General features: G+C 73.3%; 53 protein-coding genes (1 of these 53 running past the window's edge). 17 read left to right on the top strand and 36 right to left on the bottom strand.

Annotated features, from left to right (window positions below; all coding sequences use genetic code 11):
- Positions 1-23: 23 nt before the first annotated feature.
- From Q0858_RS13480 to Q0858_RS13490, 3 genes are all read right to left on the bottom strand, one after another.
- Positions 24-779 (bottom strand): SDR family oxidoreductase, encoded by a 756-nt coding sequence (locus Q0858_RS13480; protein WP_299055258.1) that lies wholly within the window; start codon positions 777-779, stop codon positions 24-26.
- Positions 780-788: 9 nt separating this feature from the next.
- Complete coding sequence (locus Q0858_RS13485; protein WP_299055259.1) at positions 789-2,540, bottom strand: procyclic acidic repetitive family protein; 1,752 nt, start codon at positions 2,538-2,540, stop codon at positions 789-791.
- A 273-nt stretch (positions 2,541-2,813) separates the two neighbouring features.
- Complete coding sequence (locus Q0858_RS13490; RefSeq protein ID WP_299055260.1) at positions 2,814-4,688, bottom strand: ABC transporter ATP-binding protein; 1,875 nt, start codon at positions 4,686-4,688, stop codon at positions 2,814-2,816.
- A 186-nt stretch (positions 4,689-4,874) separates the two neighbouring features.
- Here Q0858_RS13490 and Q0858_RS13495 point away from each other — a divergent pair, with 186 nt between their 5' ends.
- A complete protein-coding gene (locus Q0858_RS13495; protein ID WP_299055263.1) occupies positions 4,875-6,452 on the top strand; it encodes an adenylate/guanylate cyclase domain-containing protein in 1,578 nt (525 codons plus the stop codon).
- Here the strand turns inward: Q0858_RS13495 and Q0858_RS13500 are convergent.
- The 17 genes from Q0858_RS13500 to Q0858_RS13580 all read right to left on the bottom strand — a co-directional run bounded on the left by Q0858_RS13500 (position 6,425) and on the right by Q0858_RS13580 (position 23,688).
- Positions 6,425-8,023, bottom strand: a complete 1,599-nt coding sequence (locus tag Q0858_RS13500) for an ABC-F family ATP-binding cassette domain-containing protein (protein ID WP_299055266.1) — start codon at positions 8,021-8,023, stop codon at positions 6,425-6,427. The genes Q0858_RS13495 and Q0858_RS13500 overlap by 28 nt on opposite strands.
- A gap of 66 nt (positions 8,024-8,089) precedes the next feature.
- Complete coding sequence (locus Q0858_RS13505; RefSeq protein ID WP_299055270.1) at positions 8,090-8,989, bottom strand: phosphotransferase; 900 nt, start codon at positions 8,987-8,989, stop codon at positions 8,090-8,092.
- Positions 8,990-8,998: 9 nt separating this feature from the next.
- Positions 8,999-9,703: a dienelactone hydrolase family protein gene (locus Q0858_RS13510; protein ID WP_299055272.1), complete on the bottom strand. Its 705-nt coding sequence runs from the start codon at positions 9,701-9,703 to the stop codon at positions 8,999-9,001.
- A gap of 35 nt (positions 9,704-9,738) precedes the next feature.
- Positions 9,739-11,331, bottom strand: a complete 1,593-nt coding sequence (locus Q0858_RS13515; protein ID WP_299055275.1) for a sulfatase-like hydrolase/transferase — start codon at positions 11,329-11,331, stop codon at positions 9,739-9,741.
- 173 nt (positions 11,332-11,504) lie between these two features.
- Positions 11,505-12,134: an acVLRF1 family peptidyl-tRNA hydrolase gene (locus Q0858_RS13520; RefSeq protein WP_299055278.1), complete on the bottom strand. Its 630-nt coding sequence runs from the start codon at positions 12,132-12,134 to the stop codon at positions 11,505-11,507.
- Complete coding sequence (locus Q0858_RS13525; RefSeq protein WP_299055281.1) at positions 12,131-12,664, bottom strand: GNAT family N-acetyltransferase; 534 nt, start codon at positions 12,662-12,664, stop codon at positions 12,131-12,133. The genes Q0858_RS13520 and Q0858_RS13525 overlap by 4 nt, the downstream gene beginning before the upstream one ends.
- A gap of 8 nt (positions 12,665-12,672) precedes the next feature.
- Entirely contained in the window at positions 12,673-14,526 is a 1,854-nt protein-coding gene (locus Q0858_RS13530; protein WP_299055284.1) for a sulfatase-like hydrolase/transferase, read from the bottom strand.
- Between the two features lie 25 nt (positions 14,527-14,551).
- A complete protein-coding gene (locus tag Q0858_RS13535; RefSeq protein WP_299055287.1) occupies positions 14,552-16,375 on the bottom strand; it encodes a sulfatase-like hydrolase/transferase in 1,824 nt (607 codons plus the stop codon).
- Between the two features lie 68 nt (positions 16,376-16,443).
- A complete protein-coding gene (locus Q0858_RS13540) occupies positions 16,444-17,010 on the bottom strand; it encodes an ASCH domain-containing protein (protein ID WP_299055290.1) in 567 nt (188 codons plus the stop codon).
- Positions 16,976-17,368, bottom strand: coding sequence for a metal-sulfur cluster assembly factor (locus tag Q0858_RS13545; RefSeq protein ID WP_299055293.1), 393 nt, complete (start codon positions 17,366-17,368; stop codon positions 16,976-16,978). Before Q0858_RS13545 ends, Q0858_RS13540 begins: the two co-directional genes overlap by 35 nt.
- Positions 17,365-17,856 carry a Fe-S cluster assembly sulfur transfer protein SufU gene (gene sufU, locus Q0858_RS13550; RefSeq protein WP_299055296.1) on the bottom strand — a complete coding sequence of 164 codons (492 nt, stop codon included), beginning with the start codon at positions 17,854-17,856 and terminating at the stop codon, positions 17,365-17,367. The genes Q0858_RS13545 and sufU overlap by 4 nt, the downstream gene beginning before the upstream one ends.
- Entirely contained in the window at positions 17,853-19,121 is a 1,269-nt protein-coding gene (locus Q0858_RS13555; RefSeq protein ID WP_299055298.1) for a SufS family cysteine desulfurase, read from the bottom strand. The genes sufU and Q0858_RS13555 overlap by 4 nt, the downstream gene beginning before the upstream one ends.
- A gap of 2 nt (positions 19,122-19,123) precedes the next feature.
- A complete protein-coding gene (gene sufC, locus Q0858_RS13560) occupies positions 19,124-19,885 on the bottom strand; it encodes a Fe-S cluster assembly ATPase SufC (protein ID WP_299055300.1) in 762 nt (253 codons plus the stop codon).
- 24 nt (positions 19,886-19,909) lie between these two features.
- Positions 19,910-20,272 (bottom strand): non-heme iron oxygenase ferredoxin subunit, encoded by a 363-nt coding sequence (locus tag Q0858_RS13565; protein ID WP_299055303.1) that lies wholly within the window; start codon positions 20,270-20,272, stop codon positions 19,910-19,912.
- Entirely contained in the window at positions 20,269-21,507 is a 1,239-nt protein-coding gene (gene sufD / locus Q0858_RS13570) for a Fe-S cluster assembly protein SufD (RefSeq protein WP_299055306.1), read from the bottom strand. Before sufD ends, Q0858_RS13565 begins: the two co-directional genes overlap by 4 nt.
- 49 nt (positions 21,508-21,556) lie before the next feature.
- Positions 21,557-22,990 carry a Fe-S cluster assembly protein SufB gene (gene sufB / locus Q0858_RS13575; RefSeq protein ID WP_299055309.1) on the bottom strand — a complete coding sequence of 478 codons (1,434 nt, stop codon included), beginning with the start codon at positions 22,988-22,990 and terminating at the stop codon, positions 21,557-21,559.
- Positions 22,987-23,688 (bottom strand): helix-turn-helix domain-containing protein, encoded by a 702-nt coding sequence (locus tag Q0858_RS13580; protein ID WP_299055312.1) that lies wholly within the window; start codon positions 23,686-23,688, stop codon positions 22,987-22,989. Before Q0858_RS13580 ends, sufB begins: the two co-directional genes overlap by 4 nt.
- A gap of 338 nt (positions 23,689-24,026) precedes the next feature.
- Between Q0858_RS13580 and Q0858_RS13585 the strand changes: the two genes are divergently transcribed.
- The 6 genes from Q0858_RS13585 (at position 24,027) to Q0858_RS13610 (ending at position 29,461) form a co-directional block, all read left to right on the top strand.
- Positions 24,027-24,623 (top strand): CDP-alcohol phosphatidyltransferase family protein, encoded by a 597-nt coding sequence (locus tag Q0858_RS13585; RefSeq protein ID WP_299055314.1) that lies wholly within the window; start codon positions 24,027-24,029, stop codon positions 24,621-24,623.
- A complete protein-coding gene (locus Q0858_RS13590) occupies positions 24,620-25,549 on the top strand; it encodes a phosphatidate cytidylyltransferase (protein WP_299055316.1) in 930 nt (309 codons plus the stop codon). Before Q0858_RS13585 ends, Q0858_RS13590 begins: the two co-directional genes overlap by 4 nt.
- Positions 25,546-26,715, top strand: coding sequence for a lysophospholipid acyltransferase family protein (locus Q0858_RS13595; protein WP_299055318.1), 1,170 nt, complete (start codon positions 25,546-25,548; stop codon positions 26,713-26,715). Before Q0858_RS13590 ends, Q0858_RS13595 begins: the two co-directional genes overlap by 4 nt.
- Positions 26,716-26,746: 31 nt before the next feature.
- Positions 26,747-27,736 carry an ABC transporter ATP-binding protein gene (locus tag Q0858_RS13600; protein ID WP_366916015.1) on the top strand — a complete coding sequence of 330 codons (990 nt, stop codon included), beginning with the start codon at positions 26,747-26,749 and terminating at the stop codon, positions 27,734-27,736.
- A 62-nt stretch (positions 27,737-27,798) separates the two neighbouring features.
- Complete coding sequence (locus tag Q0858_RS13605; RefSeq protein ID WP_299055719.1) at positions 27,799-28,521, top strand: ABC transporter permease; 723 nt, start codon at positions 27,799-27,801, stop codon at positions 28,519-28,521.
- Between the two features lie 16 nt (positions 28,522-28,537).
- Positions 28,538-29,461 carry a COX15/CtaA family protein gene (locus Q0858_RS13610; protein ID WP_299055320.1) on the top strand — a complete coding sequence of 308 codons (924 nt, stop codon included), beginning with the start codon at positions 28,538-28,540 and terminating at the stop codon, positions 29,459-29,461.
- 49 nt (positions 29,462-29,510) lie between these two features.
- Here the strand turns inward: Q0858_RS13610 and Q0858_RS13615 are convergent, their stop codons facing one another.
- Positions 29,511-30,404, bottom strand: a complete 894-nt coding sequence (locus Q0858_RS13615) for a heme o synthase (protein ID WP_299055722.1) — start codon at positions 30,402-30,404, stop codon at positions 29,511-29,513.
- A 318-nt stretch (positions 30,405-30,722) separates the two neighbouring features.
- Here Q0858_RS13615 and tkt point away from each other — a divergent pair, with 318 nt between their 5' ends.
- From tkt to Q0858_RS13640, 5 genes are all read left to right on the top strand, one after another.
- Positions 30,723-32,819, top strand: coding sequence for a transketolase (gene tkt / locus Q0858_RS13620; protein WP_299055323.1), 2,097 nt, complete (start codon positions 30,723-30,725; stop codon positions 32,817-32,819).
- Between the two features lie 44 nt (positions 32,820-32,863).
- Positions 32,864-33,967: a transaldolase gene (tal, locus tag Q0858_RS13625; RefSeq protein WP_299055325.1), complete on the top strand. Its 1,104-nt coding sequence runs from the start codon at positions 32,864-32,866 to the stop codon at positions 33,965-33,967.
- The gene (gene pgi, locus Q0858_RS13630) at positions 33,964-35,637 is read left to right on the top strand and encodes a glucose-6-phosphate isomerase (protein ID WP_299055328.1); all 1,674 of its coding nucleotides are present in this window, start codon (positions 33,964-33,966) and stop codon (positions 35,635-35,637) included. Before tal ends, pgi begins: the two co-directional genes overlap by 4 nt.
- Entirely contained in the window at positions 35,634-36,356 is a 723-nt protein-coding gene (gene pgl, locus Q0858_RS13635; RefSeq protein ID WP_299055330.1) for a 6-phosphogluconolactonase, read from the top strand. The genes pgi and pgl overlap by 4 nt, the downstream gene beginning before the upstream one ends.
- A 118-nt stretch (positions 36,357-36,474) precedes the next feature.
- Positions 36,475-36,945, top strand: a complete 471-nt coding sequence (locus Q0858_RS13640) for a hypothetical protein (RefSeq protein WP_299055333.1) — start codon at positions 36,475-36,477, stop codon at positions 36,943-36,945.
- A 4-nt stretch (positions 36,946-36,949) separates the two neighbouring features.
- Here the strand turns inward: Q0858_RS13640 and Q0858_RS13645 are convergent, their stop codons facing one another.
- From Q0858_RS13645 to uvrA, 11 genes are all read right to left on the bottom strand, one after another.
- A complete protein-coding gene (locus tag Q0858_RS13645; protein WP_299055335.1) occupies positions 36,950-37,315 on the bottom strand; it encodes an RNA polymerase-binding protein RbpA in 366 nt (121 codons plus the stop codon).
- A gap of 101 nt (positions 37,316-37,416) precedes the next feature.
- Positions 37,417-37,656, bottom strand: coding sequence for a preprotein translocase subunit SecG (secG, locus tag Q0858_RS13650; RefSeq protein ID WP_299055337.1), 240 nt, complete (start codon positions 37,654-37,656; stop codon positions 37,417-37,419).
- A gap of 29 nt (positions 37,657-37,685) precedes the next feature.
- Positions 37,686-38,456 (bottom strand): triose-phosphate isomerase, encoded by a 771-nt coding sequence (gene tpiA / locus Q0858_RS13655; protein WP_299055725.1) that lies wholly within the window; start codon positions 38,454-38,456, stop codon positions 37,686-37,688.
- Positions 38,457-38,470: 14 nt separating this feature from the next.
- The gene (locus tag Q0858_RS13660; protein ID WP_299055339.1) at positions 38,471-39,700 is read right to left on the bottom strand and encodes a phosphoglycerate kinase; all 1,230 of its coding nucleotides are present in this window, start codon (positions 39,698-39,700) and stop codon (positions 38,471-38,473) included.
- Between the two features lies 1 nt (position 39,701).
- A complete protein-coding gene (gene gap, locus Q0858_RS13665; protein WP_299055341.1) occupies positions 39,702-40,697 on the bottom strand; it encodes a type I glyceraldehyde-3-phosphate dehydrogenase in 996 nt (331 codons plus the stop codon).
- A 301-nt stretch (positions 40,698-40,998) separates the two neighbouring features.
- A complete protein-coding gene (gene whiA, locus Q0858_RS13670) occupies positions 40,999-41,985 on the bottom strand; it encodes a DNA-binding protein WhiA (RefSeq protein WP_299055343.1) in 987 nt (328 codons plus the stop codon).
- Between the two features lie 269 nt (positions 41,986-42,254).
- Positions 42,255-43,253, bottom strand: a complete 999-nt coding sequence (gene yvcK, locus Q0858_RS13675) for a uridine diphosphate-N-acetylglucosamine-binding protein YvcK (RefSeq protein ID WP_299055345.1) — start codon at positions 43,251-43,253, stop codon at positions 42,255-42,257.
- Positions 43,250-44,122: an RNase adapter RapZ gene (gene rapZ, locus Q0858_RS13680; RefSeq protein ID WP_299055348.1), complete on the bottom strand. Its 873-nt coding sequence runs from the start codon at positions 44,120-44,122 to the stop codon at positions 43,250-43,252. The genes yvcK and rapZ overlap by 4 nt, the downstream gene beginning before the upstream one ends.
- Positions 44,119-46,116 (bottom strand): excinuclease ABC subunit UvrC, encoded by a 1,998-nt coding sequence (gene uvrC, locus Q0858_RS13685; protein ID WP_299055351.1) that lies wholly within the window; start codon positions 46,114-46,116, stop codon positions 44,119-44,121. The genes rapZ and uvrC overlap by 4 nt, the downstream gene beginning before the upstream one ends.
- 59 nt (positions 46,117-46,175) lie before the next feature.
- Complete coding sequence (locus Q0858_RS13690; protein ID WP_299055354.1) at positions 46,176-46,628, bottom strand: Rieske (2Fe-2S) protein; 453 nt, start codon at positions 46,626-46,628, stop codon at positions 46,176-46,178.
- Positions 46,629-46,676: 48 nt separating this feature from the next.
- Positions 46,677-49,634, bottom strand: a complete 2,958-nt coding sequence (gene uvrA, locus Q0858_RS13695) for an excinuclease ABC subunit UvrA (protein ID WP_299055356.1) — start codon at positions 49,632-49,634, stop codon at positions 46,677-46,679.
- A gap of 421 nt (positions 49,635-50,055) precedes the next feature.
- Between uvrA and Q0858_RS13700 the strand changes: the two genes are divergently transcribed.
- From Q0858_RS13700 to Q0858_RS13720, 5 genes are read left to right on the top strand one after another with little or no spacing between them, the layout of a single operon-like run.
- Positions 50,056-50,757: a maleylpyruvate isomerase family mycothiol-dependent enzyme gene (locus Q0858_RS13700; protein WP_299055359.1), complete on the top strand. Its 702-nt coding sequence runs from the start codon at positions 50,056-50,058 to the stop codon at positions 50,755-50,757.
- Positions 50,751-51,455 (top strand): MBL fold metallo-hydrolase, encoded by a 705-nt coding sequence (locus tag Q0858_RS13705; RefSeq protein ID WP_299055362.1) that lies wholly within the window; start codon positions 50,751-50,753, stop codon positions 51,453-51,455. Before Q0858_RS13700 ends, Q0858_RS13705 begins: the two co-directional genes overlap by 7 nt.
- Complete coding sequence (locus Q0858_RS13710; RefSeq protein ID WP_299055365.1) at positions 51,452-52,396, top strand: DMT family transporter; 945 nt, start codon at positions 51,452-51,454, stop codon at positions 52,394-52,396. The genes Q0858_RS13705 and Q0858_RS13710 overlap by 4 nt, the downstream gene beginning before the upstream one ends.
- A 27-nt stretch (positions 52,397-52,423) precedes the next feature.
- The gene (map, locus tag Q0858_RS13715; protein WP_299055368.1) at positions 52,424-53,203 is read left to right on the top strand and encodes a type I methionyl aminopeptidase; all 780 of its coding nucleotides are present in this window, start codon (positions 52,424-52,426) and stop codon (positions 53,201-53,203) included.
- Positions 53,200-53,862 carry a class I SAM-dependent methyltransferase gene (locus tag Q0858_RS13720; RefSeq protein ID WP_299055371.1) on the top strand — a complete coding sequence of 221 codons (663 nt, stop codon included), beginning with the start codon at positions 53,200-53,202 and terminating at the stop codon, positions 53,860-53,862. The genes map and Q0858_RS13720 overlap by 4 nt, the downstream gene beginning before the upstream one ends.
- 17 nt (positions 53,863-53,879) lie before the next feature.
- Here the strand turns inward: Q0858_RS13720 and Q0858_RS13725 are convergent, their stop codons facing one another.
- The 4 genes from Q0858_RS13725 to Q0858_RS13740 all read right to left on the bottom strand — a co-directional run.
- Positions 53,880-54,980, bottom strand: coding sequence for a prenyltransferase (locus Q0858_RS13725; RefSeq protein WP_299055374.1), 1,101 nt, complete (start codon positions 54,978-54,980; stop codon positions 53,880-53,882).
- Entirely contained in the window at positions 54,977-55,693 is a 717-nt protein-coding gene (locus tag Q0858_RS13730; protein WP_299055376.1) for a methyltransferase domain-containing protein, read from the bottom strand. The genes Q0858_RS13725 and Q0858_RS13730 overlap by 4 nt, the downstream gene beginning before the upstream one ends.
- Positions 55,687-56,949 (bottom strand): glycosyltransferase family 4 protein, encoded by a 1,263-nt coding sequence (locus Q0858_RS13735; RefSeq protein WP_299055378.1) that lies wholly within the window; start codon positions 56,947-56,949, stop codon positions 55,687-55,689. Before Q0858_RS13735 ends, Q0858_RS13730 begins: the two co-directional genes overlap by 7 nt.
- Before the next feature lie 63 nt (positions 56,950-57,012).
- Positions 57,013-57,391, bottom strand: partial view of an NAD(P)/FAD-dependent oxidoreductase gene (locus Q0858_RS13740; RefSeq protein ID WP_299055380.1) — the 3' end only. It continues 605 nt past the right edge of the window; the window shows 379 of its 984 coding nt (coding positions 606-984); its start codon lies beyond the right edge, outside the window — the gene reads right to left on this strand; it ends in the stop codon at positions 57,013-57,015.

A 57,391-nucleotide genomic window follows, 5' to 3' on the forward strand; every position in this document is an offset into this window, starting at 1 on the left:
CTGGCCGAGCTGCGACGCAGCTGCTAGAGCGACCGCAGCATCCCGCCGTCCACGGGCAGGGCGACGCCGGTGACGAACGAGGCGGCCGGCGAGAGCAGGAAGGCGGCGACGCGGCCGAACTCCTCGGGCTCGCCGTACCGGCCGAGCGGGATGGTCGCCAGCGCCCGCTCGCGGGCGGCCTCCGGGTCACCGGTGGCGTCGTCCAGCTCGGCGACGCGCTCGGTGCCGACACGACCGGGCAGCAGGCTGTTGACGCGGACGCCACGTGGCGCCACCTCGTCCGCCAGGGTCTTGGCGACCATCGCCAGTCCGGGACGCAGGCCGTTGCTGATCGCCATGTTGGCGAGCGGTGCGCGGACGCTCGACGACAGGACCATCGCGATCGAGCCGCCCTCCCCCAGCTCCGAGGCGATCCCGCGCGCGACGCGGACACCGCCCAGGAAGACGGACTCGAAGGCGCGGGACCAGTCGTCGTCCGAGGTCTCGATGACCGAGCCCGGCGGTGGGCCGCCGACGCTGACCAGGGCGCCGTCCAGTCGTCCCCACCGCTCGTGGGCCGCGGCGACGAGGCGCTCGGGCGTGTCCGGGTCGGCGTTGTCGGCCACGACGGTGGCACAGCCGTCGCCCAGCGCGTCCGACGCCGCTCGCAGCGTAGTCTCGCTCCGGCCGGAGAGCACGACGCGCGCGCCCTCCGCCACGAGCACGTCGGCGGTGGCACGGCCGAGGCCACGAGCACCGCCGGTCACCGCGAACACCCTGTCGTGCAGTCCCAGGTCCATGGCCCCAGGCTAGGACTCGCGGCTCGACTCCTCGACGAGCCGTCGCAGGACGGCGTCGATGGCGTGGTCGGAGTCGGTCTGGCCCTGGGTGAGCAGGGTGGCCTCGTCGCCGGTGAGGTGGTGCGTGCGGCCGCGGGTGTCGAGGAGTCGGGTCAGGCCGTGGGGGCTGGTCCAGACGGTGCCGGCGGGGGTGGGCGCGATGGTCCAGCCGAGGTGGGTGCGTGCGCGGTGGGTTGTCCTCGACAGGGGTTGGGAGTCGGTGGTGGTCTGCCCTGGTGGCCCGCCGTGGGCAGGGTCGACCCAGGGGATCGGGTGGTCGAGGTCCATGGTGCGGCCGCGGCGGGTGGCGTGGGGGAAGGCTTCGGCGGGTGATCGGAGGAAGATCCGTTCTCGCATCCAGGTGGGGTGTTCGTAGGCGTCGACGGCGTGGGTCTCGCGGTTGTCGATGACGGGCTGGACGGTGAGGTCGTGGCGCCGCAGCAGGGCGGCGAGGTGGGTGATGTCCAGGGGGCCGTGGCCCTCGATGCGGGCGACGCCGGCGCGGCCGGTGGTGCCGTCCAGGGCGGACTCGTGGAGGTGGACGTACAGCGTGGCCTTGGGCCGTAGACGGGTGAGGGCCTTCGCGTCGAGCTTCGCGAGGACGTCGTCGGTCAGCGCGAGGGGTGAAGCGGGGACCGCGGACTCGGGCTCGGGTTCGACGTGGTCGCTGGGCTCGTTCGGCATCTCGTCGCCGGGCTCGGGGTCCGGGACGTCGGCGGGGACGACGGTGTCATGCTCGGGCCCTTGGTCGGGCTCGGTCTCCGGTGCGGGTCCGCCGCGGCGGGTGGCTTCGGCCCGTCGTTCCTGGGTGATCCAGTCCTCGTCGACCGGGTGAGGGTTGTCCTCCTCGCCGACGGTGGCGGGGTCGGCGGGGTCGGCGCCATGCGCGACCAAGAGCGCCATGAGCTCGGCGGGGCGGGCGAGCCAGCCCATGGCCTCGGCGCGCAGCCAGTCGCGGGTCTGCTCGGGCAGCCCGGCCGCGGCACGCTGCACAGTCAGGATGTCGGCGACGCGGTCGACCATCGCGGCGACGTAGACCGCATCACCGGTCGCGAGACGGGCGATCAACGTGCGCATGCCGGTGGCGTCGGCGCGGCCCAGGCCGACGTACCGCTTCGCCCGCGACGCCGCGGCGCGGGCGCGGTGGCCGTCGGGGTCGGCGAGGATGACCGAGGCTTCGGCGATCTCAAGGACCCGGGAGGGGGAGACGCCAATGATGGCCTCGGCGACGGCGGCGTCCACGACCGGCATCCCCGCCTCAGGCACGGCACGGGAGATCGAGGCGACCTTGCGGGCCACCCAGGCTTCGGCCTGGCCGTCCATGACGTGGCGCCAGGTCCGGGGCAGACGGTGACGCAGGTCCAGGGCGTCCGCAGCCATCGCCCGCACCCCGACGGGGTGGCGCGACAGGGCGACGCCGAGCTCGAGCAGTGACAGGTCGCGCACCAGCGGCGCACCGTCGCCGGCGATCGCGACCAGCTTCTCCCCACCCAGGACCTCACCGGGGGTGGCGACGTAGCCGGGTTCGTCGCGGGGGTCAGAGGCGAACCGGTCACACCACGTCAGGCACGCCAGGAGCTCGTCGAGCTCGGCCTCACGACGACGGCGGACGGCCTCCTCGGCGCGGAACAGCACCTCGTCGGTCGGTGACAACTCCCACTCGCGCACCACCGGCTCGCCGGGCAGGTGCCCCGGAGCATCAGTGGTGGTGGGGGTGGTCATGGTCCGATTGTAATCGAACACATGTTCGACAGCAATGGTTCGTCCACACCCGGATCGGCCCGGCTGGCGGGCGGGAGGGGTCTCGACAAGCTCCCCCACCGGGGGTGCGGGCCGTCGTACGTCTCACCGGGTCTCGTGGCTCGCACCTCGACCTCCGGACCGGCGCCGGGCCCGTCCGGTGGTTGAGGTGTGAAGAGCCCTGGCGAGGAACCTCGAAACCCGATGAGAGTCCCGACGTGCTTGACCACCGGGGGTGCCGACGGCCGGCCCGTCTCAGGCGCGGGCGGGCTCGGTGTCGTCGACGAACTGGGTGGCGTGGAGCTGGGAGTAGAGGCCGCCCTCCTCCAGGAGCTCGGCGTGGGTGCCGGACTGCACGACGCGTCCCTTCTCCAGCACGACGATGAGGTCGGCGTGGCGGACGGTGGAGAGGCGGTGCGCGATCACCAGCGACGTCCGGCCCTCGAGGGCGGCGTCGAGGGCGTGCTGCACCGCCCGCTCCGACTCCCCGTCGAGGTGGGCGGTCGCCTCGTCGAGGACGACGATGGGCGGGGCCTTGAGCAGCAGCCGCGCGATGGCGAGCCGCTGGCGCTCCCCGCCCGACAGGCGGTAGCCGCGGTCGCCGACGACGGTGTCGAGGCCCTCCGGCAGCGACCCGACGAGCTCGGCCACCTGGGCGGCCTCGAGGGCGTGCCAGATGTCCTCCTCGCTGGCACCCGGGCGGGCGTAGCGCATGTTCGTGAGGATCGTCTCGTGGAACATGTGGGCGTCCTGGGTGACGTACCCGACGGTGTCCTCCAGGGACTGCAGCGTCACGTCCCGGACGTCCTGGCCGCCGACCCGGACGGTGCCGGAGCCCACGTCGTACAGGCGCGCGAGGAGGTGGGTGATCGTCGACTTGCCGGCGCCGGACGGGCCGACGAGGGCGACCATCTGGCCGGGCTCGACACGCAGGGAGACGTCGTGCAGGACGGGGCCGTGCTCGGCCTCCTCCTTGCGCTCCACGCCCTCCAGCGAGGCCAGCGAGACGTCCGAGGCGCGGGGGTAGGTGAAGGCCACGTGGTCGAGCTCGACGCCGGAGGCACCGCGCGGGAGGGCGACGGCGTCCTTGCTCTCGGTGACCATCGAGGGCAGGTCGAGCACCTCGAAGACGCGCTCGAAGCTGACCAGCGCGGTCATGATGTCGATGCGGACGTTGGCGAGGCCCTGCAGCGGTCCGAGCAGTCGCAGCAGCAGGGTGGCCAGGGCGCCCAGGGTGCCGATGGTGACGGCCTCGTTGAGCGCGAGGTGCCCGCCGACGCCGTACACGAGCGCGGTCGCGAGCGCCGGGACGGTCATCATCGCCGCTCCGAAGACCCGGGTCAGCAGGGTGATGCGGACGCCGAGGTCGCGGACCTGCGCCGCCTTGCCGGCGAAGGACTCGTCCTCCTCCTCGCGGCGGCCGAACAGCTTGAGCAGCATCGCGCCGCCGACGTTGAAGCGCTCGGTCATCACGTTGCCCAGCTCCGCGTTCGCCTCCATCTGCTGCCGCGTCAGGCCCGCGAGCCGTACGCCGACCCAGCGGGAAACCCCGAACAGCAGCGGGAAGGTCGCCAGGCAGAGCAGGGTGACCTGCCAGCTCAGCGCGAGCATCGTGATGCCGACGACGACCACGGCGATGACGTTGGAGACGGTGCCGGACAACGTCGAGGTGAAGGCCCGCTGGGCGCCGATGACGTCGTTGTTGAGCCTCGAGACCAGCGCCCCGGTCTGCGTGCGGGTGAAGAAGGCCAGCGACTGGCGCTGCACGTGGGCGAAGACCCGGGTGCGGAGGTCGAAGATCAGCCCCTCACCGATCCGGGACGACAACCAGCCCATGCCGACGCTCAGCAGCGCGCTCAGCAGGGCGGTGCCCACCATCGCGAGCGCGAGCAGGGTCACCAGCGTGCCGTTCCCGCCGAGGATCCCGTCGTCGATGATGTACTTCACGAGCAGCGGCGTCACGACCAGCAGCCCGGCGTCCACGACGGTCAGCGCCAGGAAGATCGTGATCAGCCGCTTGTGCGGCCCGGCGAACGTCAGCACCCGGCGCAGGGTGTCCCGCTTCAGGCCCTGGTTCACCGCCGAGCGGTCCGTGCGGAGGTGGCGCCAGGCCATACCGGCTCCGGTCATCCCCGACATCGCCCACCTCCTCCTCGTCGCGGGCCGCTGGCCCGTCCTCAACTCTGTCCGAACAGCCCTGACACCCACCCTGTTCCCCTCAGGCTGCACCTTCGAGCGCGGTCGAGGTCAAGACCGCCACGGGAGCATCGGGGACCGGCGTCGAGTGAACACCTGTACTGCGTAGGATCAGCGCGTGTGAGGGGTGCGGTACGACAGCGCGGCCGGAGCAACGCCTTCGGCTCCCTGCTGCTCGGCTCGCCCGACCAGGGTCGTCGGGTGCTGCGCCTGCGCGTCCAGGTGATGCTCACGGTCCTGCTGGTCTCCACGAACGTCATCGGTGCCGTCGTGGTGGTCGGGCTGTCGGTGCTGGTGGTGCCGGGCCCTCCCCCGAACGGCTCGCTGCTGCTGGCCGCCGCCATCGCCATCCCGGTGTACGTCGGCGTCGCCGTCCTCGTGGGTGCCGTGTGGGGCACCGCGTGGGCGCTGAAGGCGCTGCGCTGGGCCAGCGAGGGGCGGGAGCCCGACGAGCGTGACCGTCGACGGGCGCTCAGGGTGCCCCTGCGCCTGACCGCGATCCAGGGCGCGCTGTGGGCGACGGCCGCCGTCCTGTTCACCACGCTGACGGTGATCCTCCAGCCCGACCTCTGGATCGCCGTCGCCCTCACCAACGGCATCTCGGGCGTCGTGGTCTGCTCGATCGCCTACCTGTTCAGCGAGTTCGCGCTGCGCCCGATCGCCGCCCGCGCCCTGTCGGGCCACGGACCGCCGCTCGACCGCGGGTCCGGCGTGCGCCGGCGGATGATGCTGTTCTGGGCGCTCGGGACCGGCGTGCCCACGGCCGGGCTGGTCACCGTGGCCCTGCTGTCCTTCACGCGCGACGACATCAGCCTGGAGCGGCTGCGCGTGATCATCCTGGTGATCGCGGGCGTCGTGCTCGTGTTCGGTGCGCTCATCACGCTGCTCAACGCCCGCGCCGTCGTCTCCCCCATCCTCGCCGTGCGCGACGCCCTCGCCCTGGTCGAGCGGGGGGACCTCGACGTCGAGGTCGTCGTGTACGACGGCACCGAGCTCGGCCGTCTCCAGGCCGGGTTCAACGAGATGGTCACCGGCATGAAGGAGCGCGAGCGCATCCGCGACCTCTTCGGCCGCCACGTCGGTCAGGACGTCGCCGAGGCCGCCGTACGGCGGGAGGTCGAGCTCGGGGGTGAGGTCCGGACCGTCTCGGTGCTGTTCATCGACATCGTCGGCTCGACGGGCTTCGCGGTCGAGAACGAGCCGACCGCGGTCGTCGACGTGCTGAACCGCTTCTTCCAGGTCGTGGTCGAGGAGATCGACCGCGGCCACGGACTCGTCAACAAGTTCATGGGCGACGCCGTGCTGGCCGTCTTCGGCGCCCCCGTCGACCACGAGGACCACGCGGGCGCCGCCCTCGCGGCGGCCCGGCGCATGGCCTCACGGCTGCTCGACGACGTGCCCGAGATCCGCGCCGGGGTCGGCGTCGCCACGGGCGAGGCCGTCGCGGGCAACGTGGGCGGGGCGAAGCGCTTCGAGTACACGGTCATCGGCGACGCCGTGAACACGGCGGCCCGGCTCACCGAGCTGGCGAAGGAGGTGCCGGGCTGCATCCTGACGACCAGGACCACGGTCGCTGCGGCCGACGGCGACGAGGCCCGCCACTGGCAGGACCACGAGGAGCTCACGCTGCGCGGGCGTGACACGGCGACCGCGACCTGCGTGCTGGCACCTCAGGCCAGGGACACCAGGTCCGCGTAGTCGGCGTTCCAGTGGTCCTCGACGCCGTCAGGGAGCAGCAGCACCCGGTCGGGCTCGAGGGCCTGCACGGCGCCCTCGTCGTGGCTGACCAGGATGATCGCGCCCTCGTAGGAGCGGATCGCCGACAGCACCTCCTCGCGGGAGGCCGGGTCGAGGTTGTTGGTGGGCTCGTCGAGCAGCAGCACGTTGGCCGACGACACCACCAGGATCGCCAGCGCGAGTCGCGTCTTCTCGCCGCCGGAGAGCACGCCGGCGGGCTTGGTGGCGTCGTCGCCGGAGAACAGGAACGAGCCGAGGACGGTGCGTGACTCGGTGTCGGTGAGCTGCGGCGCCGCGTGGCGCATGTTCTCCAGCACCGTCAGCGAGGTGTCGAGGGTCTCGTGCTCCTGGGCGTAGTAGCCGAGCTTGAGCCCGTGGCCGGGCTCGACCTTGCCGGTGTGCTCGTCGTCGACGCCGGCCAGGATGCGGAGCATCGTGGTCTTGCCGGCGCCGTTGAGCCCGAGGATGACGACGCGGCTGCCGCGGTCGATGGCGAGGTCGACGTCGGTGAAGACCTCGAGGGAGCCGTACGACTTGGACAGCTCGGCCGCGGTGAGCGGCGTACGACCGCAGGCGGCGGGCTTCGGGAAGGCGATCTTGGCGACCTTGTCGGCGCGCCGCTCCCCCTCGATGCCGGACATCATCTTCTCGGCGCGCTTGAGCATCGACTGGGCGGCCTGCGCCTTGGTCGCCTTGGCGCGCATCTTGTTGGCCTGGTCGGTCAGCGTCTTGGCCTTCGACTCGGCGTTCGCCCGCTCGCGCTTGCGCCGCTTCTCGTCGGTCTCCCGCTGCGTCTGGTAGCGCCGCCACCCCATGTTGTAGACGTCCATCCGCTCGCGGTTGGCGTCGAGGTGCAGCACCCGGTTGACCGTGTCCTCGAGCAGGGCGTTGTCGTGGCTGATCACGATGAAGCCGCCCGAGTAGGACTTGAGGAACTCGCGCAGCCAGACGATCGAGTCGGCGTCGAGGTGGTTCGTCGGCTCGTCGAGGATGAGCACCTCGGCGGCGCTGAAGAGGATGCGCGCGAGCTCGACACGACGGCGCTGGCCACCGGACAGGGTCCGCAGCGGCTGGCCCAGGATGCGATCCTCGAGACCGAGGCTGGCCGCGATGGTCGCGGCCTCGGACTCCGCGGCGTACCCGCCGCCAGCCTGCAGCTCGTCCTCCGCCCGGGAGTAGCGGCGCATGGCCTTCTCCCGCGTGGCGGGGTCGTCGCTGGTCATGTCCTGCTCGGCGCGACGCATCTTCGCCACCGCGGCGTCGAGGCCGCGGGCGGACAGGATCCTGTCGCGGGCGAGGGTGTCGAGGTCGCCGGTGCGGGGGTCCTGGGGCAGGTGACCGATCTCGCCGGTGACCGACACGGAGCCGCTCGCCGGGAGCGCGTCGCCGGCCAGCACCTTCGTGAGCGTCGTCTTACCGGCGCCGTTGCGGCCGACCAGGCCGACCTTGTCACCGGCACCGACGCGGAAGCTGACGTCCTCCATCAGGAGCCTGGCACCGACCCGGATCTCGAGCTTCTGGGCGGTGATCATGGCGTGCCTCATCGTACGGCGCGCGAGGCGCCCGCCCCGCATCGCCGGGCGCGCGTGAGGCACGTCTCAGAGCAGCGCCTCCACGTGCGGGGCCTGCCGTGCCAGCGCCCGCAGGTGGGGTGCGACGGCGGGGTGGCGCAGCTTGCCCGCGAGCGCGCCCTCGCCGCGGGCGGCCCGCGACAGGGCCCACTCGGCGCGGTTGAGCACGGTGAGGACGGCGGTCGTCCTGGCCCCCAGCAGCACCTGCTCGCGGGTGGCGAGGCCGTCGGGGAGGCCGAGCAAGTAGGCGTCGACGAGCGGCTCGAGCTCCTCGCGGGCCGAGAGCGACCAGTAGCCGAGGTCGGCACCCACCGGGCCCCGTCCGAGGGTGGACCAGTCGACGGCGAGGGCGTCGTCACCGTCGCGCCCCGGGAGGTTGGCCGGGACGGCGTCCCCGTGCTGGGGCACCTGCGGCAGGGCGGCGACCCGCTCCAGCAGCAGGCGTCGGCGGCGCCACAGGTGGTCGGCGACGTCGGCGGCGGTGGTGCGGCCCAGCGTCGGCCAGCCGCCGTTCCGCTCGACACGCCGTACCCGGTCGGGCAGCGGGTCCCGCGCCAGCCAGGACCGCTCCCCCAGGTCGGCCGCGGCGAACCGTCCCGTCGCCCGGGCCACGAACAGGCCCGTCGTGGGCTCGACGGCGACCCGGTGGTGGCGCAGGGTGATGCCCTCGTCGTCCTCGTCGACGGCCAGCGCCTCCGGGCCACGCAGGCCCGGCGTCGCCGCCACCAGCCCGGTGCGCGCGACCTCCGCGGCGCGACGCCAGTACGCCGGGTGGCCGGGGTCGCCGTACTCCGGCGGGTCGTCGGGTCCCGGCGCCAGCAGGCGCGTCACCACGACCGCGCCCTCCTCGTGCGCCAGCCAGGCCCCGAGGCAGGACGGCGAGGAGCCCTGACCCAGCGGCTCCCACCGCGGGTCCGGCTGCCACACCCGAGACCCCTAGGCCGCCGGGACCGGGAGCCGGTCCGCGAGGAACGCGGTGGTGCGGGCCCAGGCCTTCACCGACGCGTCGGCGTCGTGGAAGGGCAGGTCGGGGTTGTCGAAGGCGTGGTCGGCGCCGGCGTACGTGACGAGCTCGGCGCCGTCGCGAACCACCGCCGCCTCGATCTGCGCGACCTGCTCCAGGGGGATGAAGGAGTCGGCGGTGCCGAAGTGGTGCAGCGACGGCGCACTCACCCGGGGTGCGAGGTCGAGCAGCCCGGGCAGGGCCGAGCCGTAGTAGGCGACCAGCGCGTCGACGTCGGCGTGCGCGGCGACGGAGAAGCCGAGGCCGCCGCCGAAGCAGAACCCCACGACCCCCGTCCGGCCGACCGTATCCGGCCGGGACCGCAGCACCCCCAGCGCCGCGACCGCGTCGGCCACGGCGGCGTCCCAGTCGCAGCGGCCGGCGATCGCCATGGCGTCGTCCAGCGCCGTGGGGCCCTCCGGGACGCTGCGGACCCCGAGGCGCCAGAAGATCTCCGGGGCGAGGACGACGTAGCCCAGGTCGGCGAGGTCACGGGCCCGCTGCTCGACGTAGCGGCTGATGCCGAAGATCTCCTGCAGCAGCAGGACGCCCGGGCCGGTGCCGGCGGGCGGGAGCCAGAGGTGGGCCGGCATGTCGCCGGCGTCGGTGGCCACGGACACCGACGGGGTGCTGGTCATGGGCCGAACCTAGGGCATCGGCGGCGCCGGGCGGCTCAGGACCGCGCGGGCAGCACGAACGGCATCTCCTCGCCGGGCCGGACGACCAGCCGCTCGGGGCGCCGGTGGGTCGTGACCTCGCCGTCGGCGTACGTCCGGCCCCGCACGGTGAACCGGACCGGTCCGCGCCCTTCCCGGACGGTCGCGAGCGGCGCCCGGGTCTCCTCGAGCCACCCCAGCATCGTGGCCGCCATCGCGGCGGTCCGCCCCGGCCGGCGCCCCGCGAGGTCACGGCGCTCGGCCGGGTCCCGCACGAGGTCGTGGAGCCGGTAGCGCCGGGTCTCGTAGGAGTAGGTGAGCTTCCAGCGGCCGTCGCGCAGGACCGTCTGCGGCCGCTGGTCGCGGGTCGTGCCCAGCAGGTAGCCCGGGAAGTGGGCGACGAAGGTGCGGTCGAACCGCTCGTCGGCGGTGAGCGCCCCGCGCAGGCTCCTGCCGTCGAGCGGCGCCCGCGGTCGCGGCTCGGCCCCCGCGTAGTCGGCGAGGGTGGCGTACAGGTCGGTCGCGTCGACCACCGACGGGTTGACCACGCCGCCGTCGACGAGGTCCGGGTTGTCGCTCCAGGCGACCCACGGCACCCGGATGCCGCCCTCGAGCAGCAACCCCTTCTGGCCCCGCAGCGGCCCGTTCGAGGCCCCCAGGTCGGTGCGGCCGCCGTTGTCGGAGGTGACGACGACGATCGTGTTCTCGGCCAGCGTCCGACCCGGGTCGCGGGGGTCCTCGGTGCGCCGCAGGTGATCCACCGTGCGGGCGACGGACTGGTCGAGGCCCTCGACGAGGCCGGCGTACGCCGCGTCCCGGCCGCTCGCGGCCCCGTCCGCCAGGCCGCGGTACTTCCGGCGCAGGTCGGGTCGCGGCTGCTTGCCGTCGATCGGGTCGTGGACCGCGACGTGCGACATCCAGAACAGGAACGGCTCGTCGGCGTGACGGTCGATGAAGTCGAGGCCGGCGTCGGTGATGGCGTCGGTGATGTGCTTGTCGGTGCCGACCAGCGCGTCGAGGTCCTCGCGGGGCACCCCGGTCGAGTACGGCGCGACCTGGGTCTCGACGTAGTCCTCGGTGTAGTCGCCCGCGAACTCGTCGAGCGTCGGCCACACCTTCCGGTCGAACTCGCCGTCCTCGGCGAGGTAGGAGTCGGCCGCGCCGGTGTTGCCGCCGCCGAAGTTCTCGTCGAAGCCGTGGTCGTCGACGATGTTGCTCGCGCCGCGGGTGATCTGGAACTTGCCCGCGAAGCCGGTGCCGTAGCCGACGTCCTGCAGCGCCTCGGCCACCGTCGTCGCCCGCCGCGGGATGATCGCCGAGCCGTCAGGACGGCCCTGGGGCGCGCCCTCGAGGAGGGGCCTGTTCCTCCCGACGCGGTCGAGGCTGGTGACCGAGAAGATCCGGTTGTCGGGCCGCGGGGCCGACATGCCGGTCAGGAGCGCCGCCCGGCTGGGCGCGCAGGTCAGGGCGGCGTAGGCGTTGTCGAAGACGACGCCGTCCTGCGCCAGGGCGTCGATGGCGGGGGTCTGGTTCAGCGCGTCCGGGTGGCCGCCGTTGGTCCGTCCGGTCGACAGGTCGCCCCACCCGAGGTCGTCGGCGAGGATCACCACGACGTTGGGCTGCGACCCCGTTGGCGGCGCGGGGTCGGGCCCCCTCCCCAGGCCGCACGCGGCCGTGGCGGTGGCGCACACGAGGGCGAGGGCGGCGGTCCCGGCGACGCGTCCGACCGGGTGTCGTGCGGGGCGAGTGCGGATGGGACCTCCCGGATGGCGGTCCGACGACCCTACTGGGCGTTGACGACGACCACCGACAGCCCGAGGGCGTCGGCGACGGCTCCGTCGAGCACGGCGCGCCGAGGCTCGCCGACCTCGAGGAACGTCCCCACCGGCCGCACCCGCGCGAGACGGGGGTCGGCCAGGACGGCGTCGAGGGCGCCGCGGTCGCCGCCGCGGACCACCGGTCCGAGACCCCCGAGCAGGCGGACGGCGTGGTCGGCGGCCGCCTCGAAGGCCACCCGCGCCTGGCCCGCGCGGCGGCGGGCGAAGCGCTGCTGCGACTGCCCGCCGGCCGCGGTACGGCCCTGCACGTGACGCTTGCCCACCTTGGTGGCCCCCACCTCGGTGCCCGCCAGCCGCGCGACCGCGAACCCGCCGCGACGCACGAGGAGCACGCCCCAGTCGTCGGGGACGGCGGCTCGTGCGGCCGCGGCCAGGCGGTCGGGCGCCGGGTCGCCGTCGTACGTCGCGTCGAAGGGCAGGTGCGCCGTCACCGTCGAGCCGTCCTCCGCCTCCCCGAGCAGCGCGCCGTCCGCCACCGTCCACCCGGCCGGACCGTGCGAGCCGGTGAAGTTCTCGACCCAGCGGGCCCACCGCTCCGGCGGGACGACGACCGTCCGCGGCGCGGGCGCGCTCACCCGGGCTCCACCAACGGGTAGACGGTGGCGTCGAGGTCGCGGTCCGACCAGGCGAGCCGCGGCCGGTCCGACGGGTTGCGCCGCAGCCCGAGGTCCCGCAGGCCGCCGCGCCTCGCGACCGCGATCGAGGCCGGGTTGTGGGCGTCGATCCAGGCGACGCACGGGCGGTCCGGGGCGACGGCGTGCGCGGCGTCGAGGGAGGACGCCAGGAGCAGGCCCGCGTACCCGTGGCCCTGGTGGGCGGGGGCGATCCGGTAGTTCAGGTTCCAGTGGTCGGCGCCCCCACGGGTGTGGTGCTGGGCGCCGCCGGTCCCGACGACCTCCCCGGTGTCGGCGAGCCGGACGGTCCAGTAGCTCAGGCCCGACGCCCAGCGCTCCGCAGCCAGGGTGAGGTAGCGGCGGGTCGCCGCAGGATCGGCGTGGACGGAACCGGGCTCGTGCGCCCACAGCCGGGGGTCGCCCAGCAGGGGCCAGAGCTCGTCGACGGCGTCGACGGACATCGGCGTCAGCTCGAGGGGACCGGCGCGCACGGCGTGACCTACCCGCCTGCGGGCGGCAGGACGAACGGCATCTCCTCGCCGCCCCGCACGCGCAGCGTCGTGGCGCGGTCGTGACGGGTGACGGTGCCGTCGGCGTACGTGACGGTGCCCGGCTCGACGCGGACCCGCTGGGCCCCCTGGCCCCGGCGCACCGTCGCGAGGGGGGTCCTCAGACGGCGGAGCTCGTCGACCATGCTCCGACCGAGACGGCGTGCCAGGGCGGGCCGGCCCGGCGCGAGGTCGCGGCGCTCGGAGAGGTCGGCGGCGAGGTCGTAGACCTGGAGGCGCCGCGACTCGTAGCTGTAGCGGACCTTGTAGCGGCCCGTGCGCATCACGCTGACCGGGCGCTGGTCGCGACCCTTGCCGAGCGAGTAGCCGGGGAAGTGGAACAGCAGCGGGTGCCCCTCGCCCTCGCCCCGGGCGAGCAGGGAGCGCAGGGAGCGGCCGTCGATCGGCTTGCGGTCGGCACCGGGGACGCGGGCGTAGTCGACGAAGGTCGCCGAGACGTCGGTGACGTGGCTGATCGAGCGGTCCACCCTGCCGCGGCGCACCAGGGCCTCGGAGCCGCTCCACGCCACCATCGGCACCCGGACGCCGCCGTCCCACAGCTGGAACTTCTCGCCGCGCAGAGGCCCGTTCGAGGCGCCGACGGGCTGGCTCTTGTTCGCGTTGTAGGTCTCGCGGCCGCCGTTGTCGGACATGACCACGACGACGGTGTTCTCGGCGAGGCTGGTGCCGTCCGCGCGGGGGTCCGGCGTCTCGCGGAGGTGGTCGACGATGCGGCCGATCGTCTGGTCCATGCCCTCGGTCAGGGCGGCGTACGGCGGCACGGCGGGCTCGTCGCCGGTGTAGGAGCGCTTCGCGTCGCGGTACTTGGCGAGCAGGTCGCTGCGCGCCTCCTCCGGGCCGACCGGGGTGTGCACGGCGTAGTGGTTCACCGAGGCGAAGAACGGCCCGCCGGTCGCCGCACCCTCGTCGATGGAGGCGAGCGCGGCGTCGCCGACCGCGTCGGTGGCGTGCTTGGGGGTGCCGACGAGCGCCTCGAGGTCGCTGCGCGGGACGCCGGTCGAGTACGGCGCGACGTTGTCCGCGACGTACTCGGCGGTGTAGTCGCCGGCGAACCGGTCGAGCTCGGGCCCGACGTTCCTGTCGAACTCCGGGCCGTCGTCGCCGGGGGCGGCGAAGTACTGCTTGAGGCCGCCGGAGGGCCGCCCGCCGTAGTTCACGTCGTACCCGTGGTGCTCGGTGATGTCGCCGGCGGACCGGGTGACGTGGAACTTGCCGACGTGGGCGGTGAAGTACCCGGCCGCCGACAGCATCTCCGGCATCGTGATGGTCTCGGGGCGCAGCTCGGTGCGCCCCTCCTCGTCGCCGTGCGGGATGCCGCGCAGCGCCGGGGGCCGCTGGTTCTTCGCCTCGCCGGAGACGTTGTCGAGGTCCACCCCGCCGTACACGTTGTTGTCGACCCGCTGGTTGTAGTCGCCGGTCAGCAGGCTCATCCGGCTCGGCGCGCACGCGGGCTCGCCGTACGCGTTGACGAGGCTGGTGCCTCGCTGGGCGAGCCGGTCGAACTGGGGCGTCTGGATGAAGTCGTTGCCGTGGCCGAGGTTGGTGCGGCCGGTGGAGACGTCGCCCCACCCGAGGTCGTCGACCATCACCAGCACGATGTTGGGGCGCGCGTCGTCGGTCTGCGCCGGTTGCTGGGTGAACGCCGTCGAGCCGGCGCCGGGGGCCCCGCCGTCCGCAGCGTCCTCCGCCGTCGCGGACCCGCCCGTCGAGCAGGCGGCCAGCGGTACGGCGGCACAGGCCAGCGCGAGGGCGGAGGCCAGCGTGCGGCGGGGAGGAGTCGGCATCACCTCGACGGTAACGGGCGAGAGGTCACTGTCCTGCAGGGTCGGGCGTCGGGTCGGGCGTCGGGTCGGGCGTCGGGTCGGGCGTCGGGTCGGGCGTCGGGTCGGGCGTCGGGGACCAGACGAGGGGCATCTCCTGCCCCTCGCCCACCAGCAGCGTCCCGGGGGCGTCGTGCTGGAGGACCGCGCCGTCGGCGTAGGTGAGTCCACCGGCCGCCGTCGGCACCGTCAGGGGTCCCTGGCCCGCCCGGACGACCGCGAGGTCCGAGTCCAGACGGGCGAGCTCCGAGACCAGGCTCCGCACCATGATCGCCGTCCGCTCCTCGTGCCGACGGGCGAGGTCGCGGGTCTCCCCGGGATCCTCACGGAGGTCGTAGAGCCGGGCGCGCATGGTCTCGTACTCGTAGAGCACCTTCCAGCGCCCGAGCCTGAGCGTGGAGGCCGGCCGCTGGGAGCGGGCACCGTCGAGGAAGTACCCCGGGTGGTGGTGCAGGACCGGCCCGACCCGGCGTCCCCCGGAAGCCAGGAGACCACTCAGGTCGCGTCCGTCGACCGGGCTCGCGTCGTCGGGCAGGACCTCCGCGAGCGCCAGGACGGTGGCGGACAGGTCGGTGAGCTGGACGGCCGAGTCGTTGCTCGCCCCGGGCGCGACCAGCGCCGCGTCGCCGCTCCAGGCGACCAGGGGCACCCGGACGCCGCCCTCCCAGAGCTGGAACTTCTGCCCGCGCAGGGGGCCGTTCGACCCCGTCCACGCCTCGGGCGGCCGCGCCGCGCGTCCCCCGTTGTCGGAGGTCACGAGCACGACGGTGCTCTCGGCGAGGGAGCGGTCCGGCTCCCGGGGGTCCGGGGTGGTCCGGAGCCTGTCCACGATCCTCGCCACCGTCTGGTCGACGCCCTGGAGCATCGCCGCGTACGCCGGGACGGCCGGTGCGCGGTCCGGCAGGAGCGCGGCCCAGGTCGACCGGAGGTCCGCGCGGGCCGAGTCCGGTCCCACGGGTGCGTGGACCGCGTAGTGGTTCACGGAGGTGAAGAAGGGCCGGGGGTCCTCGGCGGCGCGGTCCAGGGAGGCCAGGGCCGCGTCGCCGACGGCGTCCGTGAGGTGCTTCGGGGTCCCGACCAGCGCCGCGAGTGCTGCGGGGTCCACGCCGTCGGAGTACGGCGCGACATGCTGCGCCACGTACTCGGCGGTGTAGTCCTCCGCGTAGGCGTCGAGACCCGGACCGACCGCGGCGTCGAACTCCGGCCCGTCCGGGCCCGGCGAGGCGTGGTAGGACCGCCCCCCGCCGGCCGGGCCCCCGCCGACGTTGACGTCGTACCCGTGGTCCGCCGTGATCGCGTCGACGGTGCGCGTCACGTCGAACTTGCCGACGTGGGTGGTGCGGTAGCCGGCGTCCGCGAGACGCTCCGGGACCGTGACGGTGGCCGCGCGGAGCGCACTGCCGCCTACGTCGTCGCCCTGGCGGACGCCGCGCAGCAGCGTCGACCGACGCGCGGAGTCCCCGCTGAACCGTCGGCCGCCGTAGACCCGGTTGTCGTCGCGCTGGGGTGCACGTCCCGTCAGCAGCGCCATCCGGCTCGGCGCGCAGGAGGTCTCGGCGTACGCCTGGGTGAGGACCGTCCCCTCCCGGGCCAGCCGGTCCAGGGCCGGGGTGCGGTGCCACGGGTGGGGGTGGCCACCGGTCAGGACCGCGCTGCCCGCGTCGCCGGCGCCCATGTCGTCGACGACGACGAGGACCACGTTGGGTCGCAGGTCGGGCGTGCCGGGCGACTCGGCCGCCGACCCGGTGGAGGCCGTCGCAAGGGTCCCGACCCCGAGCGCGGCCACGATCGACAGGGTCCTCAACGGCGTCACGTCAGGACTGAACCAGTCGGGTCCCGCGCTCCGCAGGCGAACGAGGGAACCGGTCGCGCCGGACCCGGTCAGCCCCGGGGAGGCTTCGGGTACAGCAGCCGGAACCGCTCGAGCACGACGGGCATGTCGTGACGGAAGCCACGTCCGAGCGGGTCGTTGTCGGTGAAGAACCGCTCGTGCTCGGCGCGCCACTGGGCGAGGGAGCCGTCCCCCTCCCCCTCGGCGGCGGCGTGGTCGGCGTCGACCTCGTCGAAGGCGACGACCCGCACCGCGGTGGTGCCGATCAGCGCCCGGGGCCGTCCGGACCCGTCGAGCACGATATCGAGCGCCCCGGCCTCCGGGAGCGGGCTCTCGTCACCGACGTAGTCCTCGGCGGCGCTGGCCGTCGCGGTCTTCTCGCCGTCGAGGACCAGGCCGACCAGCTCGTCGGCGGTGACCCGGTCCGCGCCGAACGCCCAGGCGGGCGGACGAAGGGAGGCGATCACGGACGGGCCGAAGTACCCCGGCAGGGACTCCAGCTTCGCGCGCCGCCTGGCCTCCACCCAGAAGGCCTCGACGGCCTCGTCGGACCCGTCGGACGGCCCGGACGGCTCCGACGGCTCAGACGTTGAAGCCGAGGGCTCGGAGCTGCTCACGACCGTCCTCGGTGATCTTGTCGGGGCCCCACGGCGGCATCCACACCCAGTTGATCGCGGCCTCGGCCACGAGCCCCTCGAGTGCTGCCGCGGTCTGGTCCTGGATGACGTCGGTCAGCGGGCAGGCCGCCGAGGTCAGGGTCATGTCGATGACCGCGTTGGAGTGCTCGTCGACGTGCACGCCGTACACGAGGCCGAGGTCGACGACGTTGATCCCGAGCTCGGGGTCCACGACGTCCTTCATCGCCTCGGTGACGTCCTCGGGGGTGACGCTCGACGTGGCCGCCGCTCCCCCGTCGACGTGCACCTCGGGGAGGTCGTCCCCGTGGTCGACCTGGGACTGGATCTGCTCGGTCATGCGTCTCCTCCGTTGCTCTGGGTGGTGCTTGCGCTGCTCACGGCGTCCTTCCAGGCCATCCACGACAGCAGCGCGCACTTGATCCGTGCGGGGAACTTCGCGACGCCGGCGAAGGCGACGCCGTCCTCGAGGACGTCCTCGTCGGGCTCGACGGTGCCCTTGCCCTGCATCAGGGCGAGGAACTCCTCGTGCACCGTCAGCGCCTCGGCGACCGGCTTGCCGATGAGCAGGTCGCTCATCACCGACGTCGAGGCCTGCGAGATCGAGCAGCCGACGGCGTCGTACGACACGTCGGCGACGACGTCGCCGTCCTCGCCGGGGCTGACGTGCACCCGCAGCGTGACCTCGTCCCCGCAGGTCGGGTTCACGTGGTGGACCTCGGCCTCGTAGGGCTCGCGCAGCCCCGCGTGGAGCGGGTTCTTGTAGTGGTCGAGGATGATCTCCTGGTACAGCGCGTCCAGGTCCTGACCGGTGCCGCCGGCGGTCATGACGCCACCCCGAAGTAGGTCCGGGCGGCCTCGAGGGCCTCGACGAACGCGTCGACCTCGGCCGGCGTCGTGTACAGGTACGACGACATGCGCGTCGTGGACTGCACGCCGAAGCGGGCGTGGGCAGGGCGGGCGCAGTGGTGACCCGCCCGGACGGCGACGCCCCGGCTGTCCAGCACCTGCGCGACGTCGTGCGGGTGCACGCCGGCGAGCTCGAAGGCGATCGCTCCGCCGCGGTCGGCGGCGTCCTGCGGCCCGAGGACCGTCACGCCGGGCACGCCGGCGAGACCCTCGAGCGCGTACGCCGTGATGGCGTGCTCGTGGGCGGCGACGGCGTCCATGCCGAGGTCGGTGAGGTAGCGCAGCGCGGCCCCGAGGCCGACGGCCTCGACGATCGGCGGCGTGCCGGCCTCGAACTTGTGCGGGATGCCGGCGTACGTCGAGCCCTCCATGCGGACGGTCTCGATCATCTCGCCGCCGCCGAGGAACGGCGGGAGCGCGTCGAGCAGCGCCCGGCTCCCCCACAGCACCCCGATGCCCGTGGGCCCGACGGTCTTGTGGCCGGTGAAGACCAGCGCGTCGGGACGCTCCTCGACCGGCATCGACGCCAGGTCGATCGGCATCTGCGGCGCCGCCTGGGCGGCGTCCACGACCACGACCGCGCCGACCTCGTGGGCGCGCCGCGCGATCGCGGCGACGTCGTTGACGGTGCCGAGCATGTTGGAGACCCAGGTCAGCGAGACGACCTTGGTCCGTTCGGTGATGAGCGAGTCCACGTCGGACAGGTCGAGCCGGCCGTCGTCGGTCAGGCCGAACCAGCGCAGCGTCGCGCCCGTGCGCTGCGTCAGCAGCTGCCACGGCACGATGTTGGAGTGGTGCTCCATCTCGGTGACGAGCACCTCGTCGCCCTCGCCGACCTGGCGGTCGCCGGCCCACGCCATGGTGTTGGCGAGCAGGTTGAGCGCCTCGGAGGCGTTCTTCGTGAAGATGACCTCGTCGCGCGAGGGGGCGCCGAGGAACTCGGCGACCGTGTCGCGGGCGGCCTCGAACGCCTCGGAGGACTCCGCGCCGAGCTGGTGCATGGCGCGCGCCACGTTGGCGTTGTGGTGCTCGAGGTGGTCGACCATCGCGTCGATCACGCACTGCGGCTTCTGCGAGGTGTTGGCGCTGTCGAGGTAGACCAGCGGCCGGTTCCCCGCGAGCGTGCGCTCCAGGATGGGGAAGTCCTTGCGGACGACGTCCAGCTGGGGAAGCAGACCGTCCATCGTCACACCGCCGCGGCCTTCGTGTACTTGTCGTAGCCCTCGGCCTCGAGCTGGTCGGCCAGCTCGGGGCCACCCTGCTCGGCGATGCGGCCGTTGACGAAGACGTGCACGACGTCGGGGGTGATGTAGCGCAGGATCCGCGTGTAGTGGGTGATCAGCAGGACGCCGCGGTCACCCTTGTCGGAGAACCGGTTCACGCCCTCGGAGACGATGCGCAGGGCGTCGATGTCGAGGCCCGAGTCGGTCTCGTCGAGGATCGCGACCTTCGGGTCGAGCAGCTCGAGCTGGGCGATCTCGTGGCGCTTCTTCTCGCCGCCGGAGAACCCCTCGTTGACCGAGCGCTGCGAGAAGGTCGGGTCGAGGTCGACGCGCTCGAGGGTCGCGTTGACGTCCTTGACCCACGTGCGCAGCTTCGGGGCCTCGCCGTCGATGGCGGTCTTGGCGGTCCGCAGGAAGTTCGCGACGGAGACGCCGGGGACCTCGACGGGGTACTGCATCGCCAGGAACAGCCCGGCGCGGGCGCGCTCGTCGACCGACATCGCGAGGACGTCGTCACCGTCGAGGGTCACGGACCCGCCGGTGACCTCGTACTTCGGGTGCCCGGCGATGGAGTAGGCCAGCGTCGACTTGCCCGAGCCGTTCGGGCCCATGATCGCGTGGACCTGGCCCGAGTCGATCGTCAGGGTGACGCCCTTCAGGATCTCCTTCGGGCCGTCCTCGGTGGCGACCGAGACGTGCAGGTCGGTGATCTCCAGCGTGCTCAATGCAATCTCCTCAGTTGTCCGGGCTCAGCCCGGGGTGACGCCGTTGAGCGTCCGGGTGGGGTCGACGTACACGCCGTCGGCGCGCACCTCGACGGGGAACAGGGCGACCGGCTCGGTCGCGGGGAGGCCGGTGGGCCGGCCGGTGCGGAGGTCGAACATCGACCCGTGCAGCCAGCACTCGATCTGGCAGCTGCCGCCGACGACGGCGACCTCGCCCTCCGAGAGGGCGACCTCCGCGTGGGAGCAGAGGTCCTGGATCGCGAACACCTCGTCGCCGTCGCGGCCCAGGGCGATCTCGAGGTCGCCGGCCTTGACGCCGAGCGCCTCGTCGGTCGGGACGTCGTCCAGGCTGCAGACGCGCTCGAAGGCGCCGTCGGTCCCGCTCATGCCACCGGACCGGTGCTGACGGGCTCGTAGCCCTTCAGCACGTTGCGCTCGAGCTCGGACTCGACGGTGCTCAGCAGCTGCTCCTCGAGCTCGGGCACGCCGACCTTGCGGATCAGGTCGTTGAAGAACCCGAAGATCACCAGTCGACGGGCCTCGGACTCCGAGATGCCGCGCGAGCGGAGGTAGAACAGCTGCAGGTCGTCGAACCGGCCGATGGTCGAGGCGTGGCCGGCACCCTCGATCTCGCCGGTCTCGATCTCGAGGTTCGGCACCGAGTCGGCCTGGCAGCCGTCGGTCAGCACGAGGTTGCGGTTCTCCTCGTAGGTCTCGATGCCCTCGGCCTCCTTGCGGATCAGCACGTTGCCGACCCACACGGTGCGGGCCTTCTCGCCCTGCAGCGCGCCCTTGTAGCTGACGTTGCTCTTGGTGCGCGGGGCGTTGTGGTCCGCGAACAGGCGGTGCTCGAGGTGCTGGCCCTCGTCGGCGAAGTACAGGCCGAGCAGCTCGGCCTCGCCACCCGGGCCGGCGTAGGTGACGTTGGCGTCCATCCGGACCACGTCGCCGCCGAACGTCACGGCCACGTGCTTGTACGACGCGTCCCGCCCGACGCTGGCCTGCTGGTGCGAGAGGTGCACCGTGTCGTCGGCCCAGTCCTGCAGCGACACGACGGACACCTTCGCGCCGTCGCCCACGACGACCTCCACGACCTCGGCCAGCGAGGCGGACCCGGTGTGGTTCAGGACCACCACGGCGCTGCTGTGGTGGCCGAAGCGCAGCACGACGTGGGTGCCGCCGGTCGAGTCCGCACCCTCACCGGTGACCTCGACGAAGACGGGCTCGGTGAGCTCCGCCTCCGCCGGGACGTCGACGAGCAGGGACTCCTCGGTCTCGGCGAGGATCCGCGCCGAGACCAGCGTGTTCGGGACCAGCCCGCTCACGCCGCGGAGCTCCCGGGCGGCCTCGCCGGCCACGGTCTCGACCCGCACCCCGTCGGGGGCGGTCCAGGACGTCCGCACGGCGTCGGCGGCCAGGGCCGCGTCGGCGTGCAGGCCCCGGAGGCGCTTGAGCGGGGTGAACCGCCAGATCTCCTCGCGGCCGGTCGGGACCGGGTGGGCGTCGACGTCGAACGAGCCCTCGGGGTGCAGGTGGCTGTCCACCCGCGCCATCTCGAGCGCGCCCTCCGCCGACTCGAGGGCGGTACTCGCCGCCCCGGCGGTCTGGTCGGTCACAGTCACGTGCGGTGTACCTCTTCGTAGGTCGTGGAACGGGTGGGAGCGGGGCCGGTCAGCCGACCGCGCCCTCCATCTGCAGCTCGATCAGGCGGTTGAGCTCGAGGGCGTACTCCATCGGGAGCTCCTTGGCGATCGGCTCGACGAAGCCGCGGACGATCATCGCCATCGCCTCGTCCTCCTCCATGCCGCGCGACATGAGGTAGAAGAGCTGGTCGTCGGAGACCTTGGAGACGCTCGCCTCGTGGCCCATCGACACGTCGTCCTCGCGGACGTCGACGTACGGGTAGGTGTCGGAGCGGCTGATCTGGTCGACCAGGAGCGCGTCGCACAGCACGTTGGACTTGGAGCCGTGCGCACCCTCGTTGACCTGCACCAGGCCGCGGTACGACGTCCGCCCGCCACCGCGCGCCACCGACTTGCTCAGGATCGAGCTCGAGGTGTGCGGGGCCGCGTGGACCATCTTGGCGCCGGCGTCCTGGTGCTGGCCCTCGCCGGCGAAGGCGATGGACAGCGTCTCGCCCTTGGCGTGCTCGCCCATGAGGTAGACCGCCGGGTACTTCATCGTCACCTTGGAGCCGATGTTGCCGTCGACCCACTCCATCGTCGCGCCGGCGTCGCAGGTCGCGCGCTTGGTGACGAGGTTGTAGACGTTGTTCGACCAGTTCTGGATGGTCGTGTAGCGGCAGCGGCCGCCCTTCTTCACGATGATCTCGACGACCGCGGAGTGCAGCGAGTCCGAGGAGTAGATCGGCGCGGTGCAGCCCTCGACGTAGTGCACGTAGGCGTCCTCGTCGACGATGATCAGCGTCCGCTCGAACTGGCCCATGTTCTCGGTGTTGATCCGGAAGTAGGCCTGCAGCGGGATGTCGACGTGCACGCCCGGCGGCACGTAGATGAAGGAGCCGCCCGACCACACCGAGGTGTTGAGCGCGGCGAACTTGTTGTCGCCGACGGGGATCACGGTGCCGAAGTACTCGCGGAACAGGTCCTCGTGCTCACGCAGGGCGGTGTCGGTGTCGACGAAGATGACGCCCTTCTCCTCGAGGTCCTCGCGGATCGAGTGGTAGACGACCTCCGACTCGTACTGCGCGGCGACGCCGGAGACGAGGCGCTGCTTCTCCGCCTCGGGGATGCCGAGCTTGTCGTAGGTGTTCTTGATGTCCTCGGGGAGGTCGTCCCACGTGGCGGCCTGCTTCTCGGAGGACCGCACGAAGTACTTGATGTTGTCGAAGTCGATGCCGTCGAGGTCGGAGCCCCAGGTCGGCATGGGCTTGCGGTGGAAGAGCTTGAGGCCCTTCATCCGGAGGTCGAGCATCCACTGCGGCTCGCTCTTGAGCGAGGAGATGTTCGCGACGACCTCCTCGGACAGGCCGCGCTTGGCGACGGAGCCGGCGGCGTCGGAGTCGCTCCAGCCGAACTCGTAGCGTCCGATGCCCTCCAGGCCGGGGTTGAGCTGCTCGATCGTGGGCTGGGTCTCGGTCGTCATGAGGATGCTCCATCCTTCGCGGGGTTGCTCGAGCTGGTGGTGGAACCGGTGTGGTCATGCGGCACGTCGGGGACGTGGGTGGTGCAGACGCCGTCGCCGTGGGCGATGGTGGCGAGACGCTGGACGTGGCGGCCGAGGACGGCGCTGATGGCGTCCGTCTCGGCCTCGCACAGCTGGGGGAACTCGTGGGCGACGTGGGCGACGGGGCAGTGCTGCTGGCACAGCTGCTGCCCGATCGGGCTCTCGCGCACGCCAGCGGCGTACCCGCCGCGGGTCAGGACCTCCGCCAGCGCCTCGGCGGGGTCGCGGTCGGGGGTCTGGGCCATGAGCCGGGAGTGGTCACTCTCGATGAACGCCACCCGGCGCCGGGCGAATTCCACGACGGCCTCGTCACCGGCGGTCTCCGACAGGAACCGCAGCGCGTCGGCCGCCAGGTCGTCGTACTGCTGGTCGAAGTGGTCGCGGCCGGTCTCGGTGAGCGCGAAGACGCGCGCCGGTCGGCCCCGCCCCCGCGCACCGCGGGGCCGCTGCTCGCGACTCGCGACGCTGCTCTCGGACACGAGCTGGTCGAGGTGGCGGCGGACGGCCGCGGGCGTGAGCCCGAGCCGCTCGGCGAGCTGCGCCGCGGTCGAGGGACCGTTCTCCAGGATCGACCGGGCGACGCGGGCCCGGGTGGGCGCATCGGTGCTCTCGGTCAATTCCACAACATGAGTGTGACCTTATTGCGGAGCGCCTTTCAAGTGAGGTTCACCTAAGTCGGCCGCCTCGCCGCTGGTCGAGCAGCACGCGAGCGCAGCGAGCGCGCGTCGTCGAGACCACACCCGACCGGAGGTCGAGGTGCCCCGAGCCCTGGCGAGGGGCCACGAGACCCCACAACGGACGCGCGCGACCCTCCCACCGGATCTCGTGGCTCGGTCGCTGCGCGACGCTCGCACCTCGATCTCCGCCGGACCCGCGACGGGCTGAGTACCGGGGCCCAGGAGGTCGGGTACGGCGGCGCAGGTGCACGGCGCCCGGCGCGGACAGGCTCGGGGACATGAGCAGCCTGTACGCCCTGAAGCCCTGGTACACGCGCCGGCTGGGCCGGTTCGTGGACGCCGCCGTGCGTCGTGACCTCTCCCCCGACCTCTTCACCGGGGCCGGGGTGGCGGGGGCCGTCGGCGCCGCGGCGTTCGTCGCCGCCGGCTGGTGGCTGCCCGCCCTCGCCGCCCTGGCGGTCCGGCTGGGCGGCGCGAACCTCGACGGCGCGGTCGCGCGCGCCCGGGGGGTGTCCCGCCCGTGGGGCTTCGTCCTCAACGAGGTCGGCGACCGGGTCTCCGACCTCGTCGTGCTCGGTGGGCTCGCCGTGCTCGCCGCCCGCACCGGGGACGCCGGCACGGTGACGGCCGTCGCGGTCGCCGCGCTCGCCGCCACCCTGCCGACGTTCGCCTCCCTTGCCGCGGCCGGCGCCGGCGCGACCCGTCGCAACGACGGTCCGGTCGGCAAGACCGAGCGCTGCGCTCTCGTCGTCGTCGCCACCGCCGTCCCCGCGTGGATCGTGGGTGTCTGCGCCGTCGTGGTCGTCGGCTCGGTCGTCACCGCCGTCGTCCGCCTGGCGGGCGCCCACCGCGAGCTGACCGGAGCGGGCCGATGAGCGCCGGCTGGCTGGGCACGAGCTGGTCCCCCTGGAGCTTCGACACCGCCTCCCTGAGCCTCGACGTCGACCTCGGCCCGCTGTCGTTCGACGTGACCGGCCGCGCGGTGTTCCTGTGCTGGGTCACCCTCGGCGTCCTGGCCCTGGCCGGCGCGGCCGTCGCCGTCTCCCGCCGCCCGGAGCTGACGCAGCGCTGGACGACCTGGGCGCTGATCGTCCCCGTCGTCGGCCTGCCGATCTGGGCCGGTCGCGGCACGACCGCCGTCCTGGCCGCGGTCCTCGCCGTCGTGGCCGTCGGCGAGTACGCCCGCCTGGCCCGCCTGCGGTCGGTCGACCGGATGGTGCTCACCGGGCTCGCCGTCGGCTACCCGCTGGCCGCCTGGCTCGCGCCCGGCCTGCTCGCCCTCGCCCCGCTCGTGGTCCTGCTGTCCGCGCTGCCGTCCGTGCTCGGCGGCGACCTGGCCGACGGCGTACGACGGTCCGCGATGACCGCCTTCGGCTCGGTGTGGATCTGCTGGGCGCTGGCCCACCTCGTCGTGCTCTGGGAGGACGCCTACCTGGTGGCGTTCGCCGCCGCGGCGGCCGACGTCGCCGCCTGGTGCGGCGGCAAGGGCCTGCGCCGGTTCGGCTGGGCGCGCCGCCCGCTGTCGCCGCTGTCGCCGAACAAGACCGTCGGCGGGCTCGTCGGCGCCGTCGTCGGCACCACCCTGGTCCTCCTCCTGCTGGGTGAGCTCTCCGCCGGCCTGGTCCTCGCGGTCGCCCTGGGCGGCGTGCTCGGCGACCTCGTCGAGTCGATGGTGAAGCGCCAGGCCGGGGTCAAGGACGCGGGCGGCTGGCTGCCCGGTTTCGGCGGCCTGCTCGACCGCGTCGACTCGCTGCTGCTCGTGCTGCCCCTCGCCGCCGTCCTGACGGGGGGTCTCGCGTGAGCCGCCTCGCCTCGCACCTGCGCCGCGGCCTGTGGCGCGCCGTCACGGCCCTCACCGGTGGTCTGCGGACCGCCGGTCGGCTCGAGGGCACCGGCGGCCGGATCGTGGTCGCCAACCACTCCTCGCACGGCGACACCGCCGCGCTGCTCGCCGCGCTGCCGGCCGACGCCCGCCCGGTCTTCGCCGCCGCGGCCGACTACTGGTTCGACGTGGGCTGGCGGCGGGTTGTCGCGACCCGGCTGGCGGGGATCCTGCCCGTCCGCCGCGGCTGCGAGGGCGCCTACGAGGCCATGCTGGACGCCGTCCGGCCGGCGCTCGAGCGCGGTCACACGGTGATCGTCTACCCCGAGGGCACCCGCACCGAGGACGGCAGTGTCGGCCGCTTCCGCTCCGGAGCGCTGCGCCTGGCGCGCGACTGCGGCGTGCCCGTCGTGCCGGTCGCCGTCCTCGGCACCCGTGCGCTGCTCCCGAAGAACGGGCGCCTGACGCCGGGCCCTCTGGAGGTCCGTGTCGGCGAGCCGCGCGACCCGGCCGCGACCACCGCCGCGGACCTGCGCGACGACGTCCTCGGCCTGCTCGAGGAGGGCCCCGCGCGGCCGCGGACGTCGGCGCTGTGGCGCGCCACCGCGCTACTGGTCACCTCCCGCGCAGGACTGGCCGTGGCGTTCGCCTGGGGGCTGGCGGAGGCGTGGAGCTGGCCGGTCATGGCCGAGATGGCGCTCGTGCTGCTGGCCGCGGCCGTCCCCGCGCAGGTGCCGCGGTGGGCCGTCGGCGTCGTCGCCGGGTCGGTGACCGGCGTCGTCACCCACGCGTGGGCCGCCGCGCACGGCGTCCGCCCGCCGCTGCCGTGGACGACGGACCGGATGGCCGACGCGGTCGCCACCGACCTCGCCGGCGGTCCCGCCGGGGTCGTGGCGCAGGCGCTGTCCGGCATCCCGGTCAAGCTCTACGCCCAGGTCGCGGGGACGACGGGCCTCGACCTGGGAGCCCTGGCGGCCTGGACCGTGGTCGGCCGTGGCCTGCGCATGGCGGCCGTCGCCCTCGTCGTCTGGTGGCTGGCGCGGCTGCTGCACCCGTGGCTGCGGCGTCTGTGGGGGCCGTACCTCGCCCTCGTCGTCACCGGGTTCGCGGTGGCACTGGGCGCGATCGTGCGCGGCTGGTCCTGAGCGGCCCGGGGGCGCTCCCTAGACTCGAGCGGTGCCCCCGACCCCGTCCGACGCCGCCTCGGCCCCCGCCGTCCGGGTCCAGGACCTGGTGATGCGGTACGGCGACACCGTGGCGGCCGACGGCCTGTCGCTCGAGGTCGCGCGGGGCTCGATCACCGCGGTCCTCGGACCGAACGGCGCCGGGAAGACCACCACGCTCGAGACCTGCGAGGGCTACCGGCGCCCGCAGGGCGGGTCGGTCCGCGTCCTGGGCCTCGACCCGGTCCGCCAGCGGCGCGAGCTGCTCCCCCGCATCGGCGTGATGCTGCAGGGCGGCGGGGCCTGGTCCGGCGTGCGTGCCGTCGAGATGCTGCGTCACGTCGCCAGCCTGCACGCCCACCCCCTCCCCGTGGGGCTCCTCGTCGAGCGTCTCGGTCTCGACGAGTGCGGCCGGACGCCGTACCGGCGGCTCTCGGGTGGGCAGCAGCAGCGCCTCGGGCTCGCCATGGCCGTCGTGGGGCGGCCCGAGCTGCTGTTCGTCGACGAGCCGACCGCCGGGATGGACCCCGCCGTCCGGCGCACCACCTGGGACCTGCTGCGCGAGCTCCAGCACGACGGGGTGACCACCGTCCTCACCACCCACTACATGGAGGAGGCCGAGCGGCTCGCCGACCTCGTCCACCTCGTCGACCACGGCCGGGTCGTCGCCTCCGGCTCGCCGCTGGCCCTGACCCGCGGTCGCGGCGACGCGACGATCCGCCTCGTCGTCACCGAGCCCTTCCCCCTCGGCGCGCCGCAGTCGCTGGCCACCGCGCTCGGCCACGGGACCGAGGTCACCCCGGTCGACGAGCGCAGCCTGGTGGTCACCGGGCCCGCCGACGCGAGCACGCTCGCGGTGGTCTCCGCCTGGTGCGAGGACTTCGGCGTCGTCCCCGAGTCGCTCACCATGGGCCGCATGACCCTGGAGGACGTCTTCCTCGCCGAGACCGGACGACCGCTGGCCCCCACCGACGGCACGATCGACGGGGGCCGGGCGGCGTGACGCAGCAGGAGACCGCCCGCGGGACCTTCACCCCGCGCCCCGGCGCCGCGCCGTACACCGCGATGGTGCGCGCCCAGGCCTCGATGGAGACCCGGCTGCTGCTCCGCCACGGCGAGCAGCTCCTCATCGCCGTCGTCATCCCCGTCATCGCCCTCGTCGGCGGCGTCGTCGCGGCCGGCCGGCTCGGGATCGACCTCGACGGCCACGCGCCCGTCGACGCGCTCACCCCCGGCGTGCTCGCGCTCGCCGTGATGTCCACCGCCTTCACCTCGCTGGCGATCGCGACCGGGTTCGAGCGCCGCTACGGCCTGCTCAAGCGCCTGGGCGCCTCGCCGCTCCCCCGGTCGGGCCTGCTGCTCGGCAAGGTCGGCGGCCTCCTCGTGGTGCAGGCGGTGCAGGTCGTCGTGATCGGCGCCGTCGCCCTGCTCATGGGCTGGTCGCCGGACCCCCTGGGCCTGCTCCTGGCGCTGCCGTGCGCGCTGCTGGGCACGGCGGCCTTCGCGGGGCTCGGGCTCGCGCTCGCCGGGACGCTGCGCGCCGAGGCCACCCTCGCCGTCGCCAACCTCGTCTACCTCCTCCTGCTCGCCGGGGGCGCCGTGGTGCTCCCGCGGTCGTCGTACGGCGGCGCGTCGGAGGTCCTCGCCGTGCTGCCGTCGGCGGCGCTCGGGGACGCGCTGCGCGCCGCCCTGCTCGACGGCACCCTCGCCGTGCTGCCGCTCGTCGTGCTCGCGGTCTGGGCTGCCCTCGGCGCCGGCCTGGCCTCCCGGTTCTTCCGCTGGGAGTGACCCGCAGAATGGGGTGGTGAGCACCCTGCTGCGCCCCCTCGACCGCCTCGTGCCCTGGCTGTGGCCGGTGGCCGTCGCCAACCTCGTGGCGAACGTGCTGATCGTCGTGACCGGCGGCGCGGTGCGTCTCACCGCGTCGGGGCTCGGCTGCCCCACGTGGCCGCGGTGCAGCGAGGAGTCCTACGTCAGCCACGGGGAGCTCGGCCTGCACGGGGCGATCGAGTTCGGCAACCGGCTGCTCACCTTCGCCGTCGCCATCGTGGCCCTGCTCGCCCTCGTCGCCGCCTGGCGCAGCGGCCGGCGGCGCGCGACCCGGCTCGCGCTGGTCGTGTTCCTCGGCATCCCGGCGCAGGCCCTGCTCGGCGGCGTCACGGTGCTCACGCAGCTGAACCCGTGGGTCGTCGCCCTGCACTTCCTGGTCTCGATGGCGATCATCGGGGTCTGCGTCCTGCTCCTCGACGAGCTGCGCGGCCCCGAGCGCGACGCCGCGCCCCTCGCCGTACGACGGGCCTCACTCGTCGTCTTCGCGCTGGGGTGGCTCTCGCTCTACCTCGGCACCGTCGTCACCGGCAGCGGCCCCCACGCCGGCGACCTCGACGCCCGCCGTACGGGCCTCGACCCGCAGTGGATGTCGCACGTCCACGCCTGGTCCGTCTACGCGCTCGTCGGCGCCACCCTGGTCCTGCTCGTGCTCGCCCGCCGCTCCGGCGCCGCGCGGGTGGCGTCGGTGACCGCCCTGCTGCTCGGCGTCGAGCTCGCGCAGGGCGTCGTCGGCTTCGTGCAGTACTTCACCGACCTGCCGATCGTGCTCGTCGCGCTGCACATGCTGGGCGCGGCGCTCATCTCCGCCGCGATCACGGCGACGGTGCTGTCCGCCCGTCCGCTGGTGCGGCGGCGGGCCCGCACCCCCGTGGCCGGGCCCACCGCCGTCACCACCTGAGACGCACAGGCGGCCCGATCGGTTGCGTGGTCGGGCGAGAAAGTCCGGATCAGCCGAACGAGCCCGCGACCAGCGGGTCGATGGCGACGGCGACGAACAGCAGCGACAGGTACAGGTTCGAGCTGTGGAACAACCGCATCGGACGGATCTCGGAGAGGTCCTCCGTGCCGCGGGAGCGGCGCCACAGGGCGACGGACTCGACGAGGAACACGGCGCCGAGCACGACAGCGGCGAGCGGGTAGAACCAGCCCGTCCCGGCCACCGGCCACAGCAGGAGCGAGGTCGCGACCATGACGACGGCGTAGGCGATGATCTGCACGGCGACCTTCGAGGCCGGCAGCAGCACCGGCAGCATCGGCACGTCGACCTGGCGGTAGTCCTCGCGGTAGCGCAGGGCCAGCGCCCAGGTGTGCGGCGGCGTCCAGAAGAAGACGACGAGGAACAGGATCACGGGCGCCCAGGCGAGCTCGTTCGTGACCGCCGTCCAGCCGATCAGCGCGGGGAAGCAGCCGGCCAGGCCGCCCCACACGATGTTCTGGGCGGTGCGGCGCTTCAGCACCATCGTGTAGACGAGCACGTAGAACGCGTTGGCCGCGAGGGCCAGGCCCGCCGAGAGCAGGTTGACCCAGATCGCGAGCACCACGGTGGACACCACGCCGAGCGCGAGCCCGAAGACCAGGGCGGAGCGGGGCGACACGATGTGGCGCGGCAGCGCCCGGCGGCGGGTGCGCCGCATCTGCTCGTCGATGTCCCGGTCGTAGACGCAGTTGAGCGCCGAGGCCGACCCGGCCGACAGGGTGCCGCCGACGACGGTGGCGACGACCAGCCCCAGAGGAGGGACGCCGCGGGCGGCGAAGAACATGACCGGGACCGTGGTCAGCAGCAGCAGCTCGATGACGCGGGGCTTGGTGAGCCCGACGTACGCCGCGAGGACGTCACGCACCGAGGTGCGGTCCTCCGGGCCCGGGGTCGCGTCCTGACGCGGCGGGACGCCGGGGGCACGACCGTGCGCGGCCGGCGGGCCGGATCGGGTCACGAAGGTCCTCGCAGGGCTGGACGACGGGGATGGGCTGCATGGGGCCGAGGCTTCCGGACACCGGGACGTGGTCGTGGAGACCACCTGTCCACCGCACGCACTCCCGGTCGAGTCTAGCCCGGTGACGACAGTAGGCTCGACACGACCCGAGCCGACGCCCGACCGGCCGTCGCGCTCCCATCGGACCGGGTCCACCGACACCGGCACGGACCGTAGAGGAACCACGTGAGCACCCTCCCCACCCTGGACTGGACCGAGACCGACGACCGGGCGGTCGACACCGTCCGCGTGCTGGCCATGGATGCCGTGCAGAAGGTCGGCAACGGCCACCCCGGCACCGCGATGAGCCTGGCGCCCGTCGCCTACCTGCTGTTCCAGAAGGTGATGCGCCACAACCCGGCCGACCCCCACTGGCCCGGCCGTGACCGCTTCGTCCTCTCGTGCGGCCACTCCTCCCTGTCGCTCTACCTGCAGCTCTACCTGGGCGGCTGGGGCCTCGAGATCGAGGACATCGAGGCGCTGCGCACCTGGGACAGCAAGACCCCGGGCCACCCCGAGTACAGCCACACCGCCGGCGTCGAGACCACCACCGGCCCGCTGGGCCAGGGCGTCGCCAACGCCGTCGGCTTCGCGATGGCCGGGCGCCGCGAGCGCGGGCTGCTCGACCCCGACGCCTCGCCCGAGGACAGCCCCTTCGACCACCAGATCTACGCCCTGTGCTCGGACGGCGACATGCAGGAGGGCGTCAGCGCCGAGGCCTCCTCCATCGCCGGCCACCAGGGCCTGGGCAACCTGACGGTCATCTACGACGCCAACAAGATCTCCATCGAGGACGACACCGACGTCGCGTTCACCGAGGACGTCGCCGCCCGCTACGAGGCGTACGGCTGGCACGTGCAGGTCGTCGACTGGACCGCCGGCACGGAGTACTCCGAGGACGTCCCGGCCCTGTACGAGGCCATCTCCGCCGCCCGTGCGGTGCAGGACAAGCCCAGCTTCATCCTGCTGCGCACGATCATCGCCTGGCCCGCCCCGAACGCCCAGAACACCGGTGCCTCCCACGGCTCCGCCCTGGGCGAGGACGAGGTCGCCGCCACCAAGGAGGTCCTCGGCTTCGACCCGCAGCGCACCTTCGAGGTGCCGGCCGACGTGATCGAGCACACCCGCGCCGCCGTCGCGCGCGGCAAGGAGGCGCAGGCCGCCTGGGACGCGTCGTTCGAGGCCTGGACGAAGCAGCCGAACGCCGACGTCGCGCTCTACGAGCGCATGCAGACCCGCACCCTGCCCGACGGCTGGACCGACGCCCTCCCGACCTTCGAGGCCGACCCGAAGGGCGTCGCCACCCGCAAGGCGTCCGGTGAGGTCATCAACGCCATCGCCCCGGTCCTGCCGGAGCTGTGGGGCGGCTCGGCCGACCTCGCCGGCTCCAACAACACGACGATCGAGGGTGCTCCCTCGTTCAACCTGGCGGACAACTCGACCGGCAAGTTCACCGCCGACCCGTACGGCCGGGTGCTCCACTTCGGCATCCGCGAGCACGCCATGGGCGCGATCATGAACGGCATCGCCAGCCACGGCGGCACCCGCGTCTTCGGCGGGACGTTCCTCACGTTCTCCGACTACATGCGGCCCTCGGTCCGCCTGGCGGCGCTGATGAAGCTGCCGGTCACCTACGTGTGGACCCACGACTCCATCGGCCTCGGCGAGGACGGCCCGACCCACCAGCCGATCGAGCACCTCGCCGCCCTCCGGGCGATCCCCGGCCTCGCCGTCGTCCGCCCGGCCGACGCCAACGAGACCGTCGCCGCCTGGCAGCACGTGCTGGAGAACCCCGGCCGGCCGGCCGGGCTGTGCCTGAGCCGGCAGAACGTGCCGACCTTCCCGCGCGACACCGACGGCTACTCCGACACCTCGAACGTCAGCAAGGGCGCCTACGTGCTCCTCGACGTCGAGGGCGGCCAGCCCGACGTCGTGCTCATCGGCACCGGCTCCGAGGTCCAGCTCGCCGTCGAGGCGCGCGAGATCCTCGCCGCCGAGGGCGTCCGCGCCCGCGTCGTGTCGATGCCGTGCCACGAGTGGTTCGACGCCCAGGAGCTCTCCTACCGCGAGACCGTGATCCCGCCCGGCGTCCGCGCCCGCGTCTCGGTCGAGGCCGGCATCGCGCAGGGCTGGCGCGAGATCGTCGGGGACCACGGCCGGATCATCTCGATCGAGGGCTACGGCGCCAGCGCCGACTACGAGCGCATCTACCGCGAGTACGGCGTGACGGCCGAGGCCGTCGCCGCCGCGGCCCGCGACAGCATCGCCGCGGCGACCAGCTGACCCCGCGGCCCCACCCGGACCACCACTCCCCAAGGAGGAACCACATGTCCGACCGTCTCAAGGCCCTGGCTGACGCCGGTGTCTCCATCTGGCTCGACGACCTCTCCCGCGAGCGCCTGCGCAGCGGCAACCTCGAGCAGCTCGTCGCCGAGAAGTCCGTCGTCGGCGTCACCACCAACCCGTCGATCTTCTCCGCCGCGCTCGGCGAGGGCGACGCCTACGACGAGCAGCTGCGCGAGCTCGCCGGCAAGGGCGTCGGCGTCGACGACGCGATCTTCACCATCACCACCGACGACGTCCGCGACGCCTGCGACGTCCTGCGCCCGGCGTACGACACCAACCCGGCCGACGGCCGCGTGTCCATCGAGGTCGACCCGGGCCTCGCCCGCGACACCGAGGCCACCATCGCCCAGGCGAAGGCGCTGTGGGCGTCGGTGGACCGCACCAACGCGCTGATCAAGATCCCGGCGACCGAGGAGGGCCTGCCGGCCATCACCGCGGTCATCGCGGAGGGCATCAACGTCAACGTCACGCTGATCTTCAGCATCGACCGCTACCGCGCCGTCATGGACGCCTACATGGCCGGGCTCGAGAAGGCGCGCGACGCCGGCCTCGACCTGTCGACCATCCACTCCGTCGGCTCGTTCTTCGTCTCCCGCGTGGACTCCGAGATCGACGACCGGCTCGACAAGGTCGGCACCGACGAGGCCAGGGCCCTGAAGGGCAAGGCCGCCGTCGCGAACGCGCGACTGGCCTACGCTGCCTTCACCGACGCGTTCTCGGGTGAGCGCTGGGAGTCGCTGGCCGCCGACGGCGCCCAGGCGCAGCGCCCGCTGTGGGCCTCCACCGGGGTCAAGAACCCCGACTACCCCGACACCCTCTACGTGACCGACCTCGTCGTCGCCGACACCGTGAACACGATGCCGGAGAAGACCCTCGAGGCGTTCGCCGACCACGGCGAGGTCGAGGGCGACAAGGTCACCGGCCGCGGCGAGGAGTCCGAGAAGGTCTTCCAGCAGATCAGCGCCGTCGGGGTCGACCTCGACGACGTGTACGTCGTGCTCGAGGACGAGGGTGTCGCGAAGTTCGACGACGCCTGGGCCGAGCTCACGAAGACGGTGAAGGACCAGCTGGAGAAGTCGGCATGAGCGAGGGGGAGGCGCCCGTCGACGCCACCACGACGGAGGCCTGGACCAGGCTGCGGACGCTGGCCGACGGGTTCTCCCCCGACCTGCGTGCCTGGTTCGCCGAGGACTCCGGCCGCGTCGAGCGGCTCTCGTTCGCGGCGGCCGACCTGCACGTCGACCTGTCCAAGGCCCTCCTGGACGACGACGTCCTCGCCGCCCTCCTCGCCCTGGGCGAGGAGGTCGGCGTCGAGGCCCGGCGCGACGCGATGCTCGCCGGTGAGCGGATCAACGTCACCGAGGACCGCGCGGTGCTCCACACGGCACTGCGCCTGCCGCGGGACGCGTCCCTGGTCCTGGGTGACACCGACGTGGTCGCCGACGTCCACGAGGTGCTCGACCGCGTCTACGCCTTCGCCACGTCGGTCCGGGACGGCTCGTGGACCGGGGTCACCGGCGAGCGGATCCGCACGGTCGTCAACATCGGCATCGGCGGGTCCGACCTCGGCCCGGTGATGGCGTACGAGGCGCTGGCGCCGTACCACCAGGAGGGGCTCGAGTGCCGCTTCCTGTCGAACATCGACCCCACCGACGTCGCGCTGACGCTGCAGGGCCTCGACCCGGCGACGACGCTGTTCATCGTCTCGAGCAAGACGTTCGGGACGCTCGAGACGCTCACGAACGCCCGGATGTGCCGCGCGTGGCTGCTCGACGGCCTCGGCGCGGTGGACGGCGAGATCGACCGGGACGACGCCGTCGCGAAGCACTTCGTCGCGGTCTCCACGGCGCTCGACAAGGTCGCCGACTTCGGCATCGACCCCGCCAACGCCTTCGGGTTCTGGGACTGGGTCGGCGGCCGCTACTCCCTCGACTCCGCGATCGGCACCTCGCTGGTCGTCGCGATCGGCCCGGAGCGGTTCGCCGAGCTGCTGGCCGGCTTCCACGCGATGGACGAGCACTTCCGCACGGCCCCGGCGGGCGAGAACGTGCCGATGCTGCTGGGCCTGCTGAACGTCTGGTACTCCGACTTCCTCGGCGCGCAGACCCACGCCGTGCTCCCCTACTCGCAGCTGCTGCACCGCTTCCCGGCGTACCTGCAGCAGCTGACGATGGAGTCCAACGGCAAGGGTGTCCGCTGGGACGGCTCACCGGTCACCACGGACACCGGCGAGGTGTTCTGGGGCGAGCCCGGCACCAACGGGCAGCACGCCTTCTACCAGCTGATCCACCAGGGCACCCGGCTGGTCCCGGCCGACTTCCTCGCCTTCGCCGAGCCGTCGTACCCGCGCACGGACGGGGCCACCGACGTCCACGAGCTGTTCCTCGCGAACTTCTTCGCCCAGACCCGGGCGCTGGCGTTCGGCAAGACCGCCGACGAGGTCCGGGCGGAGGGCACGGACGAGTCCGTCGTCCCGGCGCGCGTCTTCACGGGCAACCGGCCGACCACGTCGATCATGGCGCCGGCCCTCACGCCGTCCGTCCTGGGCCAGCTGGTGGCGCTCTACGAGCACGTCACCTTCACCCAGGGCGTCGTGTGGGGCATCGACAGCTTCGACCAGTGGGGCGTCGAGCTCGGCAAGAAGCTCGCGCTGGAGGTCGGTCCCGCGATCGCGGGCGACGCCGACGCGCTCGCCGCGCAGGACGCGTCCACGCAGGCGCTGATCGCCTACTACCGCGAGCACCGCACCCGATGAGCGCGCCGACCGTCCGCACCCACCCCGACGCCGACGCGCTGGCCCACAGCGTGGCGGTGTCGCTCGTCCACCGCCTCGCCACCTGGCAGGCGGAGGGCCGCGAGCCCGCCGTGGCGCTCACCGGCGGCACGATCGCCGAGCGGATCCACGCCCTCGTGCCCACCCTCGACACCTCGTCGGTCGACTGGACCCGGGTGAGCTTCTGGTGGGGCGACGAGCGCTACGTGGCGGCGGACTCCGACGACCGCAACGACCTGCCCGCGGTGCGCGACCTGCTGGAGCCGCTCGGCGTCCCCGCCGACCGGATCCACCGCATGCCCGCCACCGACGCCGGCCACGCCGACGTCGACGCGGCAGCGGCGGCGTACGCCGACGCGGTCCGCGGCCAGGGCGGCGGCGGGTTCGACCTGGTGATGCTCGGCCTCGGGCCGGACGGGCACGTCGCGTCGCTGTTCCCGGGCTTCGCCCAGCTGGAGGCGGACGGGATCGCCGTCGGCGTCACCGGGTCGCCGAAGCCGCCGCCCGAGCGCGTCAGCCTGACCTTCGCCGCCCTCGACCGGACCGACGAGGTCTGGTTCCTCGTGAGCGGCGAGGCCAAGGCGGACGCCGTCCGCCGAGGCCTGGCCGAGGACGGCAGCGTCACCGAGACCCCCGCGCGCGGGGTCACCGGAGGGGACCGCACGTGGTGGCTGGACTCCGACGCCGCATCGGCGCTGTAGCCGTCGCGGGCACGGCCCTCGCCGCCCTCGGCGCGTGCTCCGGGACGCCGGACGGCGCCGAGGAGGTCACGATCGGCAGCGACGGGGCCCTGTCTGGGGTGACGGCGACCGCGCCGTCGTGCTGGCCCACGGGGCGTCGTACGACGCGGCGAGCTGGGAGGCGCAGGCCGAGGTCCTCGCCGCCGACGGCGCCACCGTCGTGGCCACCGACGAGATCACCCCGGCCGCCCTCGCCGACGCCGTGACCTGGGCACGCGAGCAGGGTGCCGACGAGGTCGCCCTCGTTGGAGCGAGCGCCGGGGCGGACGCCGTCCTGGACCTCTGTGCGGAGGACGCCGGCTGCGCGGACCGACTGGTCCTGCTGTCGCCCAACGCCGTCGTGCCGGATCCCGTCGAGCCGCCGACGCTCTTTGTCGCGAGCGAGGACGAGGCCGTCGCGGACGTCGCGCCCGCGCTCGCGGGGACCGCGGCGGACGGGGACCTGCTGGTCGTGCCGGGGGACGCGCACGCCCAGGGGCTGTTCGACACCCCGGACGGCGCGCAGGTCCTGGAGGCGGTCCGCGACCACCTCCAGGACCCGCAGGACTAGCGCGTCAGAAGACGATCTCGCCGGCCTTGCGCCGCGAGCGCAGGGTGGCGATGGCCTCGTCGAGGATGCTCGCCGCCTCCGCGTCGCTGCGACGCTCCTTCACGTAGGCGAGGTGCGTCTTGTACGGCGCGATGCGGGGAGCGTCGGGCGGGTTCTCGGTGTCCAGGCCCGCGGGCAGACCACACTTGGGGCAGTCCCAGGTGGCCGGCACCTCGGCCTCGACCGAGAACGCCACCACCGAGCGGTGGTCCTGCGAGCAGTAGTACGTCACGGACTGACGCGGGGCGGCCTCGCCGCGCTCCGCCTCGCCCATGGGGCCCGACCCGACCCGGCTCCCCCGGATCGCGCTGGCGCCGTTACCTCCGGCCATCTGTCCCTCCCTGTTGTCGTCCGGTGCGGTCGGTCGGCTCGACGCGACCGCGATGAGCGGTGTCGTCCCCTCCCCGGACCGACCCCGCGTGGTGCGGCGTGTCAGGCGACCCCGTAGGCGTACAGCAGGCCCAGGGCGATCACGCAGGCGAACCAGATCACGCCGATGCCGACGGTGAACCGGTCGAGGTTCCGCTCCGCGACCGACGAGCCGCCCAGCGAGCTCGACACGCCTCCGCCGAACATGTCGGACAGGCCGCCGCCACGCCCCTTGTGCAGGAGCACCATCACGATCAGCATCAGGCTGGTCAGCATGAGCAGAACCGTCAACACCACAGTCACGAGCAGGACCCTACGTCACTGGTGGAGGCTCAGAGCACCGGCATGTCGTAGAACCTGCAGATACCACCGAACTCGTCGGCCTGCAGGCTGGCGCCCCCGACGAGGCAGCCGTCGACGTCGTCCTTCGCCATGATCCCCGCGACGTTGGACGCCTTCACCGATCCGCCGTACAGGACCCGGACGCCGTCCGCGGCGGCGTCGCCCCAGACCTCCCGGACGCGGGCCCGGACGGCCCCGCACACCTCCTGGGCGTCCTCGGGGGTCGCGACCTCGCCGGTGCCGATGGCCCAGACGGGCTCGTAGGCGACCACGAGACCGGCGACCTGCTCGGCGGTCAGGCCGGCTAGCGAGCCGTCCACCTGGGCCAGCGTGTGGGCGACCTGGTCACCGGCCTGGCGCACCTCGAGACCCTCACCGACGCAGACGATCGGCGTCATCGACTCCCCCAGCGCGGCCTTCGCCTTGGCGTTGACCAGGGCGTCGTCCTCGTGGTGGTGCTCGCGGCGCTCGGAGTGTCCGACCACGACGTAGGTGCAGCCCAGCCGGGCCAGCATGTGCGCCGAGATCTCCCCGGTGCGGGCTCCGGACGCCTCGGTGGAGACGTCCTGCGCGCCGTACGCGACCTTGAGCCGGTCGCCGTCCACGAGCGTCTGCACCGAGCGCAGGTCCGTGAACGGGGGGACCACGACGACCTCCGCCTTCGCGGGGTCGTGCCGCTTGTCCTGCAGGGTCCACGCGAGCTTCTGCACCAGGTGGACGGCCTCGGCGTGGTCGAGGTTCATCTTCCAGTTGCCCGCCATCAGGGGGGTCCTGCTCACGAGACGCTCCTCTCCAGCACGGCGACGCCGGGCAGCTCCTTGCCCTCCAGGTACTCCAGGCTCGCTCCGCCACCGGTCGAGATGTGGCTGAAGTCGGTCTCGGCGAAGCCGAGCGTGCGCACCGCCGCGGCGGAGTCACCGCCGCCGACCACGGTCAGCCCGTTGTTCTGCGTGCACTCGACGAGCGCCTGGGCGACCGCCCGGGTGCCGTCGGCGAACGCGTCGGTCTCGAACACGCCCATCGGGCCGTTCCAGAAGACCGTCCGCGCGTCCGTCAACGCCTCCGCGAACGCTGCCGCGGACTCCGGGCCGATGTCGAGGCCCATCGAGTCGTCGTCGATCTCGTCGACGGACACGACCTTGGGCAGCGGGTCACGGTCGCCGGAGGGGAACGAGGTGTCGGTGACGACGTCTGTCGGCAGCAGCAGCTGGACGCCGAGCTCGTCGGCGCGGCGCAGGTACTCGGCGCACCGCTCGACCTGGTCGGACTCCAGCAGCGAGGAGCCCACGGCCTTGCCCTGGGCCGCGAGGAAGGTGAAGACCATCCCGCCGCCGATGAGCAGGCGGTCGGCCTTGCCGAGCAGGTTGTCGATCACCCCGAGCTTGTCGGAGACCTTCGAGCCGCCGAGGACGACGGCGTACGGCCGCTCGGGGTCCTCGGTGAGGCGCCGCAGCACCTCGATCTCGGAGGCCACCAGCGCGCCCGTCGCGCTCGGCAGGTGCAGGGCGACGTCGTACGTGCTGGCCTGCTTGCGGTGCACCACCCCGAAGCCGTCGGAGACGAACGCGTCGGCCAGCTTGGCCAGCTCGCTGGCGAACGCCGAGCGGACCTCGTCCTGCTTCGAGGTCTCGCCCGCGTTGAAGCGGACGTTCTCGAGGACGGCGACCTCGCCGTCGGCCAGCGCGGCGACCGTCTCGGTCGCCGACTCCCCCACGGTGTCGGTCGCGAAGGCCACCCGCCGGCCGAGCAGCTCACCGAGCCGGTCGGCGACCGGGCGCAGCGAGTACGCCGGGTCCGGCTCGCCCTTCGGGCGCCCGAGGTGGGCGACCACGACGACCCGCGCGCCGGCGTCCGCCAGGGCGGAGATCGTCGGGACGGACGCGCGGACGCGGCCGTCGTCGGTGATCCGGGTGCCGTCGAGCGGGACGTTCAGGTCGGAGCGGACCAGGACCCGCTTGCCGGCGACGTCGCCGAGGCCCTCGAGCGGGCCGTCGATGACCGCCACGTCAGAGGGTGGCGCCGACGTGGACGATCAGGTCGGCGAGGCGGTTGGAGTAGCCCCACTCGTTGTCGTACCAGCCGACGACCTTGACCTGGTTGCCGATGACCTTGGTCAGCGGCGCGTCGAAGATGCAGGACGCCGGGTCGGTGACGATGTCGGAGGACACGATCGGGTCGGTCGAGTAGCGCAGGATCTTGCCGTCGGCGGCGGCCTTGACGATCTCGTTGACCTCATCGACGGACGTCTCGCGCCCGGCCTCGAAGGTGAGGTCGGTGGCGGAGCCGGTCGGGACCGGGACGCGCAGGGCGTAGCCGTCGAGCTTGCCCTTCATCTCCGGCAGCACCAGCCCGATCGCCTTGGCGGCACCGGTGGAGGTGGGGACGACGTTCAGGGCGGCGGCGCGGGCGCGGCGCAGGTCCTTGTGGATGTTGTCCTGCAGGTTCTGGTCGGCGGTGTAGGCGTGGATCGTCGTCATCAGGCCCTTGGTGATGCCGAGGCCGTCGTTGAGGGCCTTCGCCATCGGCGCCAGGCAGTTCGTGGTGCAGGAGGCGTTGGAGATGACGGTGTGGTTCGCCGGGTCGTAGTCGCCCTCGTTGACGCCCATGACGATCGTGACGTCCTCGTTCGACGCCGGCGCGGAGATGATGACCTTCTTGGCCCCGCCCTCGACGTGCGCCTTCGCCTTGGTCGCGTCGGTGAAGAACCCGGTGGACTCCACGACGACGTCGACGCCGACCTCGCCCCACGCCAGGGCGGCGGGGTCGCGCTCGGCGAACGCCCGGATCTCACGGCCGCCCACCGTGATCGCGGTGTCGGAGCTGGTGACGTCCTGGCCGAGGCGGCCGAGGATGGAGTCGTACTTGAGCAGGTGGGCGAGCGAGGCGTTGTCCGTCAGGTCGTTGACGGCCACGATCTCGATGTCGGCGCCCGACGCCTGGACGGCCCGGAAGAAGTTGCGGCCGATCCGGCCGAATCCGTTGATGCCTACGCGAACGGTCACTGCAGGTGCTCCTGACAACGCTGGGTGTGGCGGACGCTCTCGACACTATCGGCCACCACCGACCGCGGGAACCGCTGTCCGCCGTACCGTCGGGTAACCGGGCGGGCCTGGCTGAGGCCCGCTCCGGCGTGGTCCCGGGCGTCACAGGGGTCCCGGCTGTCACAGGTTTCGCCACCTGACCCGTGAAGCCCCGTCCGGGCTGACGAAACTTCGTCAGCCCAGACGGGGTTTCGCCAGCCGGCTGGTGAAACCCCGAAACGGGTGGGGCTGGTGGGACCAGAGGTACGACGAGCCCGACGGCTCAGGCGTCCTCGGCGAGCATCTCGTCGGTCAGGGAGGCCTCGGTGCCGGGGACGCCGAGCTCCTCGGCGCGCTTGTCGGCCATCGCGAGGAGGCGACGGATGCGACCCGCGATGGCGTCCTTGGTCAGCACCGGCTCGTGCAGCTGGCCGAGCTCCTCGAGCGAGGCCTGCTTGTGCTCGAGGCGGAGCGTCCCGGCCATGCGGAGGTGGTCGGGGACCTCGTCGCCGAGGATCTCCATCGCGCGGTCGACGCGTGCGCCGGCAGCGACGGCGGCGCGGGCGGAGCGGCGGAGGTTGGCGTCGTCGAAGTTGGCGAGGCGGTTGGCGGTCGCGCGGACCTCGCGACGCATCCGGCGCTCCTCCCAGGCCATGAGGGACTCGTGGGCCCCGAGGCGGGTGAGCAGCGCGCCGATGGCGTCGCCGTCACGGATGACGACCCGGTCGACGCCGCGCACCTCGCGGGCCTTGGCGGGGATGCCGAGGCGGCGGGCGACCCCGACCAGGGCGAGCGCGGCCTCGGGGCCGGGGCAGGTGAGCTCCAGGGCCGCCGAGCGGCCGGGCTCGGTGAGCGAGCCGTGGGCGAGGAACGCGCCGCGCCACGCGGCGACGGAGTCGCAGCCGCCGCCGGAGACGACGTGCGGCGGCAGGCCGCGGACGGGGCGGCCGCGCTGGTCGAGGAGACCGGTCTGGCGCGCCAGGGCCTCGCCGTCCTTGGTGACGCGGACGACGTACCGGCTGCCGCGGCGCAGGCCGTTGCCCTGCACCATCGCGACCTCGGACGCGTGGCCGAAGACCTCGGCGACGTCGGTGCGGAGGCGGCGGGCCGCGGCACCGGTGTCGAGCTCGGCCTCGATGACGATCTTGCCCGCCACGATGTGCAGTCCCCCGGCGAACCGGAGCAGCGACGCGACCTCCGCCTTGCGGCAGCAGGTCTTCGTGATCCGGGTGCTCGACAGCTCCGCCTTGACCTGTGCCGTCATCGCCATGTCGCTGATCCTGCCACGGTGGTCAACGACCCTCGGGGGATGCCTGGCCGGGCAACGTGTGGGGCGTGTCGGGTATCACGAGAGGTCGGCCGCGGACCCGGATCCGACGTCCGGGAGCCGTCTACCGCGGTCCCTTGGCACTACCGCGGTCCCGTGGTCCGAGACGGGCCGCCAGCGCCCACTGCAGTGGCAGTAACACCGCGTTACATGTCGCAGCGGCGGGGACGGCGGGGACAGCGGGGACGGCGGGAGCGGGCGGCGGCCCGACCTCAGGCGCCGAAGACCTCGCCCAGCACCGCCGCGAGGCGGGTGGGGTCGTGGCGGGCCTCGCCGTCGTCGGTGGCCACGTCGGCGAGGACGAGGCGGCCGCCGGCGGCGGTCACGGCCTTCTCGAGCGCGGCGACGTCGTCGGGTCCGCCCACGCCGGCGCCGTGGGCGACGACGGCGTCGACGGCGAGGCCGGGGGCGTGCTCGAGCAGCGCGGCGAGGTGGTCCTCGGCGGCGAAGCCGCCGGTCTCGCCGGCCTGTGGCTCGAGGTTGAGGACGACGACCAGGCGGGCCGTCGTCCGCTCCAGCGCCTCGCGCAGGCCGGGGACCATGAGGTGGGTGATGACCGAGGTGAACCACGAGCCGGGCCCGAGCACGACCCAGTCGGCCGCCAGGATCGCCTCGACCGCCTCGGGGCAGGCCTCGGGCTCTGGCGGGTCGAGCGCGACCGAGACGATCTCGCCGTCGACGGTGGCGACCTCGACCTGGCCACGGACGGTGCGGACCGGGCCGTCGGGGCCGGCACCGACGTCGCGGACCCGGGCGGTGATGTCCATCGGGGTGGTCGCCATCGGCAGGACCCGCCCGCGCGCCCCCAGGAGCCGACCGACCCAGTCGAGCGCCTCCACGTGGTCGCCGAGGCGCTCCCACAATGACACGATGAGCAGGTTGCCGACCACGTGGCCGTTCATCTCCCCCGCCCCGGCGAACCGGTGCTGCAGGACGTCTGCCCAGGTGCGGCCCCACTCGTCGTCGCCGCACAGCGCCGCGAGGGCCATGCGCAGGTCGCCGGGCGGCAGGACGCCGAACTCCCCGCGCAACCGCCCCGAGGAGCCCCCGTTGTCGGCGACGGTGACCACCGCGGTGATCTCGTCGAGGGTGAGGTCGTCCACCAGCCGGCTGAGCGCGCTGAGGGTGGCGTACAGGCCGTGGCCGCCACCGAGGGCGACGACCGACTGCGCGTACTGGCTCGCGCCGTGGCCCGCCGGGGACGCGGTCACTCGCGCCCCAGGTCCCGGTGGGTGGCGCGGGCGTCGTACCCGCGGTCGCGCAGGCGCTGGGCCATCTCCTCGGACATGGCGACGCTGCGGTGCTTGCCGCCCGTGCAGCCGATCGCGATGGTGGCGAACCGCTTGCCCTCCCGCAGGTAGCCGGCGGCGACCGTCTCGACCAGGGGGACGTACTGGTCCAGGAAGCCCTGCGCGCCCTCGCGGCTCATCACGTACTCCGCGACCTCGGTGTCGCGGCCGTTCATCGACCGCAGCTCCGGCACCCAGAACGGGTTGGGCAGGAAGCGCATGTCGGCGACGAGGTCGGCGTCGACGGGGATGCCGTACTTGAACCCGAAGCTGACCACCGAGATCTTCAGCCGCGTGGCGTCGGGGGTGCCGAACGCCTCGGCGACGCGGTCGGTCAGCTGGTGGACGTTGAGGGTGGTGGTGTCGATGACGAGGTCCGCGTTGCTCCGCAGGTCGGCCAGGACGACCCGCTCGCGCTGCAGCCCGTCGAGCAGCCGGCCGCCCGCCTGGAGCGGGTGGGGGCGCCGGGCGGCCTCCTGCCGCCGGACCAGGACGTCGTCGGAGGCGTCGAGGAACAGCAGCGTCGTACGGCGGCCCGTGGCGCCCTGGGCGACGTTGGCCTGGAGGCTGTCGAAGAACGACCCGGACCGGACGTCGACCACGACGGCGACCGGCTGGCTCGGCCCCGCGCTCTCGTCGACGAGGCGGACGACGTCGCGCAGCAGGCTGGGCGGCATGTTGTCGACCACGTAGAAGCCGAGGTCCTCCAGCTCCTTGGCGGCCGTGCTGCGACCGGCGCCGGTCATGCCGGTGACGACGACGAGCTCGCCGGCCGGAGGGGCTGCGCTCACGGGGTGTCCTCGATGATCTCGCCGGTCGCGGTGTTGACGCTCACGGGAGCATCCTGGCCGACCGCGGGCGCGACCGCCTCCTTGATGGCCGCGGCCGTGCGCGGACCGATGCCGGGGACCTGGGCGATCTCGTCGACCTCGGCCTGCCGCAGCTTGCGCAGCGAGCCGAAGTGCTTCAGCAGGGTCTTTCGGCGGACCTCCCCCAGGCCCGGCACGTCGTCGAGGGCGCTCTCGACCATCGACTTGCTGCGGCGGCTGCGGTGGTGGTTGATCGCGAACCGGTGGGCCTCGTCCCGCACGCGCTGCAGCAGGTACAGGCCCTCGGAGGACCGGGGCAGGATCACCGGGTCCTCCTCGGTCGGCAGCCACACCTCCTCCAGGCGCTTGGCCAGCCCGCACACCGGGACGTCGTCGATGCCGAGCTCCGTCAGCGCGCGCTGCGCCGCGGCGACCTGCGGCGGGCCGCCGTCCACGACGACGAGGCCGGGGGCGTAGGCGAACTTGCGGGGCCGCCCGGTCTCCGGGTCGACCAGCATCGGCCCGGAGTCGGTCTGCTGCTCCAGGCTGTTGGACTGCTCGTCGAGGAGCCGCTTGAAGCGCCGCGTGATGACCTCGTGCATCGACGCGACGTCGTTCTGCCCGTCGACGGCCTTGATCACGAAGCGGCGGTACTCGCTCTTGCGGGACAGGCCGTCCTCGAAGACGACCATGGAGGCGACGACCTCGGTGCCCTGCAGGTTCGAGACGTCGTAGCACTCGATCCGCAGCGGCGCCTCCTCCAGGTCGAGGGCGTCCGCGATCTCCTCCAGCGCGCGGTTGCGGGTCGTGAGGTCGCTGGCGCGCTTCGTCTTGTGCAGGGCCAGGGCCTGCAACGCGTTGCGGCCGACGGTCTCCTGCAGGGACTTCTTGTCACCCCGTTGCGGCACCCGGATCTCGACCCTCGACCCCTTGAGCTCGCCCAGCAGCTGCTCGAGGGTCGCGGTGTCGGGAGGCAGGGCCGGGACGAGGACCTCCCGCGGGATCGTGTCCGCCTCGCCGGCGTACGCCTGGAGCAGGAAGTTCTCCACGAGCTCGGGGGTGCCGCCCTCCTCGACGCGGTCGGCGACCCAGCCCCGCTGGCCGCGGATCCGGCCGCCGCGGACGTAGAAGATCTGGACGGCGACCTCGAGGGGGTCCTCCGCGAAGGCGATGACGTCGGCGTCCGCGCCGTCGGACAGCACGACGGTCTGCTTCTCGAGCGCCCGCTCCATCGCGCCGAGGTCGTCGCGGAGCCGGGCGGCGCGCTCGTACTCCTGCGCCTCCGACGCCGCCATCATCTCCTTGCGGATGCGGGTCATGAACGGCTTGCTGCGCCCGCCGACGAAGTCGCAGAAGTCGTCGACGATCGCGCGGTGCTCCTCGGCGGTGACCTTGCCGACGCAGGGGGCGGCGCACTTGTCGATGTAGCCGAGCAGGCAGGGTCGGCCGATCTGCTGGCTGCGCTTGAACACCCCGGCGCTGCAGGAGCGCATCGGGAAGACGCGCAGCAGCACGTCGACGGTCTCGCGGATCGCCCAGGCGTGGCTGTACGGGCCGAAGTAGCGGGTGCCCTTGCGCTTCGCGCCCCGCCCGACCATGACCCGCGGGAACTCCTCGCCGGTCGTCACCGCCAGCCACGGGTACGACTTGTCGTCGCGGTACTTGACGTTGAAGCGGGGGTCGAACTCCTTGATCCAGGAGTACTCCAGCTGCAGCGCCTCGACCTCGGTCGCCACGACCGTCCACTCGACGCTCGCCGCGGTCGTGACCATCGTCGCGGTGCGGGGGTGGAGGTTCCCGATGTCCTGGAAGTACGACGACAGCCGGGCCCGGAGGCTCTTCGCCTTGCCGACGTAGACGACCCGCCCCTTGGGGTCACGGAAGCGGTAGACACCCGGCTGGGTGGGGATCGAGCCGGGCTCCGGGCGGTACGACAGCGGCCCCCGCGAGGTCCTCCTGGTGCGTCCCGATGCCACCCGCCAAGCCTACGGACCCCCGCCGACGGCGGGTGCCCCGGAGGGCCGGTGGAGCTCCGTCAGGCGACGGTGATCTCGTCGTTCTCGACGGTGATCTCGACCGTGGGCAGCGGGTCGGTCGCGGGGCCGGCGGTCGGGGCGCCGTCCTCGAGGGAGAACTTGCTGCCGTGGCAGGCGCAGTCGATGGTCTCGGTGACCTCGGTGACGGTGCATCCCTGGTGGGTGCACTCGGCGCCGAAGGCCTTGAAGTCCCCCTCGGTGGGCTGGGTGACCACGACGCCCTGGTCGGCGTAGATCACGCCGCCGCCGACGGGGATGTCGCTGGTCGGCGCCAGCGCGGTCCCGGTGGCGGCGGTCTCGCCGGAACCGGAGTCCGCGCCCGTGTCGGACCCGGAGTCGGAGGAGCAGGCCGCGAGGAACGGGACGCCGAGGCCCACGCAGGCCACGCCCCCGATCGCCGTACGGCGGGACAGGCAGCGGTGGACGGGCTGGGCGTCGGGGGAAGCGCTCATGGCCGTGAGCGTAGCCAGGAGGACCTTGCGAAGACCCTCAGCGGCGCGTCACTTCACGGCCGCCTTCTTGCGTGCCGCCCGCTTGCGGGCCGCGGTCGCGGTGCGGCTGCGGACCGGGAGCTCGTCCTTGGGCGGACGCTTCGCGCGGCTGCGCGTCGCCTCCTTGCCCTCCAGGATCGGCGCGAGGAACCGGCCGGTGTGGCTCGCCTCGACGGCGATGACCTCCTCCGGCGTGCCCTCGGCGACGATCATGCCGCCGCGGGTGCCGCCCTCGGGGCCCATGTCGACCAGCCAGTCGGCGGTCTTGATGACGTCGAGGTTGTGCTCGATGACCAGCACCGTGTTGCCGTTGTCGACGAGGCGGCCGAGGACGCCGAGCAGCTTGCGGATGTCCTCGAAGTGCAGGCCCGTCGTGGGCTCGTCGAGCACGTAGACCGTGCGGCCGGTCGAGCGCTTCTGCAGCTCCGACGACAGCTTCACCCGCTGGGCCTCGCCACCGGACAGGGTGGTGGCCGGCTGACCGAGGCGGACGTAGCCGAGGCCGACCTCGACCAGGGTCTTCATGTGCCGGCTGATCGCGGGCACGGCCTCGAAGAAGTCGACGGCCTCCTCGATCGGCATCTGCAGGACGTCGGCGATGGTCTTGCCCTTGTAGTGGACCTCGAGCGTCTCGCGGTTGTAGCGGGCGCCGTGGCAGACCTCGCACGGGACGTAGACGTCCGGGAGGAAGTTCATCTCGATCTTGATCGTGCCGTCGCCGGCGCACGCCTCGCAGCGCCCGCCCTTGACGTTGAACGAGAAGCGGCCCTGCTGGTAGCCGCGGACCTTCGCCTCCTGGGTGGCGGCGAACAGCTTGCGGACGTGGTCGAAGACCCCGGTGTACGTCGCCGGGTTCGACCGCGGCGTCCGGCCGATGGGCGACTGGTCGACGTGGACGACCTTGTCGACGTGCTCGACGCCGGTGATCTTGCGGTGGCGGCCCGGCACGGTGCGGGCGCCGTACAGCTGCTTGGCGAGCGAGGTGTAGAGGATGTCGTTGACCAGCGTCGACTTGCCGGACCCGGAGACGCCGGTGACGGCGACGAACAGCCCGAGGGGGAAGGTCGCGGTGACCTCGTCGAGGTTGTTCTGCCGGGCGCCGTGGACCGTGAGCTCGCGGCCCACCGTGCGCGGCCGGCGTACGGCGGGGACGGGGATCTCCTCGCGGCCCGACAGGTAGCGGCCGGTGAGGGAGTCCGGGTGCTCGAGCAGGCCCTGGACGGTGCCGGAGTGCACCACCTGGCCGCCGTGCTCGCCGGCGCCGGGACCGACGTCGACGACGTGGTCGGCGACCTTGATGGTGTCCTCGTCGTGCTCGACGACGATGAGGGTGTTGCCGAGGTCCCGCAGCCGGATCAGGGTCTCGATCAGGCGGTGGTTGTCGCGCTGGTGCAGCCCGATGGAGGGCTCGTCGAGCACGTAGAGGACGCCGACGAGGCCGGCGCCGATCTGCGTGGCGAGGCGGATGCGCTGGGCCTCGCCGCCCGACAGCGACCCCGAGGGCCGGTCGAGGGTGAGGTAGTCGAGGCCGACGTCCAGCAGGAACCGGAGCCGCTCGTTGATCTCCTTGAGCACCTGCTCGGCGATCTGGCGCTCGCGGCCGCTGAGCTCGAGGCCGGCCAGGAAGTCGGCGGCCTCGTTGATGGGAAGCGCACAGACCGAGGCGATGTCCCGGCCGCCGACGGTGACGGCCAGCGACACCGGCTTGAGGCGGCTCCCCCGGCAGGTCGGGCAGGGGACCTCGCGCATGAAGCCCTCGAAGCGCTCCCGGCTGGTGTCCGACTCGGCCTCCCGGTGGCGCCGCTCGACGTACTTCGCGACGCCCTCGAACTCCGAGTAGTAGGAGCGCTCGCGGCCGTAGCGGTTGCGGTGGCGCACGTGGACCTTGGTGGGGTGCCCGCCGAGGATCGCCGCGTGGGCGCTGCGGGGCATGTCCTCCCACGGGGTGTCGAGGTCGAAGCCGAGCTCGTCGCCGAGCGCGCCGAGCAGCCGGATGAAGTAGTCGGCGACGTGCGCGCCGCTCCAGGGCTGGATGGCGCCGTCCGCGAGGGTGGCACCGGGGTCGGGGACCACCAGCTCGGGGTCGATCTCCAGGCGGGTGCCGAGGCCGGAGCAGGCCGGGCAGGCGCCGAAGGGCGAGTTGAACGAGAACGAGCGCGGCTCGAGCTCGTCGGTGTCGATCGCGTGGTCGTTCGGGCACGACATCTTCTCGGAGAACCGCAGCTCGCGGCCCGGGTCCTTCGCGGGCAGGTCGACGAACTCGAGCAGCACCAGGCCGCCCGCCAGGCGCAGCGCGGTCTCGACCGAGTCGGTGAGGCGGCGCTTGGCGGTGTCCTTGACCGCCAGGCGGTCGACGACGACCTCGATCGTGTGCTTCTTCTGCTTGTCGAGCTTGGGCGGGTCGTCCATCGGGTGGGTCTCGCCGTCGACCCGGGCCCGGCTGAACCCCTGGGTCTGCAGCTCGCGGAACAGGTCGACGTACTCGCCCTTGCGGCCGCGGACGACGGGGGCGAGGACCTGGAAGCGGCGGCCCTCCTCGAGCGCCAGCACGCGGTCCACGATCTGCTGCGGCGTCTGCCGCTCGATGGGCGCGCCGCAGGTCGGGCAGTGCGGACGGCCCGCGCGGGCGTAGAGCAGGCGGAGGTAGTCGTAGACCTCGGTGATCGTGCCGACCGTCGACCGCGGGTTGCGGGAGGTCGACTTCTGGTCGATCGACACCGCGGGCGAGAGGCCCTCGATGAAGTCGACGTCGGGCTTGTCCATCTGGCCGAGGAACTGGCGGGCGTACGCCGACAGCGACTCGACGTACCGGCGCTGGCCCTCGGCGAAGATCGTGTCGAACGCGAGGCTGGACTTCCCGGAGCCGGACAGCCCGGTGAAGACGATGAGCGCGTCGCGCGGGAGGTCGACGGAGACGTCCTTGAGGTTGTGCTCGCGGGCGCCGCGGATGATGAGCTGGTCGGCCATGGGGCGGGCGGTCCTTCGGGTCCCTCGTCGTGGACAGGTCGTCGTGGTCGAACAAGTGTTCGTCAGCGCGGCGTGCGGCGCAAGGCGCCGCGCCGTCCGGTGGGGAGGCCCGGGCCGCGGGTGATACCACCTTGCCACGCCGGTGAGGCAGGTACCCAACGCTGTGGGAAGGATCTCCGACCCGCCGCGCGGCGTCCGTCACGCCGTCGTCGCGGGCACGGGCTCGGGGCTCGGGCGGCCCGGGGGCGACTTCCCAGGGTAGGCAGTGACCTTGGCACGTACCGTGCCGAATTCAGCACGGTAGGTGCCGACTTCCCAGGGGACCCTGGGAAGTCGGCCCTGGGCCCCGCCCCGACCATCCCGGCCCGCGCACCGGGGCGGACCCGCGAGGGGCGGGTGCATCATGACCACCATGCCGAGCGTGGACCTGCAGCCCCTGACCGACTCCACGCGGCGGCTGGTGCGGACCGTCGACGCCCTGGACGAGCCGCTGCTGGCGGCTCCGTCGCTGCTGCCGGGCTGGAGCCGCTCGCACGTCGTGGCGCACCTCACGCTCAACGCCGAGGCCATGGCGGGGGCGGCCGACGGCGTGCGGGGCAGCACGCCCCGGCCGCTGTACGCCTCGCGGGAGTCGCGCGACGCCGACATCGAGGAGCTGGCCCACGTCACCTGCACGGAGCTGCGGCAGCGGTTCCTCGCCAGCACCTCGCGCCTGGCCGACGCGCTCGCCGGCCTGCCCGACGAGACCCTGGTCGCCGAGGTCGAGTGGTACCCGGGCGGCCCCCTCCGCGCCGTCGCCCAGTTCCCCGAGATCCGCCGCGCCGAGGTCGAGGTGCACCACGCCGACCTGGCCACCGGCGAGTACGACGCGACGTCCTGGCCGGGCGACTTCCGGGCCTGGCTGATCGACAGCCGCGCCCGCACGCTGAGCCCGGAGACGGGCGCCGAGCCCTTCACCGTGTACGCCGGCGACCTCGACCGCACCTGGTCGGTCGCGGGCGGCGGCGAGTCCGACCCCGTCGTCACCGGGTCGTCCGCGGACCTGGCCTGGTGGCTGTCCGGCCGGGGCGACGCCTCGGGTCTCGCCTCGGACGACCCGCTCCCTAGGATCGCGGGATGGTGACCTCCTCCCCCGAGCCGGCGTCGACGTCCGGCCCCTACACGGGCTCCGTCTCCCCCGGCGGTGACGCCGACGTGCGGGAGCTCGACGCCCTCGTCATCACGAAGGTCGCGGTCGACGGGCAGATGTCGAACAACTGCTACCTGCTGCGCTGCACCGCCACCGGCGACCAGCTGCTGGTCGACGCCGCGGACGAGGCGCCCCGCCTGCTCGAGCTCGTCGGCTCCGCCGGTCTGACGCGTGTCGTCACCACCCACCAGCACTGGGACCACCACCGCGCCCTGGCCGAGGTCGTGGAGGCCACCGGCGCCGAGGTGCTGGTCGGGGCCCCGGACGCCGAGGAGACCGCGAAGCAGACCGGCGTCACCGTCGACCGCCGGTTGGTCGACGGCGACGAGGTCACCGTGGGCGACGTCAGCCTGCGCGTCATCCACCTGGTCGGCCACACCCCCGGCTCCGTCGCGCTCGTGTACGACGACCCGAGCGGGCACCCCCACCTCTTCACCGGCGACAGCCTCTTCCCGGGCGGCCCGGGCAAGACCTGGTCGGCGGAGGACAACGCGTCGCTGCTCGACGACCTCGAGGCCAAGGTCTTCGGGACGCTGCCGGACAGCACCTGGTTCTACCCCGGCCACGGCGACGACTCGACGCTCGGCGCCGAACGGCCCCAGCTGGCGGAGTGGCGCGAGCGGGGTTGGTGACGCAGGAGCCCCGCACCGGACGGCGTACCGCCCCGACCGGGCTCCTGCTGGTCTGCGGGGCCGGGGTCGTCTGGGGCACGATCGGCCCCGCGGTCGCGGTGGTCGGCGACCGCACCTCCCTGTCGGTGCTGATGATGGGCGCCTACCGGTCGGTCGCCGCCGTCCTGGTGATGGTCGCCGTGGTGGCCCTCGGCCGGCACTGGGGCACCTGCCGCCGCCTGCTGCGGGAGGCCGGCGCCCGGGCCGTGACGGTCGGGCTGCTCACGGCGGCCTTCCAGATGCTGTTCTTCGTCGCCGTGCTGGCGACCGGGGTGAGCGTCGCGACCGTGGTCGCGATGGGCATCCCTCCCGTCCTGCTGCTGGTCCTGCACACCGTCCGCGACCGGCGCGCACCCTCGCTCGGGCAGCTCGCGACGGTGGCGACCGCGCTGGCCGGTCTGCTGCTGGTCAGCCTGCTCGGGGGCGGCCACGCACCCGGCGGGGAGACGACGGTGTCCGGGGTGCTGATCGCGCTGGCCTCCGGCGCGGCGTACGCGCTGTCGGCCGAGTTCGGTGGCCCCCTGACCAAGACGTACGGCGCCGTCCCGACCGCTACCGCCACCCTGTCGGTGGTCTGCCTGACCCTGGTGCCCCTCGGCGTCGTGACCGCCCTGGTCCTCGACCAGCCGATGACCACGTCGGACCCGGTGGCCTGGTCGCTCCTGGTCTACCTGGGCGTGGTGACGATGGCGCTCGCCTACGTGCTGCTCTTCGCGGGCCTGCGGACGACGTCCAGCGGCAACGCCGTCCTCGCCACCCTGCTGGAGCCGGTGACCGCCGTCCTGATCGCCGTGGCGTTCCTCGGCGAGGCGCTCACGGCCGCGGGTGTCGTCGGGTCGGCGCTGGTGCTCGTGGCCATCGCCAGCCTCGGCCGGCAGCTGGAGGAGCCGGAGCCGAAGTGAGGCGGGCCCGGCCGTAGGCTCGGGGGCATGATCGAGCTCCGTACCCCCGCCCAGATCGAGGAGATGCGACCCGCCGGCCGCTTCGTGGCCGAGGTCCTCGACGCGTTGCGGGACGCCGCCGACGTCGGTGTGAACCTCCTGGAGCTCGACGCCCTCGCGCACCGGATGATCACCGAGCGTGGCGCGGAGTCCTGCTACATCGACTACCACCCGTCGTTCGGGGCCTCGCCGTTCGGCAAGGTGCTGTGCACCTCGGTGAACGACGCGGTGCTGCACGGCCTCCCCCACGACTACGCGCTGAAGGACGGCGACCTGCTCAGCGTCGACTTCGCCGTCGCGGTCGACGGGTGGGTCGCCGACTCCGCCACCAGCGTGGTCGTCGGCACGCCCCGCGACGAGGACCTCCGCCTCATCGACACCTCCGAGCGGGCGCTCGAGGCCGGCATCGCCGCCGCCCGCGCCGGCAACCGCATCGGCGACATCTCGGCCGCCATCGCGCAGGTGGCCCGCGCCGAGGGTCTCGCGATCAACACGCAGTTCGGCGGCCACGGCGTCGGGCGGACGATGCACGGCGACCCGCACGTCCCGAACGACGGCAAGGCCGGGCGCGGCTTCCCGCTGAAGCCGGGCCTGGTCATCGCCATCGAGCCGTGGTTCCTGCACACCACCGACGAGATCTACACCGACGACGACGGCTGGACGCTGCGCAGCGGCGACGGCTCCCGCGGCGCCCACAGCGAGCACACCATCGCCGTCACCGACGGCGACCCGATCATCCTCACGGACCGGTCGTTCCTGGCGGCGTGAGCGCCTCGCCGGAGGAGCTGCTCGCCGCGGCCCGTCGGACGACGGGGTTCATGCCCGACGACGAGGGCCTCTTCCTCCACTCGTGGGCGAAGCGGGCGCTGGAGCACGGTCCGGTCCTGGAGATCGGGTCGTGGTGCGGCAAGTCCGCGGTCTACCTCGGCGCCGCCGCCCGCGAGGTCGGCGGCCCGCAGGCCGTCGTCCTCACCCTCGACCACCACCACGGGTCGGAGGAGAACCAGCCCGGCTGGGAGCACCACGACCCCAGGCTCGTCGACGCCCGCACCGGCCGCATCGACACGCTGCCGTTCCTGCGCCGCACCCTGGTCGACACCGGCCTCGAGGACGTCGTCGTCCCCCTCGTGGGCCACTCCGCCACCGTGGCGGCGGTCTGGCGCACCCCCCTGGCCCTGGTCTTCGTCGACGGCGGCCACGGCGAGGACCCCGCCCACGACGACTACACCGGTTGGGCACCCTGGGTGACGGCCGGCGGGCTGCTGGTGATCCACGACGTGTTCCCCGACCCCGCCGACGGCGGCCGCCCGCCGTACGACGTGTGGCGCCGCGCGCTGGCGTCCGGCGACTTCGCGGAGGAGGACGCCCTCGGGTCCATGCGGGTGCTGCGGCGCGTGCGCGGGGACGCGGGCGACCCGGTCAGCTGACCGCGTCCCGTCGCACCTCAGCCAGCGGTGGTGGCGCAGCAGTGCGGGCTGAGCTCGGGGAAGGGCGGGGCGAGGGAGTCGCCGCGCATGATGCCCGAGCCGGGGGTGGCGCGGCCGTGGCGGGCGCCGAGGGCGTCCGCGGCGAGGACGACGGCGCCGGCGGTGAAGGTGGTGTGCTCCGGCGGCCAGCGGACGCCGTCGTCGTACACGTAACCGGTCGCGTAGCGGCCGTCGTCGTCGCGCAGGTGCTGCAGGTCGCCGAGAAGGCGCAGGGCGCGGTCGTGCTCCCCCACCGCGTCGAGGGCCATGACGAGCTCGGCGGACTCCGCGCCGGTCACCCAGGGGTTGGTGTGGACGCAGCGCACCCCGAGGCCGGGCACGACGAAGTCGTCCCACCGCGACTCCAGGAGCGCGCGCCCCTCGGCGCCGCGGACGGCGCCGCCGAGGACCGGGTAGTACCAGTCCATGGCGAACGTCGACTTGTCCGCGAACTCGCCCGGGTGGCGGCGGATCGCGTGGCCGAGCCGACCACCTGCGAGCTCCCAGCCCGGCTGGGGCCGTCCGAGCAGCTCGGCGATCGCGACCCCGGCGCGGAGCGCCTGGTAGATCGACGACGACCCGGCGAGCAGCGCGCCGTCCTCGTGGACGTGGGAGGGAGCCCCGTCCACCCAGCACTCCTGCCACGGCATCCCGCCGAACGGCAGCTGCAGGGCGGTGACCCAGTCGAGGCCGGCCCGGACGGCGGGCCAGCAGCGGCGGACGAAGGCCTCGTCGCGCTCGACCAGCCAGTGGTGCCACACGCCGACGGCGAGGTACGCCGAGAAGTTCGCGTCGCCGGCGTCGTCCGTGACCACGCCCTCGACGACCGCGGTCGGCCACGAGCCGTCGAACCGCTGGAGGCCGAGGACCCAGTCGTAGGCGCGCCGGGCGGCGTCGAGGCGGCCGCCGACCACGAGGGCCATGGCGGCCTCGACGTGGTTCCAGACGTCGACGTGGCGGGCCGGCTCCCAGGGGATGGCCCCGTCGCGCTCCTGGACCCGGGCGATCGAGTCGACCGTCGCGGCCACCCGCTCGGCGTCGAGGACGCCGTCGACGGAGGGCAGGGAGGCGCTCGTCATCCGGCCGGCTTGCGGAGGTAGAGGACGAGGCTCTTGCCGACCAGCGGGTCGAGCACCCGCTCCGCCAGGCGGGTGGCCAGGGGCCGCTTCATGATGTCCCACACCAGGACCTGGTGGTAGGCGCGCACCAGCGGGTGCTTCTCCTTGCGGACACCGACGGCGCACTTGATCCACCAGTACGGCGTGTGGAGGCCGTGCACGTGGTCCGTGCCGACGACCTCGAGGCCGGCGCCACGGAGCTTCGTCGTCAGCTCCGCGTCGGTGTAGATGCGGATGTGCCCGCCGGGGTTGGAGTGGTACTCCGTCGACAGCGCCCAGCAGACCGCCTCGGGGAGCCACCGCGGCACGGTGACCGCCATGGTGCCGCCCGGCCTCAGCACGCGGGCGAGTTCGCCGATGGCGCGTAGATCGTCGGGGATGTGCTCGAGCACCTCGGCGGCGACGACCCGGTCGAACTCGCCGTCGCCGAACGGCAGCGCGAGGGCGTCGCCCTCCTTCACGTCGGCGGAGGCGGCGGCGGGCACCTGCCCCTCGTCCGCCATCGCACCGAACAGCTCGCGGACGGACTCGAGCTCGTCGACGTCCTGGTCGAACGCGATGACGTCGCCGCCGCGCCGGTAGGCCTCGAAGGCGTGGCGCCCGGCGCCGCAGCCCATGTCGAGGATGCGCTCGCCCGGCCGCAGGCCGAGCCGGTCGAAGTCCACGGTCAGCACGGCGGTGCCCCCTGTCCCTGACGCTCACGGCGGTGTCGCTCGACCGCCTCGGTGTACGACGCCGCGGTGGCCTCGGCCACCGCGCGCCAGCTGAACCGCTCGGTGGCCCGCGCCCGGCCGGCGGCGCCCATGGCAGCGCGGCGGTCCGGGTCGTCGAGCAGCGCGCCCAACGCCTGCTCCAGCTCACCGACGTCGCCGGGGCTGACGAGGTCGGCGCAGACCCCGTCGTCCCCGACCACCTCCGGGATCGCGCCGGCGCGGGAGACCACGAGCGGGGTCCCGCACGCCATGAGCTCGGCGGTGGGCAGCGAGAACCCCTCGTGCAGCGACGGCACGCAGGCGACCTCGGCGGACCCCATGACCGCGACCAGCTCGGCGTCGCTCAGTCCGTGGGTGAACGTGACGTGCTCGCCGATGCCGAGGCTCTCGACGAGGCGTTCGGTGACACCGCCCCGGGCGGGCTTCGCGACGAGCACCAGCGAGACGTCCCGCTCGGTGCGCAGCTTGGCGAACGCCTCGAGCAGCGTCGGGATGCCCTTGAGCGGCGCGTCCGCGCTGGCCATCGCCAGGATGCGGCCCGGCACCCGGGGCGTCGTGGGCGGCGTGAAGCCGTCGGGCACGCCGAGCGGGATCACGCGCAGCCGGTCCGGGCGGACACCGAACTCACGGACGATGTCGTCGGCCGAGGTCTCCGAGACCGTGACCACGGACGGCGACGCGGCGGCGACGCGGCGCTGCATGGCCAGGAAGCCGTACCAGCGGCGCAGCGTGACCTTCCGCCTCCAGGAGGTGGCCGCGGCCAGGTCGATGCGTCGGTCGAGGGTGATCGGGTGGTGGATCGTCGTGACCACCGGCAGCCCGTCGCCCTCCAGCGCCAGGACGCCGTCGGCCAGCGTCTGGTTGTCGTGGACGACGTCGAAGTCGGCGAGCCGCTCGGCCAGGAGCCGCCGTACGCGGAGGCCGAAGGTGCGGGGCTCGCCGAAGCCCGCGGTGCACATCGTGAGGTACTCGAGCACGTCGACGCGGTCGCGGAACTCACGCAGCGCGGGCCGTCGGAACGGGTCGGGCTCGCGGTACAGGTCGAGGCTCGGCACGCGGGTCAGGCCGACGCCGGGGTCGAGCACGGGGTACGGCGGGCCGGAGAACACCTCGACGGTGTGCCCCAGCGCGACGAGCTCGCGCGAGAGGTGGCGGACGTAGACGCCCTGGCCGCCCACGTGCTGCTTGCTGCGGTAGGACAGCAGCGCGACCCGCATCGACCCTCCCGCCTGAGGACGTAACTCCCGTTTACACCGACCCGGCCAGCCTAGGGGTGCGGCTCAGGCGTTCGACGAGTGCCCCGGGAAGACGTGGGCGGAGGGGTCGATGTCGACCGCGGCGTTGTTGACCGCGGTGGCGGCCTCCCCGAACCCGACCGAGATCAGCCTCACCTTGCCGGGGTACTCCGTGATGTCCCCGGCGGCGTAGACGCGCGGCAGGTTCGTCCGCATGTGGGTGTCGACGACGACGTGGCGCTTGTCGGTCTCGAGGCCCCACTGCTGCAGGGCGCCGAGGTCGGCGACGAAGCCGAGTGCCGCGACGACCGCCTGGGCGGGCAGCACCCGCGTCCCGCCGTCCACGTCGAGCTCGACCTCCTCCAGCGTGGTGGCGCCGCGCAGGGCGGTGACCTGGGCCTTCGTGACGATCTCGACGCTGCTC

The sequence above is a fragment of the uncultured Nocardioides sp. genome (genome assembly GCF_947489365.1).
GTDB lineage: Bacteria > Actinomycetota > Actinomycetes > Propionibacteriales > Nocardioidaceae > Nocardioides.

What these genes read in the sequence shown, in the direction of transcription:
- Q0858_RS13480 (WP_299055258.1), bottom strand. Translation starts at nt 779, where the DNA reads ATGGACCTGGGACTGCACGACAGGGTGTTCGCGGTGACCGGCGGTGCT.
- Q0858_RS13485 (WP_299055259.1), bottom strand. Translation starts at nt 2,540, where the DNA reads ATGACCACCCCCACCACCACTGATGCTCCGGGGCACCTGCCCGGCGAG.
- Q0858_RS13490 (WP_299055260.1), bottom strand. Translation starts at nt 4,688, where the DNA reads ATGACCGGAGCCGGTATGGCCTGGCGCCACCTCCGCACGGACCGCTCG.
- Q0858_RS13500 (WP_299055266.1), bottom strand. Translation starts at nt 8,023, where the DNA reads ATGATCACCGCCCAGAAGCTCGAGATCCGGGTCGGTGCCAGGCTCCTG.
- Q0858_RS13510 (WP_299055272.1), bottom strand. Translation starts at nt 9,703, where the DNA reads ATGACCAGCACCCCGTCGGTGTCCGTGGCCACCGACGCCGGCGACATG.
- Q0858_RS13530 (WP_299055284.1), bottom strand. Translation starts at nt 14,526, where the DNA reads ATGCCGACTCCTCCCCGCCGCACGCTGGCCTCCGCCCTCGCGCTGGCC.
- Q0858_RS13545 (WP_299055293.1), bottom strand. Translation starts at nt 17,368, where the DNA reads ATGACCGAGCAGATCCAGTCCCAGGTCGACCACGGGGACGACCTCCCC.
- sufU (WP_299055296.1), bottom strand. Translation starts at nt 17,856, where the DNA reads ATGACCGCCGGCGGCACCGGTCAGGACCTGGACGCGCTGTACCAGGAG.
- Q0858_RS13555 (WP_299055298.1), bottom strand. Translation starts at nt 19,121, where the DNA reads ATGGACGGTCTGCTTCCCCAGCTGGACGTCGTCCGCAAGGACTTCCCC.
- Q0858_RS13565 (WP_299055303.1), bottom strand. Translation starts at nt 20,272, where the DNA reads ATGAGCGGGACCGACGGCGCCTTCGAGCGCGTCTGCAGCCTGGACGAC.
- sufB (WP_299055309.1), bottom strand. Translation starts at nt 22,990, where the DNA reads ATGACGACCGAGACCCAGCCCACGATCGAGCAGCTCAACCCCGGCCTG.
- Q0858_RS13585 (WP_299055314.1), top strand. Translation starts at nt 24,027, where the DNA reads ATGAGCAGCCTGTACGCCCTGAAGCCCTGGTACACGCGCCGGCTGGGC.
- Q0858_RS13590 (WP_299055316.1), top strand. Translation starts at nt 24,620, where the DNA reads ATGAGCGCCGGCTGGCTGGGCACGAGCTGGTCCCCCTGGAGCTTCGAC.
- Q0858_RS13605 (WP_299055719.1), top strand. Translation starts at nt 27,799, where the DNA reads ATGGTGCGCGCCCAGGCCTCGATGGAGACCCGGCTGCTGCTCCGCCAC.
- tal (WP_299055325.1), top strand. Translation starts at nt 32,864, where the DNA reads ATGTCCGACCGTCTCAAGGCCCTGGCTGACGCCGGTGTCTCCATCTGG.
- pgi (WP_299055328.1), top strand. Translation starts at nt 33,964, where the DNA reads ATGAGCGAGGGGGAGGCGCCCGTCGACGCCACCACGACGGAGGCCTGG.
- pgl (WP_299055330.1), top strand. Translation starts at nt 35,634, where the DNA reads ATGAGCGCGCCGACCGTCCGCACCCACCCCGACGCCGACGCGCTGGCC.
- Q0858_RS13645 (WP_299055335.1), bottom strand. Translation starts at nt 37,315, where the DNA reads ATGGCCGGAGGTAACGGCGCCAGCGCGATCCGGGGGAGCCGGGTCGGG.
- tpiA (WP_299055725.1), bottom strand. Translation starts at nt 38,456, where the DNA reads ATGGCGGGCAACTGGAAGATGAACCTCGACCACGCCGAGGCCGTCCAC.
- whiA (WP_299055343.1), bottom strand. Translation starts at nt 41,985, where the DNA reads ATGGCGATGACGGCACAGGTCAAGGCGGAGCTGTCGAGCACCCGGATC.
- Q0858_RS13690 (WP_299055354.1), bottom strand. Translation starts at nt 46,628, where the DNA reads ATGAGCGCTTCCCCCGACGCCCAGCCCGTCCACCGCTGCCTGTCCCGC.
- uvrA (WP_299055356.1), bottom strand. Translation starts at nt 49,634, where the DNA reads ATGGCCGACCAGCTCATCATCCGCGGCGCCCGCGAGCACAACCTCAAG.
- Q0858_RS13705 (WP_299055362.1), top strand. Translation starts at nt 50,751, where the DNA reads ATGGTGACCTCCTCCCCCGAGCCGGCGTCGACGTCCGGCCCCTACACG.
- map (WP_299055368.1), top strand. Translation starts at nt 52,424, where the DNA reads ATGATCGAGCTCCGTACCCCCGCCCAGATCGAGGAGATGCGACCCGCC.
- Q0858_RS13725 (WP_299055374.1), bottom strand. Translation starts at nt 54,980, where the DNA reads ATGACGAGCGCCTCCCTGCCCTCCGTCGACGGCGTCCTCGACGCCGAG.
- Q0858_RS13735 (WP_299055378.1), bottom strand. Translation starts at nt 56,949, where the DNA reads ATGCGGGTCGCGCTGCTGTCCTACCGCAGCAAGCAGCACGTGGGCGGC.